Raw genomic sequence first — 57,671 nt, 5'->3', positions numbered from 1 at the left:
CGATACTAGCAGGTATCGCTTGGGTGTTATCGTTCTTCTTACCATCAGGCAATAAACCAAATAGAAAAGCAGGGAATTAATTTCCCTGCTTTTTTTTGTCTTTTTAAAGAGTAAGATATAAAAGGTAATAACCACTTACAGAGCATAATCCTGTTATAAATAAAATCGTCCCCATAGAACGAATACTCGATATGTGTCTTCCGTTTACTATAGCTAATAGTCCAGCTAAAGAGAAGAGACCCCAATATAAAGTTCCTGAAATTGGAATCATCCCCTCTAAGTCTATTCCATAACCTATACAAATGATAGGAACAACGATAAGAGATATGCTAATTAAACCAGCTATAATAGTAAATGATTTACGACATTTCATACCAGCAATAATTAAAAAAATGCCGACGATGAATTCGCATAACATTAAAGTAAAAGCTAAAATCATCCAAATTAATATTCCGAACATTTCTGTATTACCTCCGATTTGTGGGTTTCGAAAAAAGTTATATAGAATCAATCACCTACAGACATGAGTACCCAGAAGATAACCCCTAATATTCCAATGGTAAAAATAATGAACCCCATATTACGTATACTTTTAATTTTTGCTTGGAATCCACTTATCCCTGCTAATAATCCAGTTAAAGAAAATAGGGTCCAGTAAAGAGCAGTTGGAATGGGGAATATTGTATCCATATTAATTCCTATACTTAAAAAAACAAAAGGTAGTGTGACAAAGGATAGGCTAAGTAGCCCCATTAAACCAACGAGTAATTTCCGATATTTAATTCCTGTTACTATTAAAAAAATACCACCAGCAATCCCGCATAGTAAGAGAAGTGGCGTGAAAAGCATCCAAATAACACTAAACATATGTAAACTCCTTTATATGAATTAAGTTATATTTTACTACATGAAGTTTATTTTGGATAATATTAATAAATATGTATAAATTGATGGAAATGAGAAGTGATTATACGAATTAATAAAAGAGGTATCGTGAGGATACCTCTTTCTAATTCAAGAATGCCAACATATTATTCATAATATGAAATAACATAGCTGGAATAATGGATTTTGTTTTTTTACATAAAATAGCCATTAATAATCCCATGAAGAAAGTAATGACCATTACGCCAAGTGAGTATGTATGAGCGATACCGAAGAAGAAGCTTGTTATAATCGCTGCAATCCAAAATGGAAAGCGTTCTGAGAAAAAGCGAAGTATAAAGCCACGGAAAATAAGCTCTTCAAAAATTGGTGTGAGTATTGCAAAGCCGAGAAGTAATAATATTTGATACTGCTTAAAGACATCTAAGTTTAGTGCGGAAGATTGCTGCTTTGTAGCGTCTTGGAACACATAATTTAACAAGATGTAATTGAGTAAAATGTTTATAGCGAAGAAAAGAAGTAAGTATACGTATGTACGCCATTCTTTCAGTGCTTTAAAGTTAAATGATTGTAGTAGTAATTTTTTTGCGGGTTCGAATTTAAAAATGAAGAATAACAACACGGCTAGCTGTAATACAATACTTGCAGTATTTACGATAGATTCATACAGGGCAATTTGTTTTTTATCTGTAAGACTGGCTGTATAAATTGTTAAGGGCATTGCGAGGAACACAGTAATAAGTCCGGTTCCGAAAAAAGCGAATACAACGGAGCTAATAAATTGTCCCCATGACATAGAGTATTTCTGTTCATTAGAAAGTTGTGTAGCGGGTTGCATATGTAGAATCACCTCTTTATATTTGTATATTTAATTATAAGGCATTTTGTTTTCAGGCGTAATATTTAAATATTACATATAAAGGTGTATTTTCCATAAAATAATAAAAGAGGTATCACCCTGTAGTGATGCCTCTTTCTCATTGATAACTATGTTCTGTCTTGTTATTCAATTTTGCTTGCTCTATTTGCAATTCACGCTCTACCAATCGATCTAATTGCTGAATTGCTTTAAGTGCTTTTTCATAAGAAATTGTTCGATAATGATGCGCTCCGCCCGGTTCTTCATCTGCTTCGTCTGCCCATTTAATAATATTTTGAAGAGACGTTCTTTCAATTTCTTGTTCCACTAAGAAAGAATCTGTATGAAGAAGAATTGCAATAGAAATTTCTTTTGCTAGTTTTGGATGTTCTCCTAATCTAATAAGTAATTTATGTGCTCTTTCAGCGCCTTTAATTGCGTGTATATCATTCTTTTTATATAAGTCATAATCCCATTCACCGCCTGTGTACCACGTATGATGTCCGATATCATGAAGGAAGCCAGCTTTTGTGGCAGCATCGACTGAGGCGTGATGCTTTTTGGCTAGGTGAAACGCATGGTAAGCGACAGCGATCGCGTGGACCATTCCAGAACGGTTTACGTATTTTTGTGTAATGTGGTGTTTAAAAATTTGTTCAAGCGTAATACGGTGCATAAAACATTCACTCCTTTTATCTTATGGTGTATATGAAGAAAAATCGATCGGTTTAAATGTATTTTGAACATTGTACTCCATCATAGTTCGTTAGTAAAGTAGAAATGTTTAGGAGAAGAAAAAATTTTTCTGCAAAAAAATCACCTTAGCTTATGCAAAGGTGATTTTCAAATTGCTTATTTTTTTAATCCTTGCTCTAGTGTTTCTAACATTTCGTGCTTTTCATTTTCATCAGCGTTTTTCCAAATGACTTCAAATAAAACGCCAAGACCTGGAAGCATTTTTTCTTCACCGCTTTGAATTGCATCGACGATTGTTTCTTGTAATTGATCTTGTGAATTTCCAGATACATTCGCTAATACAGCACCGCGTAAATTAAAACTCATTGCTTTCACCTCTTCTTCAGAATTGAAACTGACGTTAGTTTTTGTTCTTTTTTATGTAAATATGTATGAAAAATAGGCTATAATGATAAGACAAGAAGAGAGGGAAATACATATTATGAAAAACATTGATTCAGTACAAAATCCGCGTGTAAAGCAGTGGAAAAAGCTGCAAACGAAAAAAGAACGCGATAAAAAAGGTTTATTTTTTGTAGAAGGATTCCACTTAGTCGAGGAAGCTTTGAAGGCAGGAATTGTAACAGAACTTATCGTTTCAGATCAGACAGACCTTCCGAAAGATTGGACAGTTAATGATGTGGAAATGTATATCGTACCTGAGGCGATTGTCAAAATACTTCGTGAAACAGAAACGACACAAGGTGTATTTGCTGTTTGTGAGAAGCATGAGAAAGAAGTAGCTCTTACTGATGGGAAATTCCTTTTATTAGATGGCCTGCAAGACCCAGGTAATTTAGGAACAATTATTCGTACAGCTGATGCAGCTGGTATTCACGCCGTTGTGCTTGGAGAAGGTTGTGTTGATGTTTACAATAGTAAAGTACTCCGCTCTACACAAGGCTCTATTTTCCACTTACCAATTGTAAAAGGGAACTTAGAAGAATGGGTAGACAAGTTAAAAGAAAACAACGTTCCTGTATATGGGACAGCTCTTGAAAATGGAGTTCCGTATGGTGAAGTAACGCCGGCTGGCAGTTTTGCATTAATTGTAGGAAATGAAGGAAATGGCGTACGCCAAGAAATTCTTGCAAAAACGGATCAAAACTTGTATATTCCGATTTACGGCGGGGCAGAATCATTAAATGTTGCGGTTGCAGCAGGGATTTTAACGTATTATTTGCAAAGCCCGGTTGCGAACAAATAAAAAACTTCTTATAATAAGTTGAAGTACATTATATTAAAAGTTAAATAACGAAAAACGTTGATAGAGAAGAGTAACTTACAAAATCGCCATATAGGGAGAGAGTGCCGTAGACTGAAAGCATTCTTATGGTAGACGGAAGTGAATTCACCTCTGGAGTTGACGCCAGGACCATGTATATGTAAAGGCGTTCCGGTCAGAATTGATCGTTATAACTAATGAGTGGGCAGACTTGTTCTGTCAATTTAGGGTGGTACCGCGAATTTACCTCGTCCCTTTTTGGGAGCGAGGTTTTTTTATTTTTAAAATTAGGAGGGTTCCAAAATGGAAGCACGTTTAAAAGAGCTAAAGCAAAAAGCGTTAGAGCTTATTGAAGAAGCGAAAGAGCTAAAGGGCTTAAACGACGTACGCGTAGCGTATTTAGGAAAAAAAGGCCCAATTACAGAAGTATTACGCGGCATGGGAAAATTGTCAGCAGAAGAGCGTCCACGTATGGGAGCATTAGTAAATGAAGTGCGTGAAGCGATTCAAACGCGTTTAGATGACAAAATTAGTAACTTAGAAAAAGCAGTAATCGAAGCGAAATTAGCTACTGAAACAATCGATGTTACACTGCCAGGTCGTCCTGTTGAAACAGGTTGTCACCATCCGTTAACAGCTGTTGTTGAGCAAATTGAAGATGTATTCATCGGTATGGGTTATGAAGTAGCTGAAGGAACAGAAGTAGAAAAAGACTACTACAACTTCGAAGCACTAAACTTACCGAAAGATCACCCAGCGCGTGATATGCAAGATACATTCTACATTACAGAAGAAACGTTACTACGTACACATACATCTTCTGTGCAAGCACGTACGATGGAAAATAATAAAGAAAAAGGCCCAATCAAAATTATTTGTCCTGGTAAAGTGTATCGCCGTGATGACGACGATGCGACGCATTCGCATCAGTTCATGCAAATTGAAGGTCTTGTAATTGATAAAAACATTCGTATGAGTGACTTAAAAGGTACACTGCAAGTATTCGTGAAAAAGATGTTCGGTGAAGATCGTGAAATCCGTCTTCGTCCAAGTTTCTTCCCATTCACAGAGCCATCTGTAGAGATGGATATTTCTTGTATGATGTGTCATGGCAAAGGTTGCGGCACTTGTAAAGGAACTGGCTGGATTGAAATTCTAGGCGCAGGTATGGTTCACCCGAACGTACTTGAAATGGCTGGTTATGATTCAAAAGAATATCAAGGTTTCGCATTCGGTATGGGCGCAGAGCGTATCGCAATGTTGAAATACGGAGTAGATGACATTCGTCATTTCTATACAAATGATGTACGTTTCTTACAACAATTCAAACGAGCGTAAGGGAAGGAGAGGATAAATATGTTCGTATCATATCGTTGGTTACAAGAGTATGTAGATATTAAAGATGTAACAGCACAAGAACTAGCAGACAAAATCACGAAAAGTGGTATTGAAGTAGAAGGCGTTGAAGTATTAAATAAAGGTGTAAAAGGTGTTGTAGTTGGTCACGTATTAGAATGTGAAAAACACCCAGAAGCTGATAAATTAAGCAAATGCTTAATCGATATCGGTGAAGAAGAGCCAGTTCAAATTATTTGTGGAGCTGCTAACATTGCAAAAGGTTTAAAAGTACCAGTTGCAAAAGTTGGAGCTGTACTTCCTGGTAACTTCAAAATCAAAAAAGCAAAACTACGTGGTGAAGCTTCTCACGGTATGGTTTGTGCTCTTCAAGAGCTTGGTATTGATGGAAAGTTAGTTTCAAAAGAATACGCAGATGGTATCTTCATCTTCCCAAGTGACGCTGAAGTTGGTGCAGATGCACTTGAAATTTTAAACTTACACGATGAAATACTTGAGCTTGGCTTAACACCAAACCGTGCAGATTGCCTAAACATGTTAGGTGTTGCATATGAAGTAGCTGCTATTTATGGCCGCGAAGTAAAACTTCCAGCTATCGACTTACAAGAAACAGCAGAAAAAACTTCTGATTATATTTCTGTAAGTGTAGAAGCGAAAGAAGAAAACCCGTTATACATTGCAAAAATGGTTAAAAACGTAAAGATTGGTCCATCACCAATGTGGATGCAAACTCGTCTTATGGCAGCTGGCATTCGTCCAATTAGCAACGTAGTTGATATTACAAACTACATTTTAATGGAATACGGTCAACCGTTACATGCATTCGATTACGATAAATTAGGTTCAAAAGAAATCGTTGTTCGTCTTGCAAAAGAAGGCGAAAAAATTGAAACGTTAGATGATCAAGAGCGTACATTACAAAGCCACCATCTTGTAATTACAAACGGCACGAAAGCTTTAGCTGTTGCTGGTGTAATGGGCGGGGCGGATTCTGAAGTTACAAATGAGACAGTAAACGTTCTAATTGAGTCTGCATACTTTGCAGGTCAAACAGTACGTCGTACATCAAAAGACTTAGGTCTTCGTAGTGAATCAAGTGCACGTTTCGAAAAAGGAATCGATCCAACACGTACATTTGAAGCAATTCAACACGCAGCTGCTTTAATGGCGAAATATGCTGGCGGTGAAGCACTTGAAGGTGTAGTAGAAGCTGACAACTTACAAGTACAAGAGCGTACAGTATCTGTTACTGCTGAAAAAGTAAACCGTGTATTAGGTACAAATATTTCTGCGAGTGAAATGGGTACAATGTTCACAAACTTGAAATTCCCATTTACAGAAGTAGAAGGAACATTCCATGTAAATATACCAGCACGTCGTCCTGATATTACAATTTCAGAAGACTTAGTAGAAGAAGTGGGCCGTCTATACGGTTATGACCACATTCCAGTTACATTACCTTCTGGAACGATGACTCGTGGTAAATTAACATCAGCACAAACGAAACGTCGTAAAGTACGCCGCTTCTTAGAGGGTGCTGGTTTATATGAAGCAATTACGTATTCATTAACAAGCGCTGACAAAGCGAAACAATATATGGTTGAGCCAAACGAAAAGGCGCCTGTAGGTCTTGCACTTCCAATGAGTGAAGAACGTAGCCAACTTCGTTTAAGCTTAGTACCGCAATTATTAGAAGCAGTTTCATACAATGTCGCTCGTAAAAACGACAGCGTTGCTTTATACGAAGTAGGTTCTATCTTCTTACCGACAGAAGAAGGAGAACTTCCGAAAGAAGAACAACATCTTGCAGGTGTTATGACAGGTCTTGCTCTTCACCATGCATGGCAAGGTGAGAAGAAAGTAGTAGACTTCTTCGTTGTGAAAGGTGTACTAGAAGGACTATTCGACGTGCTTGGCGTTTCAAATCAAATCACATATGCACCAGCAAAACGTGAAGGTATGCACCCAGGCCGTACAGCTGACATCGTATTAGATGGCGAAGTAATTGGTTTCATCGGTCAATTGCACCCAGAAGCAGAAAAACAATTAGATGTGAAAAATACATTCGTATTTGAATTATCTCTTGTAAAAGTATTCGGTGCAGACGCTGAGGAAACTTACTACTCAGCAATTCCACGTTTCCCATCTATGACACGTGACATGGCTGTTGTAGTAACAAAAGAAACAAAAGCTGGTGAAATGAAGCAAGTCATTGCTGAAGCTGGCGGAGAACTTCTGAAAGACGTAACACTATTCGACTTATACGAAGGTGAAAAAATGGAAGAAGGCAAGAAATCACTTGCATTCTCTATGACTTACTTCGATGCAGAACGTACATTAACAGACGAAGAAGTAACAGAAGCACATAACCGTGTACTAACAACGGTAGAAGAGAAATTCGGTGCGGAGTTACGTAAGTAATTAGAAAATTGCCGGATTCATTCCGGCAATTTTTTTATTGGATTGGTTGTCGGACACTGTCGGTAAGTCGATATATTACAAAAATCGCTCATATATTTTCCGACACCTTGCATCTTTCTCTCGAATGTAGTACATTAATTTTAGTTTAACAAAATGAAAGACGATGATAAGGAAAAGTAGTATATACTATAATCCAAAGCGAGTCAGGGACGGTGAGAGCCTGATGAGGCGGTATATGTGAAGAACACCTTGGAGTTGCTAACCGAAATTGAATTTTGTATTCAAGAGTAGACTTAGACGGGAATCCGGCCTGTTACAAACCGGGAAGTATGTATTACATACGAGTTAAAGTTGGTCTTTATGACAAATTGGGTGGTACCGCGAAGTTTAACCTTTCGTCCCTTTATGGATGAAAGGTTTTTTTGTATTTAAATATATGAGCAAAGGAGAATTTCACTATGGAAAACACATTAGTAAAAAGTCTGTATAGAGATACAGAAAAGTATGCAGATCAAACAGTACAAGTATCAGGGTGGATTCGTAACTTACGTGATTCAAAAGCATTTGGTTTCATCGAATTAAACGACGGTAGCTTTTTCAAAAGCGTTCAAATCGTTTTCGATACAGAATTAGAGAACTTCAAAGAAATTGCAAAACTTCCACTTAGCTCTTCAGTTAAAGTAGAAGGTAAAGTAATTGCAACGCCTGGAGCGAAGCAACCATTTGAAATTAAAGCAGAAAAAATTGATATCGAGGGTTTATCAGATTCTGATTACCCACTTCAAAAGAAACGTCATACGTTTGAATACTTACGTACAATCGCTCACTTACGTCCAAGAACAAATGCATTCTCTGCAACGTTCCGCGTACGTTCTATCGCAGCATTTGCGATTCACCAATTCTTCCAAGTGCGTGGATTCGTACATGTTCACACACCAATCATCACTGGTAGTGATACAGAAGGTGCTGGCGAAATGTTCCGCGTAACAACGCAAGATTTAAATAACCTACCAAAAGGTGAAGACGGAAAAGTTGATGAGTCAAAAGACTTCTTCGGTAAAGAAACAAACTTAACAGTAAGTGGACAGCTGAACGCTGAAGCTTATGCATTAGCATTCCGTGACGTATACACATTCGGACCTACATTCCGTGCAGAAAACTCAAACACAACTCGCCACGCTGCTGAGTTCTGGATGGTTGAGCCTGAGATTGCATTCGCTGAACTAGGGGACGTAATGAACCTTACAGAAGATATGCTGAAATATGCAATGAAATACGTATTAGAGCATGCACCAGAAGAAATGGAATTCTTCAACAGCTTCGTTGATAAAACAGTTCTTGAGCGCATGAACAACGTAATTAACTCTGACTTCGGTCGCATCACTTATACAGAAGCAATTAAAGTGCTTCAAGAATCAGGTGCTGACTTCAAATACCCAGTAGAATGGGGAATTGACTTACAAACAGAGCACGAAAGATACTTATCAGAAGAAATCTTCAAACGCCCTGTATTCGTAACTGACTATCCGAAAGACATTAAAGCATTCTACATGCGTTTAAATGAAGACGGTAAAACAGTAGCTGCTACTGACCTTCTAGTTCCTGGCATCGGCGAATTAATCGGCGGAAGCCAACGTGAAGAAAGAATGGACGTTTTAGTAGACAGAATTAAAGAATTAGGTATGAACGAAGAGGACTACTGGTGGTACTTAGAACTTAGAAAATACGGCGGTACAAAACACGCTGGATTCGGTCTAGGTTTCGAGCGCTTCCTAATGTACATCACTGGTATGGCTAACATCCGTGACGTAATTCCATTCCCAAGAACTCCAGGTTCTTCTGAATTCTAAAATATGAAAAAAGGCGAGAGGATTTCCTCTCGCTTTTTATTTTACATATTGTATAGTTTATTCCCTCGTAGCAAAAAGTAACGCGAAGGGGTGAATATAAATGAGTAAAAAAGTGAAAAAAGATCATTCAAGATCGGGCCTAGGTTCTCCAGAAGTTGAAGGACAAGGAACGACGACACATGAAACAGGTTCTCATAAAGTATCTTCATCAAATAAGAAGCAGAAACGAAGCTAACATAACAAAGGAGAGTCTTAAGGGCTCTCCTTTGTTATGTGTTACATCTTATTATCGTTAATTTCTTTTGTAATCTTATTTATGTCTTTGTCTAATCGATCTAAATAGAAAAACCACAGTAAACTTATGAACACGTAATAGATGGCCATCACGCCAAGATTATCATATATATTTTCGAATGTGGATTTAGTAGTGAAAAAAGCTCCCCAAATGATAGAAATAGTGAGGTAAGAAAGTGGACCTACGAGGTGTACGAAAGCATATCGTACCTTTTTAACTTTTACAGCGTTCATATGAAAAACCTCCTTTTTCTAATCATACATTCAAGTTCTTCACAGAAGTGTTGTAGTTTTGCTGGATTATGTATTAACAAGCGTGCATCGTGTTTCCCGATAAATCTTCGAATCCGAAAGTTTAATAAGAAAGATCGACCATAACGTTCTATTAAATCGTTGAACGCTGGTTGTTCACTTAGTAGCTGAATGTTTTCTCTAATTTCGAACTGTCTTTCGTGTGGATCGCCTAGTAAAATATTTAGAATCATTTGTAGAAGTAGCAATGTAGATCTCCTCCTATGTTAGAATAATCTGTATATTATAATTATAACAAAACTATAAGGACAATAGTAGGATGAAACAAAAAACAGGAGTTTGTAGGCTCCTGTTTTTGTCGATACTATTTTAATAAGCGAAGCGCCTTCTCCGTATTAGCGAAATGCAGTTTCACAAACTCGGGTAATCGTTCTTTACCAAGCTTTTGAATTAATTTAGCAGCAGCGATATCAACTTGTTTACCAGCACCTTTCGGAAGTGGCATACCAGCTTTTTTACTTAGTTCGTCAAACTGTTTTACGAATGAGTAGCGAGCTAAAATAGAAGCAGCGGCTACTGCTAAATGGACGCTTTCACCTTTCGTAGCGAAATAAACATTTTCACGCTGTACCTGTTTTTGTTTTGCTAAATATTTGTAGTATGTATCAGGTTGTGTGAATTGGTCGATTAAGACGCCTTCAGGTTTTGTAGGTGCCATTTTCGCTAATAAGTTTGTAATAGCTTTATTATGTAGCAAGGCTTTTAACTTACCTTGGTTGTTTCCTTTATCAAATAGCTCGTTATATTTTTCATTATGAAGGACAAGAGAGCTATAAGGAACAACGTGTAGAAGTTGTTTCGCAATGGCAGTAATTTGATCGTCATTTAAGTTTTTAGAGTCTTTTACACCAAGTTCTTTTAGTAGTGGAATTTGCTTCGCATCCACATATACAGCAACGACTGTCATCGGTCCAAAGAAATCTCCCGTACCAACTTCATCAGACCCTACAATAGACATTGTACTGATGGAAGTAGGCGGCGCATAACGATGGGAATCGACAGATTTTTTTACAGCTGTTTTCGGCGCGTGAGAGACAGTTTGCCAACGAGAAGCTTCTGCTTCAGCGCGGCCTCCTTGGAACATTACTTTTCCAGATTTATACGCTGTAATCGTGCAAGATGGCACCTTAGCCATAAAGATACCGCCTTGCGGAATTTTCGGGCTAAGTGAATGTTTATATTGTTGTTTCATGTCTTCAATTACTGTAGAATTTGTTTGAATTACGATAGAATTTGACATAATGGTCGCCCCTTTTTTTATATTGTTATTTTTATCATATCGGATTGTTCTTTCTGTTTCCATATTATGAAGGTTCATGGTATGATAAACTTTAGGATTCTGTACGTGATTGGAGGCCGGTGAGTTGTCACAACAAAAGGGAAAGAAAAGTCGAATTAATGTAGAAATCTATGGTCAGCAATATTCAGTTGTTGGCGATGAAAGTACAAGTCATATCCGCATGGTAGCAGCGATTGTGGATGATAAAATGCGCGAACTCAATGCCAAGAATCCTTCGCTTGACACGAGTAGACTAGCGGTATTGACGGCGGTAAACGTCATACACGATTACATAAAATTAAAAGAAGAACATGAGAAATTGAAAGAAAGTATGACAAAAAAAGGAATGGAATAACATGATTGATATTATTATCATTTTACTGCTTGTTATGGGATTTTTCCTCGGCTTACGCAGAGGGTTTATTCTGCAACTTGTAAAGTTAACAAGCTTTATTATCGCATACCTTGTTGCATACTGGTACTGTAAAGATTTAGCGCCAGCACTTGCGAAATTTATTCCGTATCCATTTGATAAAAACGTATCTGTTCCAGAATGGATTGATGCAAATAATATTGAGACAGTATTTTATCAAGCGCTTGCGTTTATCATATTGTTTATTATTACAAAAATAGCACTTTCATTACTTGGTAATTTGTTAAATATGTTTGCAGAAATACCGGTTTTAAAGCAAGTAAATGCGTTTGCGGGGGCAATCCTCGGATTTTTAGAAGTATATATTGTTTTGTTTGTCTTAATTATCATTGGAAACATTCTTCCGATTGAACAAGTACAAACACCATTACAAAAATCATCAATTAGCAAAATAATTGTAGACGATACACCGATTCTATCTGAAAAGGTGAAGGAACTATGGCAGACAGGTAGCAGAGTATAACTTCTCTTTTTTCGGAAAGAGAAGTTTTTTTCTATGAAAGAAAGGCGGGGTAATGATGAAAGTAAATAAAAAACAAGTTATCAAATTATTAGAGACAATCGGGCTTTTTATGGAACTAAAGGGTGCGAATCCATTTAAAATATCTGCATTTCGTAAAGCGGCAGCAGCATTAGAAAGTGACGATCGTAGTCTTTCTGAGATTGAAGATTTCACAAAGATTCCGGGCATCGGAAAAGGAACAGCAGCCGTTATTCAAGAATATATAGAATCGGGAACATCTGAATTATTACAAGAACTTGAAAAAGAAGTACCGAGTAGCTTATTGCCGTTATTAAAACTACCAGGTCTTGGTGGTAAAAAGGTGGCTAAGTTATATAAAGAGCTAGGCGTTATTGATATGGAGACGTTAAAAGCTGCTTGTGAGGAAAATAAAGTACAAGCTTTAGTTGGTTTCGGTAAGAAGACAGAAGAGAAAATATTAGAAGCAATCGATCAAGTAGGCTCTCGTCCAGAGCGTTTACCAATTGCGATGGTATTGCCTATTGCCGGGGAAATAGAGGAGAAATTGTCGAATATTGCTGAAGTAATTCGTTTCTCTCGCGCTGGTAGTTTGCGCCGTGTTCGTGAAACAGTGAAAGATTTAGATTTTATCATTGCAACGACAGAACCAGCAACGGTACGTGAGCATTTACTACAATTCGATAATATGATTGAGGTAATCGCAAGTGGGGATACGAAAGTTTCTGTTCGTCTTCAATATGAATATGATATTTCAATCGATTTCCGCTTAGTAAAACCAGAAGAGTTTATTACAACACTTCACCATTTCACAGGATCAAAAGACCATAACGTAAAAATGCGTCAAATCGCAAAAGATAAAGGCGAGAAAATTAGTGAGTACGGTGTAGAGAACTTAGAAACAGGTGAAGTGAAAACATTTGAGACTGAAGAAGACTTCTTTGCTCATTTCGGTCTACCATTTATTCCGCCAGAAGTGCGTGAAGATGGAAAAGAAATTGAATTAATTAAAGAGTATCCGAACTTAATTCAGTTTTCCGATATACAAGGTGATTTACATATGCATACAACTTGGAGTGACGGTGCTTTTTCTATTGAAGAAATGGTACAAGCGTGCCGTGCTCGTGGATATAAGTTTATGGCGATTACTGATCACTCGCAATACTTAAAAGTAGCGAATGGTTTAACGAAAGAGCGTCTTCGTGAGCAAGCGAAAGAAATTGAACGTATGAATGAAAAGTATCCAGACATTACAATTTTACGCGGAATTGAAATGGACATTTTACCAGATGCCTCGCTTGATTTTGATGATGAAGTATTAGAAGAATTAGACTATGTCATTGGAGCGATTCACTCTAGCTTCTCACAAGACCGTGAAACGATCATGAAGCGTCTGCGTACTGCACTTGAGAATAAACATGTCACAATGATTGCTCATCCGACAGGACGTCTTCTCGGGCGCCGTGAGGGTTATGATGTAGATACAGATTTATTAATTGAACTCGCAAAAGAGACAAATACAGTTTTAGAATTAAATGCGAATCCGAACCGTCTAGATTTAAGCGCTAAATTATTAAAACAAGCACAAGATGCTGGTGTAAAAGTAGCGATTAATACAGATGCTCATACACTTGAAATGTTAGAAGATATGGAAACAGGTGTAGCAGCAGCACGTAAAGGTTGGATTCAAAAAGATAACGTGATTAACACATGGGATATTGAACGTTTATTAGACTATATTAAACGTAATAAGTAACGCAAGGGGGACCTGCAACATGTTAGAAAGAACGTTGCGTGTATTAGAATACAATAAAGTAAAAGAACAATTACTTGAACATACAGCCTCTTCACTTGGCCGTGACAAAGTGAAGCATTTAGTGCCGAGCACTGATTTTGAAGAAATTGTAGAAATGCAAGATACAACGGATGAAGCAGCGAAAGTTATTCGTTTAAAAGGTAGTGCACCATTAGGTGGTATTACGGATATTCGCTCAAATGTGAAGCGTGCAAAAATTGGGAGTATGTTAAGTCCAAATGAATTACTTGATATTGCGAATACGATGTATGGTAGTCGTAATATGAAACGTTTCATTGAAGATATGGCTGATAACGGTGTCGAGCTTCCGATTTTAGAAACTCACGTCGCTCAAATTGTATCTTTATATGATTTAGAAAAGAAAATTACAAATTGTATCGGTGACGGCGGTGAAGTAGTCGATAGCGCAAGTGATAAACTGCGTGGTATTCGTACTCAAATTCGTACTGCGGAAAGCCGTATTCGTGAAAAATTAGAAAATATGACGCGCTCTTCAAATGCGCAAAAGATGCTGTCTGACTCGATTGTAACGATTCGTAACGAACGTTACGTAATCCCAGTAAAACAAGAATACCGCGGCGTATATGGTGGTATTGTTCACGATCAATCAGCTTCTGGACAAACGTTATTTATTGAACCGCAAGTCATTGTAGAATTAAATAACGCACTGCAAGAAGCTCGTGTGAAAGAGAAACAAGAAATCGAACGCATCTTATTGATGTTAACAGAAGAAGTGGCAGTAGAAGCCGATAGCGTTTTATCAAACGTAGAAGTAGTTGCGAATCTTGATTTCATTTTTGCGAAAGCTTTTTATGCAAAGCGAATTAAAGCAACGAAACCAATCGTAAATAACGAGCGTTATATGGATTTAAGACAAGCTCGCCATCCGCTAATCGATCCAGAAATTATTGTGCCAAATAACATTATGTTAGGTAAAGATTTCACGACAATTGTTATTACAGGACCGAATACAGGTGGTAAAACAGTTACGCTGAAAACAGTTGGTATTTGTGTTTTAATGGCGCAATCTGGTCTTCACATTCCAGTAATGGATGAGTCAGAGATTTGTGTGTTTAAAAATATATTTGCTGATATCGGTGATGAGCAATCGATTGAACAAAGTTTAAGTACGTTCTCCTCACATATGGTGAACATCGTTGATATTTTAGAAAAAGCTGATTTTGAAAGCTTAGTTTTATTCGATGAATTAGGTGCTGGAACAGACCCACAAGAAGGGGCTGCACTAGCAATTTCGATTTTAGATGAAGTATGTAATCGCGGTGCTCGCGTTGTTGCAACGACGCATTATCCAGAATTAAAAGCATACGGATATAACCGTGAGCAAGTTATTAATGCGAGTGTTGAGTTTGATGTGAACACGTTAAGCCCAACGTATAAATTATTAATCGGTGTACCAGGCCGTAGTAATGCCTTTGAAATTTCGAAACGTCTTGGATTATCTGATCGCGTTATTGACCAAGCACGCAACCACATTAGTACAGATACGAATAAAATTGAAAATATGATTGCGAAGTTAGAAGAAAGCCAGAAGAACGCAGAGCGTGACTGGAACGAAGCAGAAGCACTTCGCAAACAATCTGAAAAACTTCATCGTGAATTACAACGTCAAATTATTGAATTTAACGAAGATCGCGATGAACGATTATTAAAAGCGCAAAAAGAAGGGGAAGAAAAAGTCGAAGCTGCAAAGAAAGAAGCAGAAGGCATTATTCAAGAACTTCGTCAATTGCGTAAAGCACAGCTTGCAAACGTGAAAGACCACGAGTTAATTGAAGCGAAGAGCCGTCTAGAAGGCGCAGCACCAGAGCTTGTTAAGAAACAAAAAGTAAACGTGAAAAACACTGCGCCGAAGCAACAGTTACGTGCAGGTGATGAAGTAAAAGTATTAACGTTCGGTCAAAAAGGTCAATTACTTGAAAAAGTAAGCGATACTGAGTGGAGCGTACAAATCGGTATTCTGAAGATGAAAGTAAAAGAATCTAACATGGAATACATTAACACACCGAAGCAAACAGAGAAAAAAGCAGTTGCAACGGTAAAAGGTAGAGACTATCACGTTTCATTAGAACTTGACCTTCGTGGTGAACGATTTGAAAATGCAATGGCGCGCGTTGAGAAATACTTAGACGATGCCCAGCTTGCAAGCTATCCTCGCGTATCAATTATTCACGGTAAGGGGACAGGAGCACTTCGCCAAGGTGTACAAGATTACTTGAAGAAGCATCGCGGTGTAAAAACCTTCCGTTACGGTGACATGGGCGAGGGAGGCCTAGGCGTAACAGTTGTCGAATTAAAATAGAAAACAACGAAACAAAGGGGAAACCATTATATGTTTATGGACAAACTTGCAAAAGTATTGTTAGCTTGTTGCGGAATATTTTTGGTGATTGGGGTTATTTATTTAGTTGTTTTTGCGAAGTGAAAAAGCGTCAATCGTGGCAGAATGATATTGCCATAGATTGACGCTTTTAATATATGTGAAAAGGAATAGAACATGAAAATCAACCAATACATAAGCGAAGCAAAATCATGCTCCAGACGTGAAACAGATCGCCTCATTAAAGCTGGACGCGTGGCTATTAATGGTGAAATATGTACGCACGGTGAACTTGTGAGCGATGGTGATGTTGTAACGATTGATGGGCAAGTTATTGTAAAAGAAGAGAAAGAAAAGGTGTACATAGCCTTTCATAAACCAGTCGGAATTACTTGTACAGCAGCTGATCATATTGAAGATAATATTATTGATTATATCAATTATCCAGAGCGAATCTTTCCAGTTGGACGATTAGATAAAGCATCGGAAGGACTTATTTTATTAACGAATGACGGCGGGATTGCGAATCAAATTTTACATGGTGATCATGAGCACGAGAAGGAATATGTTGTCACAGTCGATAAACCTTTTACGGACTGGTTTATTGATGAGATGTCCAGCGGTGTAAAGATTAAAGATGGAATGACGAAGCCGTGCAAAGTGACAAGAGTTGATCAATCAACATTTCGTATCGTTTTAACGCAAGGAATGAACAGGCAAATTCGTAGAATGAGTCGAGCTTTCGGGTTTACTGTAATAAAGCTAAAGCGAGTACGCATTATGAATATAGAGCTAAATGAGCTTGAAGTTGGAAAGTGGCGGAGCGTTACAGCTGAAGAGTTAGAAATTTTAATAGGGCAGTTATAGGGAGGGAAAATTTTCTCCCTATATTTTTTTGTCAGAAAAAATAAAACTATTGATTTTTTAAAAAATAGCCCATATAATAAAAAACAACAAGTTTCGACAAGATATTTTATAAAAGTAATGATGAGGACATGAGTTGTATTTTACGATTCTCAGAGAGGGAAGCCTTAGGCTGTGAGCTTCCTAATACGAAAAGACAAGCTTACCACCTCTAAACTTCAAGAGTGAACTGCATACATGATGCATTGTAATTCTTGGCGGATAAAACCGTTATCAATTTACACGAGCTATAAAATGAGCTTATTTCGTTATAAATTCATTTTATTAGAATAAGGGTGGAACCACGATTTCAACACTCGTCCCTTTGTTAGGGACGGGTGTTTTTTGCGTTCTTTTACGGGGAAGTATGCTTGAAAGAGGATATGTGACGGATTTTAATTCAGAATATTTTGTTAATTTATTATTTTAGGAGGTTAGTAGAAATGAAATCATCTTTAAAGTTTTCAGAGATGTTTGCAATAAGTTTAATGTTATTTGCACTGTTTTTTGGTGCAGGTAATATGATTTTTCCACCAGCGTTAGGGCAAGGTGCTGGAACGGACGTATGGATCGCGCTGTTTGGTTTTATCGTAACAGGCGTTGGACTACCTTTATTAGGAGTAATTGTTATAGCTTTAAAGGGAGATATTAATGAGCTAGCAGGACGTGTACATCCTATATTCGCACTTGTTTTTATCACTGCAATTTATTTATGTTTAGGCGTATTCGTAAGTGTACCGCGTACAGGAACAGTAGCTTATGAGATGAGTGTTGCACCGTTTTTACCAAGTGAGATAGCTGGTCAGTCATATCCACTTGTTATCTTTACACTTATTTTCTTTGCAGTCACTTTCTATTTAGCTTTAAATCCTTCGAAATTAGTGGGGCGTATTGGTAAGGTGCTAACTCCAATATTATTAGCTGTTATTGCAATTATCGTAGGTAAAGCACTTATTACACCAATTGGAGAATTTGGTGCACCGACAGAAGCGTATAGTGCTCCTCTCTTTAAAGGATTTATTGATGGATATTTAACTTTAGATGGACTTGCAGCACTGGTATTCGGAAATGTTGTAATTCATGCGTTAAAAGAAAAAGGCATTACAAATAAAAACAGTATTGCAAAAGTAACAATCTTTGCAGGATTTATTGCAGCGCTTGGTCTACTACTTGTGTATTTAGCACTTGCTTATCTTGGAGCTTCTAGTGTGTCACTTGGAATGGGCGCAAACGGAGGAATTATTTTAACAAATGTCGTGAATCATTTATTTGGTAGCTACGGAACTTTATTACTAGGGATCGCAATTACAGCAGCATGTTTAACAACTTCTGTAGGTATTGTTGCAGCTTGTGGTGATTACTTCTCTTCCTTATTACCAAAGCTTTCTTATCAAAAAGTCGTTTTCATTTTCTGTGTATTAGCATTTATGGTAGCAAACCTTGGGTTAACTCAGTTAAATGCATTAGCATTACCAATCTTAATCGCAATTTATCCAATTGGAATCGTACTTATCGTATTATCACTTGTTGAAAACTACGTTCGTCTTCCATTAGCGATGTATGTGGGCGGGATTGTAGGAGCATTTGCAATAAGTTTCTTTGATGGATTACACAATGCAAACCTTCAAATTGCAGCGCTAGCACCTATTTTAGATAAGATTCCATTATATAGTGTAGGAATTGGTTGGTTAGTTCCAGGCATAATTGGTATAGGATTTGGTTATATAGTTTCTAAGTTTCAAAAGCAGGAAATTGCTGTAGAAAAATAGAGAAAAGAGGCTTTCTATTATAGAAAGTCTCTTTTTTTGTAAAAAAAGCCGCATATAGAGAAATTCAGATATTAAAAATTTTATACGTAATATAGTTGACAAAAAATTTATGAGTAGGCTAAGATTGACTTAGTTGTGGAAATATTGGAAGGGAAGTGAGGGAAAAGGGGTTTCTATAACTATAGTGTTGTTGTGGGAAGAGGTGAAAGAAGAGGAGAAGAGATAGTTTATTTTTTTTGATTTGTATTGAGAATGATAATCAATAAATGCGTTTTATCATTTTTTCTCAGTTTCTATGCCTTCGTATAAGGAATAGGGTGAGATATTATTTTTAATATTAAATGAGAATGATAATCAATAATACTTATGTTACATAAAAGAATGCTAATTAAATAATAGGTAGAAGAGATTATTTTTTTCTTATAAATTGAGAATAATTATCATTTTCAAAAAGTGAAATGAAAGATAACCAAGGAGGAAACAAGAAAAATGAAAAAGGTTTCTGTATTACCCGCTTTTATTATAACGTTCGTATGTATGCTAGCTTTTCTTGTAATGCCATACGGGAATGCTTCAGCAAAACTAGCTGATGGTACTTACGATATTAATTACGTAATTCAAAAAGCGGAAAATGATTCAGCTTCAATGGCAAATGACTATTTTGAAAAGCCGGCAAAATTAATAGTGAAAAACGGTGAGATGAGAGTACAAGTTCCGATGAATCATAGTGCTTGGATTACAGAATTTAAAGCACCAGAGAATGGGAATTTTGTTGATGCGAAAGTTGTTAGTAAAGATGAATCGGCAGATAAAAGAACAGTAGAGTTTAAAGTAGATGATTTATCCAAACCGGCAGCTGTAAAAATTCATGTTGTTGTACCAAATGCAAACTATGACCACCACTACACAATTCGTTTTGCTTTTGATGCAAATGTAAAAGCTGTAGGTGGCGATAACGGCGTAGCTGCTACAACAAAAAATAATGATCAAGCGAAAACAGATACACAAGTAAAAGAAGAGAAAACAAAAGTAGAGAGTAAGGAAACAGCTAAAGAAGTGAACAAAGAAACAAAAAATGAAAATGGAAAAGCTGAAAAAACAGATAACCCAAAAACAGGCGATGAAGCACGTATTGGATTGTTTGTAGCGTTAATTCTTATTTCAGGTGCTTTCTTAATTCGTAAAGTGAAGTTGAGTAAATAAATCTTTTGAAGGGTGATGAATATATGTTTAAACAATTTAAAATGATTATTGCTGTATTTGCTGTTTTATTTACGTTTATCGCAACACTAGGTTTACAAGATGCAAAGGCTGCTACAAAACTAGCTGATGGAAAATATAATATTGCTTTTACTGTATGGAAAGGCGATAAAGATGAATCGTCTAGAATGAATAGTTATTTTGAAAGCCCAGCAACATTAACAGTTAAAAATGGAAAACAATATGTTTCATTTAAAGTGAAAGATAGTGCTTCTATTAAAAGTTTCCAAGTAGAAAAAGATGGTCAATTTGTAGAAACAAACGTGTTAAGTGAAAACAAAAAAGATAATACTAGAGTAGTAGAATTTGAAGTTGCTGACTTGTCAAAAAAACTAAATGGAAAGGTGAAAATTAATATTCCAATTATTAATTATAATGCTTCATATGATATTCGCTTTGTATTTGATGGGAGCAGTATTAAATAATTTTCAAAAGGGAGAGTCGTTCCATTGAACAGGTATACAAAAATTATTGTTGCTATGTTTTTAATGATATTTACATTCGTATCAACATTACAACCACTTGCAGTTCAAGCAGCTACCAAGTTGGCTGACGGTGAATATTCAATTGGGTTCAAAGTTTTAAAAGATACATCAGATGAAGAATCGATGATGAATCAATATTCAGTAAGCCCAGGGACTTTAAAAGTGAAGGATGGGAAAAAGAAAGTATCCTTTACATTAACGAATAGTTCATGGATTACGAAGTTTGAAACAGAAAAAGCAGGTAAGCTAGTTGCGACAAATGTAATTAGTGAAGATAAAGAAAAAGATACAAGAGTAGTAGAATTTGATGTAGAAGATGTAGAGAAGGTATTAAATGCAAAAGTAAAAGTAGATATTGATTTTTTAAATTATCATCATGAGTACGACGTTCGTATTGCATTTGATCAAAATAGTATTACACCAATTCATGTAGAAAAACCAAATGAAAAAGAGGACCCAGCTAATAAGCCAGATCCAAATGAAAAACCGGATCCAAGTCAGAAGCCCGACCAAAAGCCTGACCCAGATCAACAACCAAATTCTAACACAATTACAGATGGTGCGTACAGCATTCCATTTAAAGTGTTAAAAGATCAAACAGATGAAGAATCTAAGATGAATACTTACATGGTAAATCCAGGAGTATTAAAAGTAGAAAACGGTAAGAAAAAAGCAATTGTAACATTAAAAAGTAGCTCATTAATTAAAAATTTCCAAACGGAAAAAGATGGCGCATTTGTTGATGCAAAAGTAGTGAGTGAGGATAAGGAAAAAGATACAAGAGTAGTAGAGTTTGAAGTAAACGATTTATCTAAAAAACTAAATACAAAAGTATTTATCGAAATGGCATCAAGAAATTATAAGCAAACGCATGATGTACAACTTTTATTTGAACAAGATAAACTTGAACAAATTAAAAATGAAGAGAAACAACCAGAAGTAGAAAAACCAGAAGCAGAAAAACCAGAAGCAGAAAAACCGGAAGCAGAAAAACCGGAAGTAGAAAAACCGGAAGTAGAAAAACCAGATGAAAATAAAAAACCAGATGCTGAAACAATTAAAGATGGTGAATACAGCATCAATTTCAAAGCATTAAAAGATCAAACAGACGAAATTTCAATGATGAACACATATACAAAAAGTCCAGGTGTGCTAAAAGTAAAAGATGGTAAGAAGTATGTATCATTTACGTTAACGAACAGTTCTTGGATTACAAAATTTAAATTTGAGAAAAATGGTTCGTTTGTTGATACAAATGTAATAAGTGAAGATAAAAAAGCTGATACACGCGTAGTGGAAGTAGAAGTACCAGATTTATCAAAAAAGTTAAATGCAAAAGTAAAAGTAGATATCGATTCAATGAATTATCACCATTTTTACGATATTCAATTTGCATTTGATAAAGGTAGCATTAAGCCGTTAGATAGCCAAGGCGGAAACGACAACCAAGGCGGAAACAACAACCAAGATGAAAATAATAAACCGAGAGTAATAGTTGATTCGAAAAATTTAGTAGATGGCCAATATGATATTACATTTAAAGTATTAAAAGATAAAACAGATGAGATTTCAAAGATGAATGACTATGTTGTAAATCCAGCGAAATTAATCGTAAAAGATGGTAAAAAATATATTGAGATGACGCTGAAAAATAGTGCGTGGATTACGAAATTCCAAACGGAAAACAAGGAACTATTCGCTGATGCGAAAGTAGTAAGCGAAGATAAAAATGCAAATACGCGAGTAGTACAGTTTGAAGTAGAAGATCTATTTAAAAAATTAAACGCAAAAGTAAAGGTAGACATCGATGAGATGAACTACCATCATTTCTACGATGTACAAATTCAATTTGATACAAATAATATCGGCGCGTTAGGAACTATTAAAGAGGAACCGAAAAATGAACCGAAAAATCCAGTGACTACACCGAAAGTAGATAATGTAAAAACAGTAGGTACTCCTGATTTTAACCGAAATGCAGATGGTCAGAAGAAAAAAGAAGATACAAAAAATGATTCAAAAAAAGAGAAAAACTCAAAAACTGCAGATACAGCACAACTTGGTTTATACATGGTGTTACTGCTAGGTTCACTTGCTTTACTAGTTCGTAAATATAGAGCAGGTAGATTGTAATTTTTGGAGTCTTGATGCATGTTCGCGTGCATCAAGACTTGTTTCATATTGTATGGAAAGGAGTGGTGATTGAGAGTGAAGAAAATTGCAAGTGTACTAATGGCTATCATTTTGTTAATGGGTATAGCCGGGTGCTCATCACCAAAAAAAGAATCAGCAAAGCAGGTAAAGAGTGAAAGTAAAGAGCACGTTGTTGCAACAACAGTGGCTGTTACTGAAATTATGGATGCGTTAGAAGTAGATTTAGTCGGCGTTCCAACAAGTTCTAAAACTTTACCGAAGCGATATAAAGGTTTACCTGAAGTTGGGAATCCAATGAGTCCAGATATGGAAAAGGTAAAGTCATTAAAGCCTTCAGAAGTGTTATCTGTGACAACACTTGAATATGAATTAAAGCCAGTTTTTGATGGTGTGGGTATGAAAGCAAACTTTTTAGATTTAACGAGTTTGAAAAATATGCAAAGTTCTATTAGCGATTTAGGTAAGAAATATGGGCGTGAAAAACAGGCCGAAGCAGTAGTAACTAAATTAGATAAAAAGGTTGCTAGCATTCAAAAAGAAGTAAAAGGAAAGAAAGAACCGACAGTGCTTATTTTATTAGGTGTGCCGGGAAGTTATTTAGTAGCAACAGAGCATTCTTATATTGGAGATTTAGTGAAACAACTAGGTGGTAAAAATATTGTGCAAGGTGAACAAGTAGAATATTTAGCTTCTAATACAGAGTATTTAAAGAAAGCTGATCCAGATATTATTTTACGAGCAGCTCATGGTATGCCTGATGAAGTTGTAAAAATGTTTGATAAAGAATTTAAAACAAATGATATTTGGAAACACTTTGCTGCGGTTAAAAATAACCGTGTTTACGATTTAGAAGAGCGTTTATTTGGAACGACAGGTAATTTAGCAGCAATTGAAGCATTAGATGAATTGAAAAAAATGATGTATCCGTGATGCATTTTAATATAAAGGAAGAGTAGAATGAATAAAAAAACTTGGAGTTTCCTCATTGTTACTGCATTGCTTATTGTTATGACATCATTGTCAGCGATGAAAGGTAGTTTAGAAGTAGGTATTGTTGAACTTGTACAAGGGATATTTACAGGTGGAAATGAAGATGTTGAAGTCATTAAAGATTTACGTTTTCCGCGTATTATTATTGCGTTGTTCACTGGAGCGGCTCTCGCTGTTTCAGGTGTGCTTTTTCAAGCTGTTATGAAAAATCCACTCGCTGATGCTGGGGTAATCGGTATATCTTCAGGAGCAAGTTTTATGACACTCGTTATTATTACGTTGTTCCCGCAATTCTTTTTCTGGACACCCGTATTCGCCTTTTTAGGTGGTGCGCTTGCATGTTATCTCGTTTATTCGTTTTCATGGAAATCAGGATTAAGCCCGCTTCGCATTATTTTAATTGGTATTGCCATTAATGCAATGTTTACTGGATTAAATGAATCATTCGTTACGATTTGTGGATATTTTATTAAGAGTATTAAGCAAACGACGACTTCTAACATAACAATGAAGACGTGGGGCGATGTAGAAATAATGGTGACTTATGGAACGATTGGTCTTATTCTTGCTCTGTTCGTAGGAGCTTGGTGTAACTTATTATCGCTACAAGATAAGACTGCGAAAAACTTAGGCTTGCACGTGACGAGAGTTCGTCTTATTATTTCTGCCATTGCAGTACTCTTAGCGGCAGTATCAACAGCGATTGCAGGTGTTATTGCTTTTGTAGGATTACTAGTTCCGCATATTTCAAGACAATTAGTCGGTTCAGACCATAAAGTATTAATTCCATTTTCTGCTCTTGCAGGGGCGTTATTAATTTTGACGGCAGATACGATTGGAAGGTTAATTGTGCCACCTAACGAAATTCCAGCAGCAACAATTATGGCGGTTATTGGTGGTCCATTCTTAATATTCTTGCTTAGAAAGAGTGATAAAGTTTATGGAAATTAAAAATGTAACCTTTTCATACGATAACGTAACAAATCGATTAAAGTCTGTTAGTAGTGAAATAGAAATTGGGAAAATTACAACAATCATTGGACCGAATGGATGTGGGAAATCAACATTACTTAGTGTCATGTCTAGAAACCACGCTCCTAGCAGTGGAGAAGTAATACTTGATGGGAAAGCGATTAGTGAATATAAACCGAAAGAGTTTGCTAGAAAACTAGCGGTTGTCCATCAACAAAATGAGGCTCCAGCAGATATTACAGTGGAAAAGCTAATAAGCTTCGGGCGTATGCCATATAAAAATATATTCTCTTCGCAAACAGATGAAGATAGAGAAGCGATTGAGCGTGCGCTAGTATGTACGAATTTACAAAGTAAGCGTGATAAGCCAATTTATGCTTTATCTGGTGGAGAGAGGCAGCGAGTTTGGATCGCAATGACATTAGCTCAAAATACACCAATGCTCTTCTTAGATGAGCCGACCACATATTTAGATATTTACTATCAGCTAGAAATATTAGAGTTAGTGAAAGAGTTAAATGAAGTGCATGGACTAACGATTGTAATGGTATTACATGATATTAATCAAGCCATTCGTTATAGCGACCATATTATCGTTATGAAAGATGGAGAAATCATTACGAAAGGTAATCCTAATGATGTAATAACAGAAGAAATGGTTAAAGCAATATATGGTGTAGATGTCATTGTAAAGCAGGATGAAGATACCGGATTGTACATGGTACCTATGGGAATCTAAAGGATGAGCATAATCCGTTTTGAGGTGATAATTTGAATAGTAAGAAAGGACGGAAAAAGAATTCTTTTTTTCAACGCATACTTACAATTGTGTTTTTAGGAATCTTTTTCTATTCAATGTATGAGTTGGGCGGGATTTTCATGGATTATTATGAAAATCGTAAAGTAATGGCTGAGGCACAACATATTTATAAAAGAAGTCCAATGGAAGAAAAATCAGAAGATGGAGAGGTACGTAAACAGTTTCAGGATCTCCAGAAAATTAATCCAGAGATAGTCGGATGGATTACGATGGATGATACACAAATTAATTATCCAATCGTTCAAGCAAAAGATAATGATTACTATTTATTTCGTAATTATAAAGGTGAAGATATGAGAGCGGGAAGCATTTTTATGGACCATCGTAATGATGTGAAATCTCAAAATCGAAATACGATTTTATATGGCCATCGTATGAAAGACGGTTCTATGTTTGGTAGTTTAAAAAAGATGTTGGATGAAGACTTTTTTATGTCTCATCGTAAATTATATTACGATACATTATTTGAAGGATACGACGTGGAAGTTTTTTCAGTATACACGACAACAACGGACTTTTATTACATTGAAACGGATTTTGAAAATGATGCAGCATATACATCGTTCTTAAAGGAAATTCAAGAAAAATCACTGTACAAAACGGATACGGAATTGACGGCTAATGATGAAATCGTAACACTTTCTACTTGTGATTATGCGCTTGATCCAGAGGCTGGAAGGCTAGTTGTACACGCAAAATTAGTAAAAAGAAATTAAAGAAAAAAGTATAGAATATGAGAAGTGATAGATAACGCTTCTCATATTCTATACTTTAAAAAAGGACTGTTTTTACTGTGCTGCAGCCATTGGCATACGTACAACTTTTACATCATAGTAAGCAATTTTATTATCAAGAATATATTCTGGCATTCCGCCTTGATGTGAGTGAGCATCTTTAAATGCAGCGCTCTTTGTCCAACCTTGGAAATCTTCTTTTGCATTCCAGCGAGTGCTAATTGTTACTTCATCATAATCAACTGTATTTTGCGTTAAAAGAACTTCTAGACCTAAAAAGCCTGGCATCGTTTCAACTTTACCTACTTTATTAAAACGCTCAATTAATTTATGTCCATTTCCCTTTGTAATTTTAGCTGTATTTGTAACAATAATCATGTTTATTCCTCCTATAAATGTAGCTATATTTTCAAGAACTCATACACATTAAATGATAATGAAAATCATTATCATTGTCAATGATAAATGTGAAATATATAAGTTTTTTTCTATTATTTTGGACAGTGAGATTTTCATTTCAAAACGTAGTAAATATGTGGCGGTTAAGTGCGAGAATGAGCTAGTTGTACTAGCAAAGCAATAATATGGTATAGTGAAACGAGGCTGTTTTTTCAGTCTCGTTTTTTAAATGCTTCCTGTAGAGAAAGCATGCAAATGGAAAGGAAGTTATTATATGCGATCAGAAGTAACTGTAAAAATAAAACCGAAATTTATAAAAGAAATTAAAAGTGGATATCCGCTTATTTTAAAAGATGCGATTCAAAATTTAAATGATGTTCGTGAAGAAGGAACAATCATTAAAGTAGTAGATGAGAAGAACCAATTTATCGGAAAAGGCTATTATGGAAAACAAAATAAAGGATACGGCTGGATTTTAACGAGAAAAGAGAGTGAACAAATTAATCAATCTTTCTTTGAAAGTAAAATCAAATCTGCCTTACATAAACGAAAGCAATTTTACAAATCAAGTGATACGACAGCATTCCGTGTGGTGAATGGTGAAGGTGATGGTCTTGGAGGACTAATTATCGATTATTATGATGGCTACTACGTAGTAAGTTGGTATAGTGAAGGGATTTACACTTTCAGAGGCGAGATTATAGCCGCTCTTCAAAAAGTAGCAAACTTTAAAGGTATTTATGAGAAAAAGCGTTTTGATACGAAAGGGAAATATATTGAGGGTGATGATTTCGTAGCAGGAGAGCGCGGCGAGTTCCCACTTATCGTAAAAGAGAACGGTGTAAACTTTGCGGTTTATTTAAATGATGGGGCAATGGTTGGGGTATTTTTAGATCAACGTAACGTTCGAAAACAAATTCGTGATAAATATGCAAAAGGAAGAACAGTGTTAAATATGTTCTCTTATACAGGTGCTTTCTCTGTATTTGCAGCGCTTGGCGGAGCGAGTAAAACGACGAGTGTTGACCTTGCAAATCGTAGTTTAAGTAAAACGATTGAGCAGTTTAGTGTAAATGAAGTTGATTATGAAGCGCAAGATATTATTGTAGAAGATGTATTTCTTTACTTCAAATATGCAGCGAAGAAAAAAATGAAATTTGATATGGTCGTACTTGATCCTCCAAGCTTTGCACGCTCAAAAAAATATACATTTAGTGCAGCAAAAGATTATAAAAATTTATTAAAAGAAACAATTGCTATTACAGAAAATAACGGTATTATCGTTGCTTCTACAAATTGTAGCGCATTCGATATGAAAAAGTTTAAAGGCTTTATCGATACAGCCTTTAAAGAAATGAATGGCAAATATAAAATATTAGAAGAACATTCTTTACCAGAAGATTTCCGTACCATTGATCAATTTAAAGAAGGAGACTACTTAAAAGTAGTTTTCATCGAGAAAATTAAAGGTTAATAAAGAAAAGGAGCTCGAGTTTACTTGAGCTCCTTTTCTTATTGAACGATATTTTGTACTCTGCCGACTTGCCCGTCCTGCAATCGCACTTTAATGCCATGCGGATGGGAAGGGGAGTTTGTTAAAATATCTTTTACAATTCCACGTGTTAATTTGCCTGTTCGTTGATCTTGTTTTAATACAATATCAACTTCAAGACCGGGGGCGATATTAGAACGTTTTTGTCCGTTCATTTATACACCTGTACGTCTACGTTGGTTGTTTGTTTTCTTTGTTTGTTGGTTTTGTAATTTTTTTGTTTCTTGGCTTTGATTTTTTGCATTTTGACCATTTCCATTTCCTTGCTTTTTCTTAGCAAGTTGTTCACGCATTAAATCAGCTAAGCTTACTTTTTTGTTTTCTGACATGATAAGTCTCCTTTATATAAAGTTAATTATGAACAATCGTAGTGAATTTCATCATATCATTGTTAAGGAAGGAAGGGAAGTTGGTTTGAAAATTCATATAATTGTTTCCAGTCTGTAGTAGTTACGATACAATTGGATTGTTAACGTTTGTAAAAAGGGGATAGACATATGTCACATCATATTTTATTAGTTGAAGATGATATCTCAATTCAAGAGATGGTGGAAAAGTATTTAATAAAGGAAGGCTTTCAAGTTACGATTGCGTCTGATGGAGAAGAAGGCGTGAACACATATTTAAAAGGTTCATTTGATTTGATTATCCTTGACATTATGATGCCAAAGCTAGATGGCTTAGAGGTTGTACGAATCATTCGAGAAAAAAGTGCAGTTCCGATTTTAATGATGTCGGCAAAAGATACAGATGTTGATAAAGCTGTTGGATTAGGACTTGGAGCAGATGATTATATTTGTAAGCCGTTTTCTATGATTGAATTGGCTGCACGTGTAAAAGCAGGTATTCGGAGGTCTACGAAATACTCGGCTACAGAAACAATAGAAAAAATGATTCAAATTGGTGATTTAACAATTGATCCAATTAATTTTACTGTAGAAAAAAACGGGAAGCCTCTCAAACTTACTTTAAAAGAATTTGAGATTTTAAAGCTATTCGTAAAGAACCAAAATCGTGTATTTACGAAAGCGCAAATATATACGTTAGTTTGGAATGAAGAGTATTACGGTGACGATAACGTTATTAATGTTCATATGAGAAGATTGCGTGAGAAAATCGAAAGTGATCCATCTAATCCAGAATATATTAAAACGCTATGGGGCATCGGCTATAAGCTGGAAGTGATGTAATATGATCAATTTGTTAATAGGTATTATTTTTATATTGTTATGTGTTATTTATATGCAATATAAAATGAGAAAAAATAGTAGTAAAAATTTACGATACACATATGAAAAGTTAGAAAGTATTGTAAATGAAAAAACAGGTGAGACGTTACTCGTTATGACAGATGATCTAGAATTGCAAAAATTATTAGTGGCGATTAATCAATTATTAGATGCAAAACAGAAAACGAATGCAGATCATGCAAAAGTAGAAATTTCGATGAGAAAAATGCTTTCAAATATTTCGCATGACTTGAAAACACCACTAACAGTTATTCTTGGATATACAGAAATGTTAAATAAGGATAAAACGATAAATAAAGAAGAACAACAAATATTACTTGAGAAAGTGCATACGAAAACACTAGAAGTGATGGAATTAATTCATAAGTTTTTTGATTTAGCGAAATTAGAATCTGGTGACAAAGCAATTGAAATGACAAAAGTAAATATGAATGAAGTTTGCCGTGAGAAGATTTTATCATTTTATGATTTAGTGACGACGAAAGGTTTTCAGGTTCATATTGATATACCAGAAAGAAATATATATGCACTTGGAAATGTAGAAGTATTAGGTAGGGTATTGAATAATTTAATATCAAATGCAATTACATATGGAGACGATGGAAAGGCACTCGGTATGACGTTAAGAGATGATGACACGGGCGTGTATATAGATGTATGGGATAAAGGAAAAGGGATTGATGAATCTCATATTGATAAAGTGTTTGAGCGTATGTACACACTTGAAGATTCAAGAAATAGATTGTACCAAGGAAGCGGTCTAGGATTAACGATTACGAAACGGCTTGTGGAAGCGATGGACGGAAAAATTCATCTTTCTAGTAAACCGTATGAAAAAACAATTTTTACAATTGCATTAACAAAGATACAGTTTTAGCTTGTAGAGCAGTAGATTCTACAAGCTTTTTTTCAGCGTAAGGAATTTGTAAGAAACGGGTAAGAAAAAAGAGATTTCCGTTGTCTATTATAGAAATATAGAGTATTGCGAAAGGGGAAAGTAACATGACATATATATTAAAAACAAACCAGTTAACGAAAGTGTTTAAAGGGAAAGAAGTTATTTCCGGTGTTAACATGCATGTGAAAAAAGGAGAAATTTACGGTTTTTTAGGACCAAACGGTGCTGGTAAAACAACGATTATGAAAATGATTACAAATTTAATAAAACCGACGAGTGGTGATATTGAAATCTTCGGTGAGAAATTAACAGATACATCTTATGAAGTATTAAAAAGAATGGGGACAATTATTGAATACCCAATCTTTTATGATAAATTAACGGCGAAAGAAAACTTAGACCTACATTGTGAATACATGGGCTACTACGATAAAAATGCAATTGACCATGCTTTACATTTAGTGAAACTACAAGGGGTAGATAATAAAAAAGTAAAAGATTTTTCATTAGGAATGAAACAACGACTCGGTATTGCAAGAGCAATCGTGACAAAGCCAGAATTGCTCATTTTAGATGAACCAATTAACGGTTTAGATCCAATTGGTATTAAAGAGTTACGAGACTTATTTAAAATGCTCTGCAAAGAATATGGCATTACATTATTAGTTTCTAGTCATATTTTAGGTGAAATGGAACTAATGGCCGATACAATTGGTGTGATTCAAAATGGAAAACTAATAAAAGAAGTTTCAATGAAGAGTATTAACGGAAAACAAACAGAGTACATTGAAATCACTGTTCCTGATGTGAAACGTGCAGCTTATATTTTAGAAGATAAACTTGGTATAAAAAATTACAAAATAATGAGTGGAACCATGATTCGTGTGTATGATACGTTAACGTCTCAGCAGGCCATTTCAAAAGCACTTATTATGAACGATGTGGAAATTGAAAGTATTAATAAGAAACATAGTTCCTTAGAAGAATATTTCTTAAATGTAATGGATGGAGAGGGCATTCATGCTTAATGGATTGTTAGTGAATCTACTAAGTGGATTGATCGTAATGTTCATAAGTGGGATTTTATATTATAGAAAACCTGAGCGGAAATGGTTGTTAATTCTAATAGTAATAGGAATGTTAAGCTTCGTTACTGCTGGAATTAGAATGTTAGCAGCATAAAGACAGTTATATAAAGAATGGAGGAGTGGCTTGTATGCTTAGATTAATGAAGCTCGAATGGAAGAAACATAAATTATCTAGTTACTTTAAAGGGGTAGCAATTTGTATTATAGCAATTTTCGCTGCAGTAAGCCTTATGGCGTTGGGAATGAAAGCCGAGGGAGACGTGCTCTTCTTTGACTTCACGCAACAAATGGTTTTAATAAACACTTTTATTAGGATAACATTCATTATTTTTAGTTCGGTCATTTTATCACGTTTAGTAATTGATGAGTATAAGAACAAAACAATGCAACTACTATTTATGTACCCATTGCAACGAAAAATGCTAATGAGAGCGAAATTAACAATTGTTTTTTGTTTTTGTTTTGTGAGCACGATTATCGCTACTTTCAGTATCAGTTTGCTTGTATATTTTGTGAGTCCAATGATGGGACTGATTGAAACACCAGCTACGATAGGTGAAATAATATCTATCGTTCCAACTACTTTTATAAGTGCATTTATGATATCTGGTATAAGTTTAATTCCTTTATTTTTTGGGATGAGAAAGAAATCGACACCCACAACAATTACTTCTGCAGTAATAATCGGAATGCTAATTAGTAGTAACTTTGGTCCTGGAAACGGTCAAGTAAGTCTGTTTAATTTTATAGCTATCCCAATAGTGCTCTGTTTATTAGGAATTTTCATCAGTTATCTTTCATATCGTAAAATCGACAAGATCGATGTGGCGTGAAGCAAGCTTAAAACAAAAACGAACTGGGGTATGAATAGTGAAAAAAATGATAGTAATTGCAATATTATTCATTACAATTGCTAGTGTAGTTTTTGGTATTAAGGTATTTCAGGGGAAAGATTTTAAGAAAGAGAAGTCTTTTGAGATAAATAATATAAAAGAAATAGAAGTAGACAATGAAAACTGGAATCTTGAATTTTAAAATACAGACGCTAATAAAATAGTAATTTCCGCTCAAGGTGAACAAGCAGATAAAGAGATAGATCCCGTCAAAATAGAAAATGATGAAAATAAAATTGTGATTAAGCAAAAACAAAAGATGAACAGATTTTTTAATGGTTTCACGTTTAGGAAGAAAAATAGTATATCTATAGCTATTCCGAAGAAAGAAATAGATAAACTTGTAGTAAATAATAAATCGGGTGATGTGAAAATAACCGATATAGTAGTAAAAAACATCGTGACAAAAGGCAAATATGGAGATGAAATGATTACAGGATTATCGGCAGAGAAGGGTGAATTCACATCCGAAAGTGGAGATTTAATGTTAAAAGATAGTTTATTACAAGAAGTAAATATAACTTCCACTACTGGCGATAATTATGTGAAAAATGTAAAAAACGAAAATATGAACATCACTTCAACATTTGGGGAAGTATTACTGAAAGATATGACAGAAGGAAAATCATTATTTATAGAAACAAAATCAGGGGATATTGGCGTACGGTATAAAGGTGTCCCGGCATCATTGAAGCTTATGGCTAAAAGTAATTCGGCTGACGTAATAGTGGATTTAAAAGGACTTAAGAAAGATAAAAATACAGAGAAAATAAAAGTGGGAACGATTGGTGATGCAAAAAACGAAGTGAAGATTTTAAGTAAAACAGGAGCGATTTATATCGATTAAATTTTAAATGAAAGGAGGACTATCATGCTACGTCTTATGAAGCTAGAACTGAAGAAATTTAAGATTGGATGGTATGTGAGGGGCGCAATTATTGCAAATATTGCTATACTGGCATTACTGATCTTTATGAGCATCGTTTCTCAAATAGAAGGAGATCCAGAAATAAGAGATCCGCAGATGATTTTGTTAATGGCTAGCACAATAGTAAGAGCAACATTTATTATTTTTGGTAGTGTATTAATCGCAAGGTTAATAATTGGCGAATATAAAAATAAGACAATACTACTCATGTTTTCTTATCCCATTAACCGAAAGAAAATGATGGCTAGTAAGTTGGCTATTACAGCGATAGTAACATTTATAACAGTTATTGTATCTAACATTTTAGTAGTAGGAATTTTCTTTGGGATAGATAGTTATTTTTCAATTCTTCCTCATTCATTTACAGTAGATCAATTGATGCAAGAAGGAATAAAACTAGTTCCTTTAGGCATTGCAACTGCGGGGATGAGTGTAATCCCATTATATTTCGGAATGCGTAAACGTTCAGTGCCAACTACAATTGTTTCATCTCTTATCGTTGTCTCAATTGCAATGAATAGCAACCCAGAGTTTCCTACAGCAACTTTACTTCCCCTTCAACTAGTACTCGCAGCAATTGGAGTTGTGATTGCATATTACGGCATTAAAAATATAGAGAGGGAAGATCTAACAGTATGACAAGAATACGTAAAAAAGAGTTGGCGTTACACCAACTCTTTTTTGTATATGTATGCTTCGTTACTACTTTGTAAATTTGGAGTGTTTGCTTAAATATGCTTGTACTCCTGGAGAAATATTAAAGTTATTAGGACTTTTATATTCGATAGTAAACTCTCCGTCTTTATTTGTTTCAAAGGCGATTGCATAGCTATTCATTTTAGCATCGTAAGAAGTATTTTTGACTTCTGCATCTAGATTAAAATATTTTGTAATATACTCTTTTGATTCCGTAATTGCTGCTTGTTTTCCCCAAGGGGTACCATAATAGGTGAAATAAAGAGATACACTAATAAATCCAATAATAGAAGTTAATAAAATAGTTCCCAGAGCTATTTTTTTATTTTTTGTATTCAATTTGGTTACTCCTCTTCGTAATATGTATTCATTTTAACCTATATATTCCATAAAACAACCATTTAAAAAAATAGTTTCACATGAAACAAGTTACAGAAAAAGACAAGATGTGTAAACAACTTGTCTTTTTGTCGTTACATTTTAGGAGCTTCCATTCCAGCCGCAGCCCACTCTTCTTTTGCGGGGCCGTACACACCAGGAACTGTTAAGCCAGCTTGGCGCATTAAAACTGTCATTTGTCCGCGGTGGTGATTTTGATGATTAATGAGTGTCATTAAAAATATAGAATTCGGCATAGGGCGGCCAAAGAAGTCATTAATAGTAGCTAAGTCTTTATCAGTCCATTTACTTTGAAGTGTTTCAACAAAAGCCGCGTTCACTTTACGGTATTCATCTGCAATTGTTTTTGCAGAAGTTGGAACAGGATAATCTTTCGTTGCTCCTTCAAACTTTAGCCCTGTGCCAGATAGTATAACAGGAATTGCCGTCACGATATGCCAAGCAACTCTTCCTAAGGTCCAATGTTCAGGTGCAATTTCTTGTGATAAAGATGCATCGGTTAATGAATCAAGCATTTTCTGAGTAGACTCAGCCTCGTATGTCCATGATTGCAAGAAGCCGTCAATTGTTTGGTACATAGTTATCCCTCCTATTTTTGTTCATAGATTAAATTCGTGAGAGATAATATAATCCCTGTTCCACAAGAAATAATTAATTAAGCATTGCTACAATATGAAAACAATATTAGACCGTAAAGGGGGAAGTGAATTTCTTTATATAAAGTATAAAAATAATAAAGAATATACATTGTTAGGAAATGCTGATGATTACAGAGAGCTATTTCAAATAATAGGTGGATTGAAAATAGCAAGCGGAATAGAACTAAGGTTACAGGATAAGAAATTAAAGAGACAGTTAACTTTAAAACGAACTGTGTTCAATATAATCATGTATTCACTTGTTATATATATTATGTACAAAGCTTATATTAATTTTATGCTGTAATAGGAAAAGACGGCTTCACATATATGAATTCGTCTTTTAATTAACTTTCTTCCCACTTTTCCTCATCAACCATAAGAAATAAGGTGTTCCAAGTATAGCAACTTTTTTCGCCGGTTTATCTAATTTTGTTTCCCCTTCAGTATGTTTAATTGTTATAGTTTGCTTTTTATCTTCTATCGTTGTTACCTTTTTCTCCTCTTTTTTGCTGTCCGCATTCAACAGCGAATAGAAGAACAACCATGAAAATACTAAGAATTTTCTTCATCTTCTTTCCCAAAATAAGTTTTTTATTCGTAATTATATTTTTAAAATTTTGCTGAAAAATAACGAATTATACGGATATCGTTATGTAAGATTAAAATCCATATGTGTATGAAGAATTTAGAAAAGGAATTTCATTTAACTAGAGAGGCGAAAGTACAAGCAAAAGGAGATAGTATCGCATGTAATAATTATTAGAATGTACGGGATAAATCTATATTTATCTCCACTGAATAAAGCTTTCGGTCTGATTTGATAAATGTTTTTTAATTTCTTACTTGTACTTATAAGATTGAATTTGAAGGAAGGAATCAACATGTCTTCATGGCTCAATAATACAAATGGATATTGTAGTTGTAATAATCAAAATGGTGTACATGTTGATTCGTGTTGTTTTAGTTGTGATGGGACAGTCCCTAAGCTTGGTCCAACAGGTCCAACGGGTTCAACAGGATCAACAGGTTCAACAGGATCAACGGGAGCGACAGGTTCAACAGGTCCAACGGGAGCGACAGGTTCAACAGGTCCAACAGGATCAACGGGAGCAACAGGTTCAACAGGTTCAACAGGCTCAACGGGAGCAACAGGCCCAACGGGAGCGACAGGAATAACAGGAGCAACAGGCCCAACGGGAGCGACAGGAATAACGGGAGTAACAGGTCCAACGGGAGCAACAGGCTCAACGGGAGCAACAGGTCCAACAGGTCCAACGGGAGCGACAGGTTCAACAGGTTCAACAGGTCCAACGGGAGCGACAGGCTCAACGGGAGTAACAGGTCCAACGGGATCAACAGGAGCAACAGGTCCAACGGGAGCGACGGGATCAACGGGAGCAACAGGTCCGACGGGAGCGACGGGATCAACGGGAGCAACGGGTTCAACCGGTTCAACCGGTTCAACCGGTCCAACAGGATCAACGGGAGCAACAGGTCCAACGGGTTCAACAGGTCCAATAGGAGCAACAGGTCCAACGGGTTCAACAGGTCCGACGGGTTCAACAGGTCCGACGGGAGCAACAGGTCCAACAGGATCAACGGGAGCAACAGGTTCAACAGGATCGACGGGAGCAACAGGTCCAACGGGAGCGACAGGTTCAACAGGTTCAACAGGTCCAACGGGAGCGACAGGTTCAACGGGAGTAACAGGTCCAACGGGATCAACGGGATCAACAGGAGCAACAGGTCCAACGGGTTCAACAGGCTCAACAGGTCCAACGGGAGCAACGGGAGCAACGGGAGCAACAGGTCCAACGGGTTCAACAGGTCCGACGGGTTCAACAGGTCCAATAGGAGCAACAGGTCCAACGGGTTCAACAGGTCCGACGGGTTCAACAGGTCCGACGGGAGCAACAGGTCCAACGGGAGCAACGGGTTCAACGGGTTCAACAGGAGCGACAGGTTCAACAGGATCAACAGGTTCAACAGGTCCGACGGGTTCAACAGGTCCAATAGGAGCGACAGGTTCAACAGGTCCAACAGGATCGACGGGAGCAACAGATCCAACGGGTTCAACAGGATCAACAGGTCCGACGGGAGCAACAGGATCAACGGGAGCAACAGGTCCGACGGGAGCAACAGGTCCAACAGGATCGACGGGAGCAACAGGATCAACAGGTCCAACGGGATCAACGGGTTCAACAGGTCCAACCGGAGCGACAGGAATAACAGGAGCGACGGGAATAACAGGATCAACGGGAATAACAGGATCAACGGGTTCAACAGGTCCAACGGGAGCGACAGGTTCAACAGGTCCAACAGGATCGACGGGAGCAACAGGATCAACGGGAATAACAGGATCAACGGGTTCAACAGGTCCAACCGGAGCAACAGGTACAAGTATCACGGCGACATATGCATTTGCAAATAATACGTCGGGAACAGCGATATCTGTAGTTCTTGGTGGAACGAATGTCCCGCTTCCAAATAATCAAAACATCGGTCCAGGAATTACTGTTTCTGGTGGAAACACAGTATTTACGGTTGCAAATGCTGGTAATTATTATATTTCATATACAATTAATATAACGGCTTCATTATTAGTCAGTTCACGGATTACAATTAATGGAGGGGCACTTGCTGGGACGATTAATGCTCCTGCGGTAGCAACCACATCATTTAGTGCAACAATCATTACAACTCTTGCAGCAGGAGATGCTATTAGCTTGCAATTATTTGGTTTGTTAGCTGTCGCAACATTATCAACAACTACTCCAGGAGCAGTGTTAACGATAATAAGATTAAGTTAAACTATAACTCTCTTACTCTTTTAAGATTAAGAGAGTTTCTACATATAATAAGAAGTTAATGAAGTAAAGCATAGTTATACAAAAGTCAGAATATTATGATTGTAACGCTATGGTGACTATAATATAATGAAAATAACCATCATGAATGAACATTCATTTATTTTTATGTATTTGAAGGGGGAATGAAGATGGAAAAACCATGGTTGAAAAGTTATCCAGAGGAAATTCCGAGTACGATTTCTTATGATATTCAGCCGCTTCATAGATATGTAGAACAGATGGCTTCTCGCTACCCAGAAAAGAAAGCGCTTCACTTTTTAGGGAAGGATATTACGTTTTCGGACTTCCATGATAAGGTGAAGAGGTTTGCAAATTATCTTCAAAAGCTCGGTGTGGAAAAGGGTGATCGAGTTGCTATTATGTTGCCGAATTGTCCGCAAGCTGTAATTGGTTATTACGGCACATTACTTGCGGGAGGTATCGTAGTACAAACAAATCCACTGTATACAGAGAGAGAATTAGAATATCAGCTTCATGACTCGGGAGCAAAAGTAATTCTTTGTCTCGATTTAGTGTTTCCAAGAGTAACGAATGTTCAATCTGCTACAAAAATTGAGCATATTATCGTAACTCGTATTGCGGACTTTTTACCATTCCCTAAAAATCTATTGTATCCATTTGTGCAGAAAAAACAGTCAAATTTAGTTGTGAAAGTATCAGAGAGTGAAACGATTCATCTTTGGAATTCAGTAGAAAAAGAAGTGAATACGGATGTTGAGGAGCCTTGTGATCCTGAAAATGATCTAGCTCTTTTACAGTACACAGGAGGAACAACCGGATTTCCGAAAGGCGTTATGTTAACACATAAAAACCTCGTCTCTAACACGTTAATGGGAGTTCAATGGTTATATAATTGCAAAGAAGGAGAAGAAGTCGTTCTTGGGGTTCTTCCATTTTTCCACGTGTACGGCATGACGGCTGTTATGAATTTGAGTGTTATGCAAGGATACAAAATGGTCCTTATTCCAAAGTTTGATATGAAAATGGTTTTTGAAGCGATTAAGAAGCATAAAGTGACACTATTTCCAGGGGCACCAACTATTTATATCGCTCTTTTAAATAGCCCACTTTTAAAAGAATACGATATTTCTTCTATTCGTGCTTGTATTAGTGGATCAGCACCACTGCCAGTAGAAGTACAGGAAAAGTTCGAAACAGTTACAGGTGGTAAACTAGTAGAGGGATATGGTTTAACAGAATCCTCTCCAGTTACACATAGTAATTTTTTATGGGAAAAGCGAGTGCCAGGTAGCATTGGAGTTCCGTGGCCAGATACAGAAGCAATCATTATGTCACTTGAGACTGGTGAGGCATTACCGCCAGGAGAAATAGGGGAAATTGTAGTGAAAGGTCCTCAAATTATGAAAGGATACTGGAATAAGCCAGAGGAAACAGCGGCTGTATTGCAAGATGGCTGGCTCCATACAGGTGATGTTGGCTACATGGATGAAGATGGATTTTTCTATGTAAAAGATCGCAAGAAAGATATGATTGTTGCGAGTGGATTTAATGTGTATCCTCGTGAAGTTGAAGAAGTATTATATGAGCATGAAAAAGTGCAAGAAGTAGTGACAATTGGAGTTCCAGATCCGTACCGAGGAGAGACAGTTAAAGCATTTGTTGTGTTAAAAGAAGGTACGGAGTGCTCTGAGGAAGAATTAAATCAGTTTGCACGTAAATATTTAGCGGCTTATAAAGTGCCGAAAGTATATGAGTTTAGAGATGAATTGCCGAAAACGACAGTAGGGAAAATTTTGCGCCGTGTTCTAATAGATGAAGAGAAGAGAAAGAATGAGGATGAGCAAACGGGCTAAGGCCCTTTCTTTTTGAAAAAATAGGATTGACACTTTTCTAAATAGTCAGTATTATAAGAATATGAATGACTATTCATTCAGTCATCTTCTTGAAGGGGACAGTAAAGTGAAGAAAAATAGACCGAAATACAATCAAATTATTGATGCGGCAGTCATTGTGATTGCGGAGAATGGGTACCACCAAGCGCAAGTTTCTAAAATCGCAAAGCAAGCTGGGGTAGCTGATGGCACGATTTATTTATATTTTAAAAATAAAGAAGATATATTAATATCCTTATTCCAAGAGAAGATGGGAGAATTTGTCGAAACAATTCGTCAAAAAACAGCAGGAATTGAAAGCGCTGTATCGAAGTTATTCATGTTGGTAGAAACGCACTTCTTGCTGTTGTCGCAAAATGATCCTCTTGCTATCGTTACGCAATTAGAGCTGAGGCAGTCCAATCAAGACTTGCGCCTTAAAATAAATGAAGTATTAAAAGGCTACTTACAAGTTATGGATGAGATTTTAGAGACTGGTATAAAACAAGGTGAATTTCAAGCAGATTTAAATGTTCGCGTGGCAAGACAAATGATCTTTGGAACAGTGGATGAAGTTGTGACCAATTGGGTAATGAGCGATCATAAGTATGATCTGGTCGCACTTTCAAAAACGGTACACGGGCTACTTATTGCAGCTTGTGGTTATCGTCAATAATGGGAGGGATCATGTTGAAATTCCTATCTGTAAGAGTTGAAGATCATATCGCGGTGGCGACGTTAAATCACGCACCAGCGAATGCGATGTCTTCACAAGTTATGCATGACGTTACTGAATTAATTGATCAAGTGGAAAAGGATGATAACATTCGTGTTGTTGTTATTCATGGTGAAGGACGTTTCTTCTCAGCGGGAGCAGATATTAAAGAATTTACATCTGTTACTGAAGCGAAGCAAGCAACAGAATTAGCACAGCTTGGACAAGTTACGTTTGAGCGTGTTGAAAAATGTTCAAAACCAGTTATTGCGGCAATTCATGGAGCGGCACTGGGCGGCGGCCTTGAGTTTGCTATGTCTTGCCACATGCGCTTTGCAACTGAAAGTGCAAAACTTGGTTTACCTGAATTAACACTTGGATTAATTCCTGGCTTTGCAGGTACACAGCGCTTACCACGTTATGTTGGGAAAGCGAAAGCTTGTGAAATGATGTTAACAAGCACACCAATTACTGGTGCAGAAGCATTAAAGTGGGGACTTGTTAACGGATTGTTCTCTGAAGAATCTCTTTTAGATGATACGCTTAAAGTTGCAAAACAAATTGCTGGAAAAAGTCCAGCAACAACTCGTGCTGTACTAGAGTTATTGCAAACGACAAAATCGTCTCATTACTATGAAGGTGTACAACGTGAATCACAGATTTTTGGTGAAGTATTTACGAGTGAAGATGGAAGAGAAGGTGTAGCTGCATTTTTAGAAAAGCGTAAACCTTCATTTAGTGGCAGGTAGTTCAATTATTTTTTTAATATAAATTAACAGAAAATTAAAATTGATAGAATCTTTCTGAAAAACAAGGGGGTAAATGGAATGAACATCTACGTACTCATGAAACGAACATTTGATACAGAAGAAAAAATCGTAATTAAAAACGGTGCAATTTACGATGGCGAAGCGGAATTCATCATCAACCCTTACGATGAATATGCAATTGAAGAAGCAATTCAAGTAAGAGACGCACAAGGTGGAGAAGTTACAGTTGTAACAGTCGGTGGCGAAGATAGTGAGAAAGAACTTCGTACTGCATTAGCAATGGGCTGTGATAAAGCTGTATTAATTAATATTGAAGATGACGTAGAAAATGGTGACCAGTTCACGACAGCAAAAGTGCTTGCTGAATATTTAAAAGATAAAGATGCAGATTTAATTTTAGGCGGAAACGTTGCAATTGATGGTGCATCTGGACAAGTAGGACCACGCGTAGCTGAAGCGTTAAATATTCCGTATGTAACGACAATTACAAAACTTGAAATTGACGGTACAAATGTGAAGATTGAGCGTGATGTTGAAGGTGATACAGAAGTGATTGCAACTTCATTACCAGTTTTAGTAACAGCACAGCAAGGTTTAAATGAACCGCGTTACCCATCGCTTCCAGGTATTATGAAAGCGAAGAAAAAGCCGCTAGAAGAATTAGAATTAGATGATTTAGATTTAGAAGAAGATGATGTGGAAGCAAAGACAAAAACAATTGAAATCTATTTGCCTCCTAAGAAAGATGCAGGAAAAGTGTTACAAGGCGAGCTGCAAGATCAAGTAAAAGAACTTGTATCGTTGCTCCATACAGAAGCGAAAGTAATCTAATAAAATACGAAATTATATATGCAGGAGGGAAAATCTATGGCTCGTAAAGTATTAGTAATGGGTGAAGTTCGTGATGGATCGCTACGTAACGTTTCTTTTGAAGCGGTAGCAGCAGCAAAAACAATTGCAGAAGGCGGTGAAGTAGTAGGTCTTCTAATTGGAGACAGCGTTGCCTCTTTTGCAAATGAATTGATTCATTACGGTGCAGATCGCGTTGTGACAGTTGAAAATGATAAATTAAAATCATATACATCTGATGGTTATGCACAAGCGTTTTTAGCTGTACATGCTGAAGAAAATCCAGAAGGTATTGTCTTTGGACATACAGCACTTGGCAAAGATTTATCACCAAAATTAGCAGCGAAGCTTGAAGCTGGTTTAATTTCTGACGTAACTGCTTTAGAGGTTGAAGGTGGAAATGTTATCTTCACTCGTCCAATTTACTCTGGTAAAGCATTCGAGAAGAAGATTGTAACAGACGGCATCTTATTTGCGACAGTGCGTCCAAATAACATTGCAACTCTGGAAAAAGATGAGTCTCGCAGCGGTGACGTATCTTCTATTACAGTTGATGTGAAAGATTTACGTACAATCATTCAAGATGTTGTCCGTAAAACGGCAGAAGGTGTGGATCTTTCTGAAGCGAAAGTTATTATCGCTGGTGGACGCGGTGTGAAGAGTGAAGAAGGCTTTAAACCATTAAAAGAGTTAGCTGACGTACTAGGCGGCGCTGTTGGGGCATCTCGTGGTGCTTGTGACGCTGAATACTGTGATTACTCATTACAAATTGGTCAAACTGGTAAAGTTGTTACCCCAGACTTATACATTGCATGTGGTATTTCTGGTGCGATTCAGCATTTAGCAGGTATGTCTAACTCAAAAATAATCGTTGCGATTAATAAAGATCCAGAAGCAAGTATCTTTAAAGTAGCTGACTACGGTATTGTCGGTGACTTATTCGAAGTTGTACCTCTTTTAACAGAAGAGTTTAAAAAGTTAAAAGTACATTCATGATTTTAGTACCCTTGAGTTCCAAGTGAAGTACCCCTATATATAGAAAAAGGTGAGAGATCCCCTGTCTCTCATCTTTTTAGTATTTAATCCGTATTTTTATATAGTATAAAGGAACATTTTTTTGTTACAATACATAACGATACATATTATTCGCCACGTATATAAGTTAATGATATACTCTTGGTAGAATATACTTGAAGGAGGAAATAAAATGGCAATTGTAAACGCAAATGACCAAAGCTTCGCAGCTGAAACTAGCGAAGGTGTTGTATTATTAGATTTCTGGGCACCTTGGTGTGGACCTTGTAAAATGATCGCTCCTGTATTAGAGGAAATCGATGCAGAACTAGGCGAAAAAGTAAAAGTAGTAAAAGTAGACGTTGATGAAAACCAAGAAACTGCTCGTCAATTCGAAGTAATGAGCATTCCAGCTCTTTTCGTATTAAAAGACGGTAAAGTAGTTGATCAAGCGTTAGGTTACAAACCGAAAGAAGCGTTAGTAGAATTAGTTTCTAAACACTTCTAAAATAAAAAAAGCTACCATTTGGTAGCTTTTTTTATTTTCTTTTTTACAGTCTTTCCGTTACAATAAAAGAACGTATGTTGGGTGTTTGGGCATAGTATGTTTTCAAGGGAAAATAAAAATGCTAAGTATGTAGAAATGGAGGGAGACGAGTGCACGAACATTTGAAAGAGAAGTTGGCTATTTTACCAGATCAACCTGGTTGTTATTTGATGAAAGATAAGCAAGGAACGGTTATATATGTCGGAAAGGCAAAAGTGCTTAAAAATCGTGTGCGCTCGTACTTTACTGGTTCACATGATGGGAAAACACTGCGGCTTGTAGGAGAAATTGTTGATTTTGAATATATTGTAACTTCTTCGAATTTAGAAGCACTTATTTTAGAGTTAAATCTAATTAAAAAATATGATCCGAAATATAATATTCAATTAAAAGATGATAAAACATATCCTTTTATTAAAATTACAGCGGAGAAGCAACCTCGCTTACTCATTACTCGAAACGTAAAAAAAGATAAAGGGAAATATTTTGGTCCTTATCCAAATGCACAATCTGCTCATGAAACGAAAAAACTGCTAGATCGTATGTATCCACTTCGGAAATGCACGAATATGCCAGATAAAGTTTGTTTGTATTATCATATGGGTCAATGTTTAGCGCCTTGTGTGAAAGAAGTGACGGAAGAACAAAATAAAGAAATTGTAGATGAAATTATTAAGTTTTTAAATGGTGGACATAAAGAAGTTCGTTCAGAACTAGAAATAAAAATGTATGAGGCCTCAGAGAAACTAGAGTTTGAACGTGCAAAAGAGTTGCGTGATCAAATTGCTCATATTGATGCGATTATGGAAAAGCAAAAGATGATTATGAGTGACTTAGTGGATCGTGATGTGTTTGGATATGCAGTGGATAAAGGATGGATGTGTGTTCAAGTTTTCTTCGTTCGAAAAGGAAAGCTAATTGAACGTGATGTTTCTATGTTTCCAATTTACGATGAACCAGAAGAGGGTTTTTTAACGTTTATCGGCCAATTTTATGAAAACAGTAGTCATTTTAAGCCGAAGGAAATTGTCGTTCCAGGAAGTATAGACTCGGAATTAGTAGAGCGCTTTTTAGAAGTGGAAGCGACGCAGCCGAAACGTGGTAAGAAAAAAGACCTTGTAGAATTGGCAAATAAAAATGCGAAGATTGCTCTTGAAGAGAAGTTTTACTTAATTGAACGTGATGAAGAACGAACGATTAAAGCGGTAGATCATTTAGGGAAGCAGCTTGGGATTGAAACGCCATATCGTATTGAAGCGTTTGATAACTCAAATATTCAAGGAACAAATCCCGTTTCTGCAATGATTGCTTTTATCGATGGGAAACCGGCGAAGAAAGAGTATCGAAAATATAAAATTAAAACGGTTCAAGGACCAGATGATTATGAGTCTATGAGAGAAGTTGTGAGGCGCCGTTATACAAGGGCGCTTAAAGAAAATTCACCTTTACCTGATTTGATTATTATTGATGGAGGAAAAGGCCATCTAGCGGCTGCAAGTGATATTTTAGAGAATGAGCTCGGATTATATATTCCGATGGCAGGTCTTGTAAAAGATGATAAACATAAAACCTCCCATTTAATTATTGGGGATCCACCGGAACCTGTGATGCTTGAGAGAAATAGCCAAGAATTTTATTTATTGCAGCGTATTCAAGATGAGGTGCATCGATTTGCGATTACATTCCATCGTCAATTACACGGGAAATCTGTTATTCAATCAGCATTGGATGATATTCCAGGAATCGGTGATAAACGGAAAAAGGTATTGTTAAAACATTTTGGTTCATTAAAGAAGATGAAAGAAGCTTCTATAGAGGAATTTGTCGAAGCGGGTATGCCGAAAAATGTCGCGGAGACGATTTATACGTATTTAACAGATAAGAAGACGTTGTAGTTTACAACGTCTTCTGTTTTTTGGTATAATTTCTGAAGATTTAAAATAAATGCATCTGAATGAAAATACAAAAAAGTCAACTAAACTGATATGTCTAGTTGACTGTAGGTAATGCTTACACTTCAATGAGATCTTTTATATCCCATTTTACAAGAAATGTAATAGAGTCAGAACGTTTTTTCTTTTCTTCGTATGACTCTGCAACGACGTTCCGTTGCTTTTGGATTTGTTCAGCGATGAATCCGGCTTCTAGTTGATAAGAAGAATGTCGTTTTTGTTTTTGACGTTCTGCGATGAGTGTGCCTTTAAGTTGGAACTGCATTTCACGACGCTTATGTTCAACAATGCTTAAAGTGCCCCAGCCAGCCTTTTCAAAGAACTGAATGACTTCTTCAATTGTTTCTAGCGGATATTTTCTTGCAAGGTTTCTACCAGACCAGTATAAAATACCATCTAAATCGTTGCCGATTAAATCAGGTAGTAATTCTTCACGTAGCAATTCATAAGCGAAGGCGTTCAATGAAACATCTTCTAAAGATGTTGTATCGATTGTATTTTTACTCACAATATTCCCCTCTTTCTATAGGGATTATTATATAACATTTCACATTTATAAAAACAGATTTTTCTTTAGGAAAATCTGAATATATAAGAAGAAAAAAAGAATTGGCAAATTATATGCAAATTATGTATACGTTTTCTTGACGCTTCGACAAAAATAGGAGTAAAATGAACTTGGTATCAAATTATGCTGAAATATTTCGAATAATTTTTTCAGTTTTTCTTATGCCAATAGTGAAAAAACATTATTGTCATAAACTAATCTGAAAACAGCAGTCAAACATTCAAGGGGGGTAATGGGGACATGAAAGGCCGCGAGTATACGTTTCGTAAGTGGCACTCATTAATGGGGGTCATCCCGGTTGGTGTCTTTTTGACGCAACATTTAATTGTAAACAACTTTGCAACACGAGGAGCAGAGGCTTTTAACAAAGCTGCAGGCTTTATGGAGCTCCTTCCATTCCGGTATGCGCTAGAAATTTTCATCATCTTTTTACCGATACTGTACCATGCTATATATGGCTTATATATTGCATTTACAGCTAAGAACAATGCGGTTTCTTACGGTTATTTCCGTAACTGGATGTTCGTTTTCCAAAGAATTTCAGGTATCGTTACGCTGATCTTCATTTCTTGGCACGTCTGGGAAACTCGTATTCAAGCAATGTTAGGTAAAGAGGTAAACTATGATATGATGGCAGATATTTTAAACAATCCAGCTATGTTTGCATTCTACTTAGTTGGTGTTGTTTCAACAATTTTCCACTTTGCAAATGGACTATGGACATTCTGCATCAGCTGGGGAATTACAGTATCTCCACGTTCACAAAGAATCTCTACTTATGTAACATTAGCTATTTTCTTAGGTTTATCTTATGTAGGTGTGAGTGCATTATTAGCGTTCATCGATCCACAGCTAGCAAACCAGTAAGGAGTGGGAGAGCATGAAAGGGAAACTTATAGTAGTCGGCGGTGGCTTGGCTGGCTTAATGGCAACGATTAAAGCGGCAGAAGCAGGAGTAAATGTTGAACTGTTTTCTTTAGTACCAGTAAAACGTTCACATTCTGTATGTGCTCAGGGCGGAATTAACGGTGCCGTAAATACGAAAGGTGAAGGGGATTCTCCATGGATCCACTTTGACGATACAATTTATGGTGGGGACTTCTTAGCGAACCAACCACCAGTTAAAGCAATGTGTGAAGCAGCACCTGGTATCATTCATTTAATGGACCGTATGGGTGTTATGTTCAACCGTACGGAAGAAGGACTTCTTGATTTCCGTCGATTTGGTGGAACGCAACATCACCGTACAGCATTTGCTGGTGCAACAACTGGACAGCAATTACTTTACGCATTAGATGAGCAAGTACGTCGTCACGAAGTAGCAGGACTTGTAACGAAATATGAAGGTTGGGATTTCTTACGAGCTGTTGTTGATGATGAAGGTGTGTGCCGAGGAATCGTTGCACAAGACTTACAAACTATGGAGATTAGAAGTTTCGGAGCAGATGCCGTGATTATGGCAACAGGGGGCCCTGGTATCATTTTCGGAAAATCAACAAACTCCATTATCAATACAGGTACAGCAGCTTCTGCTGTATATCAACAAGGCGCATATTATGCAAACGGTGAGTTCATTCAAATTCACCCAACGGCAATTCCTGGAGACGATAAATTACGTCTTATGAGTGAATCTGCACGTGGTGAAGGTGGACGTGTTTGGACATATAAAGATGGTAAACCATGGTACTTCTTAGAAGAAAAATATCCGGCTTACGGAAACCTTGTACCTCGTGACATCGCAACGCGTGAAATCTTTGATGTTTGCGTAGAGCAAAAACTAGGTATTAACGGTGAAAACATGGTGTACTTAGATCTTTCTCATAAAGATCCAAAAGAACTAGATATTAAACTAGGTGGAATTATTGAAATCTATGAGAAATTTACAGGGGATGATCCTCGTAAACTACCGATGAAAATCTTCCCAGCTGTTCACTATTCAATGGGCGGACTATGGGTTGATTATAAACAGATGACAAATATTCCAGGTTTATTTGCAGCAGGTGAGTGTGATTATTCTATGCACGGTGGTAACCGTCTTGGTGCAAACTCACTATTATCAGCAATTTATGGTGGTATGGTAGCAGGACCAAACGCAATTGAGTATATGAAAGGTCTTTCTAAATCATCTGATGCTGTTTCATCTACTGTATATGAGCAAAATGAATTAATCGAAACAGAGAAATTTAACAATATTTTAACGATGGATGGTAACGAAAATGCGTATGTTCTTCATAAAGAGCTTGGAGAATGGATGACAGATAACGTTACAGTAGTTCGTGAAAATAAAAAATTATTAGAAACAGATGCGAAAATTGAAGAATTAATGGCTCGTTACAAACGTATTAACATTAACGATACAGCAAGATGGAGTAACCAAGGTGCTTCATTTACACGCCAACTTGCAAATATGTTTGAGTTAGCACGTGTTATTACAATTGGCGCATATAACCGTAATGAGAGCCGTGGGGCGCATTACAAACCTGAATTCCCAAATCGTGATGATGCAAACTTCTTAAAAACTACGATGGCAAAATTTGAGGGAGAAGGAAATGCACCAGCATTCCATTACGAGGACGTTGATATTTCGTTAATTAAACCACGTAAACGTGATTATTCTTCAAAACACGATGTAGCTGCTAAGGGTGAAGAGAAGGGGGATAAACAACATGTCTGAGAAAACAATCCGCCTCATCATTACGAGACAAGACGGGCCAGATGCGCAAGCGTTTGACCAAGAGTTTGAAATTCCATATCGTCCGAATATGAATATTATCTCAGCACTTATGGAAATCCGTCGTAATCCTGTTGATTCAAAAGGGAACCAAACAACTCCGATTGCATGGGATATGAACTGCTTAGAGGAAGTATGTGGTGCATGTTCGATGGTGATTAACGGAAAACCACGTCAATCATGTACGGCACTTATCGATCAATTAGAGCAACCAATTCGCTTAAAACCGATGAAGACATTCCCGGTTGTACGTGACTTGCAAGTTGATCGTAGTCGCATGTTTAATGCTCTAAAACGCGTTAAAGCGTGGATTCCAATTGATGGTACGTATGACCTAGGTCCAGGACCAAGAATGCCTGAGAAAAAGCGTCAATGGGCTTATGAGCTTTCAAAATGCATGACATGTGGTGTTTGCTTAGAATCATGTCCAAACGTAAACAGTAAGTCTGACTTTATTGGACCAGCACCGTTATCACAAGCTCGCTTATTCAACTCACATCCAACGGGTGAAATGCATAAAGCAGATCGCTTACGTGCAATTATGGGAGATGGAGGACTAGCAAACTGTGGTAACTCTCAAAACTGTGTGCAATCATGTCCGAAGGGTATTCCTTTAACAACTTCAATTGCGGCATTAAACCGTGATACAACAATTCAATCGTTCAAAGATTTCTTTGGTAGCGATAATAACTATTAATAAATATTGCCTCTTCATATCGAAGAGGCAATATTTATAACTTTATTTTTCTGTTTATTCTGTTTATTTAAAGGTGAAAAGGGGAGATAACAATGAAGAGGATTTCTTATATTGAAGACTTTGAGCAATGGGAAAGTGGTTTTTCGTTTTACAACCCTGTAAAGGTTCGTTTTGGTGAAGTAGATATGTTTGGACATGTAAATAATGTCGTTGCTTTTACTTATTTTGAAGAAGCTCGTATTGCGTTGTTTAAAGAACTTGGATTTATGCAAGAGTGGACACATGCATCATCAGAAACGATGATCGTTGTTGCGGATTTACAATGTAATTTTATTAAGCAAATATATTTTGATGAACAGCTGAAGGTGTATGTAAAGGCAGGATCGGTCGGGAATTCTTCTTTAGATTTACATTATATGGTGAAGAATGCAGCAGGAGAGGTTTGTTTAGTAGGTCGTGGAATGATGGTTCAAGCGTCGAAAAAAACAGGAAGAGGCGAACCATGGCCTGAAGAATGGAAGAAGAAATTACTACAATAATAGAGTGAAAGAAAAATAAGAGAGCAATTTGCTCTCTTATTTTTTGTCTTCCATCGCTTCTTCTAATGTTAAGTGATGTTTATATAGGTATGTAGCGTATGGATTACCAACGTAGCGTAAGTGCCATGGTTCATATGCATATTCTGTTGTATCTGTTTTATCTTCTAAGTAACGAATGACAAAGCCGAATTCATGAGCGTGTTCTGCGACCCATTTTCCTTCTGCTGTCTCTCCGAAGATAGGCTCTAATTGAAATTTAGCTGATTTTGAACTAATATCCATTGCTAAACCCGTTTGGTGTTCACTTGTACCAGGAATTGCGCTTACCGAATTAGCTTCGGCTTTTCCTTGGCGTCTAACGTATGTATCATGCAACGATTTTTGGCGTTTGTATGAACGATAACCAGATACAGCTGTAAGATCAAGCCCTTCTTTTTTCGCAGCTTTAAACATGTTTTCAAGTGCCTCTGCAGCATCTTTTCGCAGCAATGTTTTTTCTTTATCTTTTGGACTAATAAATGGTACATTTGGTCTCGTTAAGTCTTCAGGAATGTATCCATCTGGTAGTTTTCGATGTTTATTAATTAAGACAAGATTAGATTTGGGATTTGTTACCACTGAAAAGTCATTGTCTATTTTCTTTGCATTATGATCAGCTTTTGGAAAAGCAGGAATCTCTTCTTTTTTATGGTTATTATGCTTTTGACTTTCGACAGCTTTTGCTTCATTATGTAGTGGTGTTTTAGAACCAAAGTAAGCGAAAGATGTGATCCCGATTACAATAGTAGTGGCAGAAATAATTATTATCTTTTTCATGATGCCTTGTAATCACAGTCCCTTCTTAATAAAATGTGTAATGTTTTTTTTATTATAAATCTAGTTTGTTGGAAAAGGAATATAAGAGTCATAACGTAATAGAAATGCAAAGAAAATGTCAGAAAATGTGTGAATTTGTAGTATTTTTTTATATAATTCATTTCTTATCTTTCATGAAATGCATTTTTTATGTAATATATATACATAAGAAGATGTAGCGATTATCGAGAATAGAGAACTTCTTGTATAGACTGGGAGTGAATGGGAATGGATTTTGCAACAATTATTGGACTTATTTTAGGATTTGTAGCAGTGATAGTAGGGATGGTCGTCAAGGGCGCTGACATAACAGCCTTATTAAATCCTGCCGCAGCATTAATTATTTTTATCGGTACATTTGCTGCAGTATGTATTGCATTTCCGATGAATCAACTAAAAAGGGTTCCAAAACTATTTAAAGTTCTTTTTGGTTCAAATAAAAAGGATTTAAGTTATGAACAGTTGCTAGAATTATTTGTTCATTGGACATCTGAAAGTAGAAAATACGGTATTTTGTCTTTAGAGCAACAATTAGACAAAATTCAAGATGAATTTCTTTTGCGCGGTATGAAATTTGTGATTGATGGCGTATCCGCAGAAGATTTGGAGCAGATTTTGGAATCTGAATTAGAGGCAATTGAAGAAAGACATGCAAAGGGAGCTGCTATTTTTTCACAAGCTGGTACGTATGCACCGACATTAGGAGTTTTAGGTGCTGTTATCGGTCTTGTAGCTGCGCTTGGTAACTTAACTGATATTGAAAAGTTAGGTCATGCTATTTCGGGTGCGTTTATTGCAACGATTTTTGGTATTTTTTCAGGTTATGTATTATGGCATCCATTTGCAAATAAGTTAAAGCAAAAATCTTCAGCTGAAATTGAGAAAAAACGTTTAATCATTGATTGTTTATTAATGTTACAAGAAGGTACATATCCGTTTATTATGAAGAACCGCATTTTAGGTGCACTTTCTGCAACTGAGCGTAAAAAGCTAGAAAAAGGAGCAGAAAAAAATGCGGAGTAAGAAAAATAGAAGAGGCAAAAAGAAAAAACATGATGAGCATATCGATGAAACATGGTTAATCCCATATTCTGATATGTTAACGTTGTTATTTGCATTGTTTATCGTTTTATTCGCAATGAGTAGTATAGATGCTGCGAAGTTTAAACAGATGGCAGTTGCTTTTCGAAGTGAATTAGCTGGGGGAACAGGTAACAAAGAATTTTTAAGTGATCAAAAGCCAAATGATGAAAAAGAATTATCAGCAAGTAGCCTTGAGGCAGAACAAACAAAAAAACAAGAAGAAGCTAGAGCTAAAGAAAAAAAAGAGATGGATGAATTGAAAGCATTACAAAAAAAGATTGATCAATATATTAATGAAAAACAATTATCCTCTTCTTTTCAAACTAAATTAACTGAAAAGGGATTAATGGTGACAATATTAGAAAATATACTGTTTGATTCGGGGAAAGCAGATGTGAAATTAGAATCTTTAGGGATTGCAAAAGAGATGTCTAGCTTACTTGTTTCAGCGTCACCTCGTGAAATTACAGTATCGGGTCATACGGATAATGTCCCTATTGCCAATGCGCAGTTTGCGTCGAATTGGGAATTAAGTACGCAGCGGGCAGTTAATTTTATGCAAGTATTACTGCAAAATAAAGAATTACAACCAGAAAAATTTAGTGCGATTGGATACGGAGAATACCGTTCAATTGCTCCAAACGATACACAAGAAGGAAAGGCAAAGAATAGACGTGTGGAAGTATTTATCTTGCCTTTAACAGAGAAAGTAAAATAAAAGAGGATGGCGAATGCCATCCTCTTTTATTTTACTTCAAATGATTTTAAGTTGTCGCGACGGATTTTATCTTTTTCTGCATCTGATTTTTTGAAATCATAATCATATAAAGCGCCTTCCCAATCGCCATACATTGGATTCGGGAAAATAATGAATTTCTCACCAAATTGTGCTTTTGAATCTGCTACTGTTTGGTTACGATCTTTTACAGATTTTCCATCAAAACCTGTGAAATCAGATAAGTTATCACCGAAGAATAAGACAATATCATGAGTTTGAGAAACGAGTTCACGGCGTTTTTCTTTTCCTTTTTCTTTCGGATCTTGTAGTAATATATGTTCTTTCGTTGCTTGAGGAGCACCTACACGCTCAAGATTTTTAATTGTCGCATCTAGTTGATTCGTTTTACGATTTGAGATGTAGTAAATATCTACACCTTTAGACTCTGTATATTTTAAGAAATCAATTGCGCCTGGAAGGGCTTCAGCCTCAGCTTTGTTAATCCAATCATCCCATTTGTAAGGATAGCCTTTGCCTGTTTTTACGCTCATTGCTTGATGAGGACTGTTATCTAAAACAGTTTCGTCTAAATCAAGCACGATAGCAGGTTTTTTCTCTGTCCCTTTTGCAAGAATTGCATCAAGCTTTAATTGACCAATGTTGTACCCTTGGTAGTAAAGTGCTTTCGTTTCACCGGCTGTTTGATACCATAAATCAGCCATTAATTGTTGTTCTGTTAATTTTACTTTCTCTTCTTTTGCCACTGTTTTCTCTGGTGTTCCTGAACATGCTACAAGTGATGTAGATAGAACCGCTACAGATAATAAAGTGGTAATGCCCCTCTTCATCTTCATATGTATCCTCCTTGATGTTAGAAAATCATTTTATATTATATATTAAAATATAATATTTTTATATGAACATTTGCATATTGTCTTTTGTATATATAGTAGTATGTCCTATATTAGAAAGATGAGCAAAATAATAATAGTTGTTTTGACAATTTTTATTGTCGTAATGACAATTATAATTGACAAAAAGAACTTTGTTATTTACAATTTTAACTAAATAGAACAAATGATGGATTAATGACGATGTTTACATATAAGAGGATGAAGCGTGGTGCTATATTTTGTCTTGAATAAACATAGTCTTTGAAAGAGAGTACGAATGATACTAAAGGGGAGGCTTTATACTTGAGTTTACAAATTCAAAACTTAACGAAACAATTTGGGGAATCAAAAGCAGTTAACGGTTTGCAAATTTTGTTACCAAAAGGTGAAGTACTAGGGTTACTTGGACGAAATGGTGCAGGGAAAACAACAACAATCAAAATGCTTCTCGGATTATTAACGCCTAATGAAGGTTCGATTACATGGGATGGAAAAGCATTTGGAAATAGTGGTGTAACAATTGGGTATTTACCAGAAGAAAGAGGTCTATATACAAAAAGTAGAGTAATAGATCAGCTGCGATATTTTGGTAGATTAGAAGGAATGTCGAAGAAAGAAGTAGATCATGCTATTGATCACTGGTTAGAGCGTTTAGCGATACCAGAATATAAATTTAAAACGGCTGGAGAGCTTTCAAAAGGGAATCAGCAAAAAATCCAATTAATTGCTGCTCTTCTTCATAATCCGGAACTTCTCATTTTAGATGAACCATTCAGCGGTCTTGATCCAGTTAATGCTGGGATGTTAGCTAGTATTATTGAAGAACAAGTACAGAGCGGAAAGACGATTATTTTATCAAGTCATCGTATGGAACAAGTAGAGGCTTTTTGCCAACATGTATGTATTTTGAAAAAAGGTGAAGCAGTCGTAAAAGGACAGCTAAGTGATATTAAGAAAGAATACGGTTTCCGTAATTTAACGATTGAAGATACAGTAGAGAATGAAAAGGGATTAGAAGCTATACATGTATCGTATGAAAAACAACAAGGCCTTCTTTATGTGAAAGTACAAGACGATGCGGAAGCTCTCAAGATTTTGCAACAGTTGCAAGAGCAAGGTGTTAGCTTACGACAATTCAAAATGTTAGAGCCGACGTTAAACGAAATCTTTGTAGAGAGGGCGAAATAACGATGCGTAAATTTTCTCACGTATTTTCATTTTATTTTAGGGAAGCATTTTTATCTAAAAAATCATTAATTACGAGTGCGATTTTATTTTTAGTTGTGTTTGGGATTTTTGCATTTAATCATTTTACTTCAGGCGATGATAAAAATAAGGATAAAGATAAAATTGCAGTTGTAGTAGAGAGTTCCACATATAAAGTACAAAAAGATGAGCTAAATAAGCTATTGCCATCAGCAAAAATAACAATTGGTTCAAAGGATGATTTTGATAAACTGCATAAGCAAGTAGAAGAAGGCGATTTAGATGGTCTATTCCATGTGACGGAAAAGGATGGGGCTCCATCGATTACATATATGTATAATGGATTTCCAAGCCAAGCAACTTCTGCAATTATGGCAGGATATTTAAAGCAACAATATACGATGGTGACGATTGCCAAAAATAATGTTTCACCAGAAATTGCACAGCAATTACAAACAGAAATTCAAGTAAAGCAAGAAGCGATAAAAGATCGTACATCTTCTTTCGGAATTGCCTATTTCTTTACATTTGCTTTATATATGTTTATTGTAGCGTTCGGAAATACAATCGCAATGAATATTGCATCTGAAAAGGCGTCACGTGTAATGGAAGTAATGCTTCCGAAAGTGAAGCCTCTTACGATGATGTATGCGAAAATTTTAGCGGTTGTTTCAACGGCGTTATTGCAACTTGTCATATTGGCGTGTGGTTATCTTATTCCATATTTGTTAGGTTGGGTCGATTTAGAAAGTGCCTCACTATTTGGTATTCCAATTGACTTTACGAAATTAGATGTAAAGGTTATCAGCATGTTTCTTGTTTATTTCATTACGGGATATTTACTTTATGCGATGATGTATGCTGCTGCTGGAGCTGTCGTGTCTAAGACGGAGGATTTACAAGCTGTATCTTTCCCGGTAATGATTTTAATTATGGCTGCATTCTTTATTAGTATTAAATCATTAAGTGATCCGAATAGTACTATCGTCGTTGTAAGTTCTTACGTTCCCTTTTTTACACCGATGGTTACCTTCTCACGTATTGTAGCTGGTGAAGCAGGTATGCTAGAAATTACGATAACATTAGCAGTCTTATTGGCGACAATTGCGGTATTAAATGCTGTTACAAGCCGCATTTACGTAAACGGCGTAATGAATTACTCAGATAAAGTGAAATTTAAAGATTTAGCGAAATTTATAAAGCGTCAATAATGAGAGAAAAGCATGATTTCCTATTGAAATCATGCTTTTTCTTTATGTATAAATTAAAAATAGTATATAATGATAAGAGTCGTCTTTTAATAGAATGAATAAAAAGGAGGGTGTGCAGATGGGGATTAGTAGTCGTTTTACAGTAGGTGTTCATATGCTGACATTACTTGCGATAGATCGAAACTCTCGCTGTACCTCTGAATGGATTGCCGGTAGTGTGAATACAAATCCAGTTGTGATTCGTCGCATTACAGGAATGTTGAAGAGAGCAGGACTTGTTGATGTACAAGCTGGTAAAGGTGGTACGACACTTGCTCGAGATTTAGAAGAAATTACATTACTTGATGTATATAAAGCAGTGGAAGTTGTAGAAGAAGGACAGCTATTTTCCTTCCATGAAAATCCCAACATTGAATGTCCAGTAGGAGCTAATATTCAATCAGTATTAGAAATTATTTTAATGCAAGCGCAAGAAGCGATGGAAAACGTACTTGCAAATGTAACGGTAGATCAATTAGTTACAAATTTAAAGTCTAAAATGAAAGAATAAAAAAAAGCGAGCTTCCTCATAATGAGGGCTCGCCTTTTTTTATTCAGAAATATTGAAAATTCTATTTTTCAGTATTTAAAATGAATTTACCTACGATAGCTGCGAAGATACCACCAAGAATTGGTGCTACGATGAATACCCATAGTTGAGAAAGTGCTTCTCCACCAACAAATAAAGCTGGTGCGATACTACGAGCTGGGTTAACAGATGTTCCAGTTAACGGAATTCCTAATAAGTGAATTAAAACTAATGTGAAACCAATTACTAGTCCAGCTAAAGAAGAACTTCCTTTTTTACCTGTTACAGCAACGATAACTAAAATAAATACGAAAGTTAAAATGAACTCAACTAAAAATGCTCCAGATAAACCAAGAGTTCCGAAACCATTTTGTCCTAAATTATCTAAAGGTGTTTTAGCAGATTTTAAAATTGTTACTAACGTTGCAGTTCCTAATAAACCACCTAAAATTTGAGCTAATACATAATAACAAAGTTCCATAGCGTTCATTCGTTTGTTGATGAACATAGCTACTGATACTGCTGGGTTAATGTGACATCCAGAAATTGTTCCGATGCTATATGCCATAGCTACAATAGATAGACCGAAAGCCATAGCGATTCCTAATGTTCCAATTCCTTCAATTCCGCCGCCAGTGACGGCTACTCCAGTTCCGAATAATACAAGTACAAATGTACCAATAAATTCAGCGATTGCTTTTTTTAACATAATTTACCTCCTATTAATGCGCATGAAACGTATTATAACATAAGTTTTAGTATAAAGAGCCAATGAAATACTATTCTGATAAGGCGAAATAGGGGGACAATAAAAAAGAGTATGGTTCTGGTCATCTCCCTGTCAAGTAGACAGTAATAAAAAGAGTATTATGCCACGGCCTTTTCCCGATATTCTATCGGGGAAAGGCCGTGAAGTTTTTCTTGGAATCTTTCTGTAT

Annotated in this window: 61 protein-coding genes, 3 pseudogenes and 3 other annotated features (1 of these 67 running past the window's edge); of the genes and pseudogenes, 45 read left to right on the top strand and 19 right to left on the bottom strand. The window is 36.3% G+C overall.

Going from position 1 to position 57,671, the window contains the following annotated elements; genetic code table 11:
• Nucleotides 1–80 carry the 3' end of a DHA2 family efflux MFS transporter permease subunit gene (locus tag ACS2CR_RS00320; protein ID WP_000095272.1) on the top strand. Its footprint begins 1,720 nt before the window's first position, so the window shows 80 of its 1,800 coding nt (coding positions 1,721–1,800); the start codon falls outside the window, past its left edge; its stop codon occupies nt 78–80.
• A gap of 23 nt (nt 81–103) precedes the next feature.
• Here the strand turns inward: ACS2CR_RS00320 and ACS2CR_RS00315 are convergent, their stop codons facing one another.
• The 5 genes from ACS2CR_RS00315 to sspI form a co-directional block, all read right to left on the bottom strand.
• Nucleotides 104–460: a hypothetical protein gene (locus ACS2CR_RS00315; protein ID WP_002062504.1), complete on the bottom strand. Its 357-nt coding sequence runs from the start codon at nt 458–460 to the stop codon at nt 104–106.
• Nucleotides 461–507: 47 nt separating this feature from the next.
• Nucleotides 508–867, bottom strand: a complete 360-nt coding sequence (locus ACS2CR_RS00310) for a hypothetical protein (protein WP_000493175.1) — start codon at nt 865–867, stop codon at nt 508–510.
• A gap of 142 nt (nt 868–1,009) precedes the next feature.
• The gene (locus tag ACS2CR_RS00305) at nt 1,010–1,723 is read right to left on the bottom strand and encodes a CPBP family intramembrane glutamic endopeptidase (RefSeq protein ID WP_001182126.1); all 714 of its coding nucleotides are present in this window, start codon (nt 1,721–1,723) and stop codon (nt 1,010–1,012) included.
• Between the two features lie 139 nt (nt 1,724–1,862).
• Complete coding sequence (locus tag ACS2CR_RS00300; protein WP_000554786.1) at nt 1,863–2,420, bottom strand: HD domain-containing protein; 558 nt, start codon at nt 2,418–2,420, stop codon at nt 1,863–1,865.
• Between the two features lie 176 nt (nt 2,421–2,596).
• On the bottom strand, nt 2,597–2,806 hold the full coding sequence (sspI, locus tag ACS2CR_RS00295) for a small acid-soluble spore protein SspI (RefSeq protein ID WP_000009509.1): 210 nt from the start codon (nt 2,804–2,806) through the stop codon (nt 2,597–2,599).
• An 82-nt stretch (nt 2,807–2,888) separates the two neighbouring features.
• On the opposite strand from sspI, the gene ACS2CR_RS00290 reads away from it, so the two are divergent.
• From ACS2CR_RS00290 to ACS2CR_RS00270, 5 genes are all read left to right on the top strand, one after another.
• Entirely contained in the window at nt 2,889–3,686 is a 798-nt protein-coding gene (locus ACS2CR_RS00290; RefSeq protein ID WP_001986644.1) for a TrmH family RNA methyltransferase, read from the top strand.
• A 48-nt stretch (nt 3,687–3,734) separates the two neighbouring features.
• Nucleotides 3,735–3,963, top strand: a binding site (T-box leader).
• A 44-nt stretch (nt 3,964–4,007) separates the two neighbouring features.
• Nucleotides 4,008–5,042: a phenylalanine--tRNA ligase subunit alpha gene (gene pheS, locus ACS2CR_RS00285; RefSeq protein ID WP_000388219.1), complete on the top strand. Its 1,035-nt coding sequence runs from the start codon at nt 4,008–4,010 to the stop codon at nt 5,040–5,042.
• Between the two features lie 18 nt (nt 5,043–5,060).
• Entirely contained in the window at nt 5,061–7,481 is a 2,421-nt protein-coding gene (gene pheT / locus ACS2CR_RS00280) for a phenylalanine--tRNA ligase subunit beta (protein ID WP_053514524.1), read from the top strand.
• 154 nt (nt 7,482–7,635) lie between these two features.
• Nucleotides 7,636–7,887 (top strand) — a binding site (T-box leader).
• Between the two features lie 52 nt (nt 7,888–7,939).
• Nucleotides 7,940–9,331 (top strand): asparagine--tRNA ligase, encoded by a 1,392-nt coding sequence (gene asnS, locus ACS2CR_RS00275; protein WP_438905915.1) that lies wholly within the window; start codon nt 7,940–7,942, stop codon nt 9,329–9,331.
• A gap of 100 nt (nt 9,332–9,431) precedes the next feature.
• Complete coding sequence (locus tag ACS2CR_RS00270; protein WP_000039590.1) at nt 9,432–9,566, top strand: YuzL family protein; 135 nt, start codon at nt 9,432–9,434, stop codon at nt 9,564–9,566.
• A 41-nt stretch (nt 9,567–9,607) separates the two neighbouring features.
• Here ACS2CR_RS00270 and ACS2CR_RS00265 read toward each other — a convergent pair whose 3' ends face one another.
• The 3 genes from ACS2CR_RS00265 to rnhC form a co-directional block, all read right to left on the bottom strand.
• Nucleotides 9,608–9,859, bottom strand: a complete 252-nt coding sequence (locus ACS2CR_RS00265; RefSeq protein ID WP_053514523.1) for a hypothetical protein — start codon at nt 9,857–9,859, stop codon at nt 9,608–9,610.
• Complete coding sequence (locus tag ACS2CR_RS00260) at nt 9,856–10,125, bottom strand: hypothetical protein (protein WP_000925537.1); 270 nt, start codon at nt 10,123–10,125, stop codon at nt 9,856–9,858. Before ACS2CR_RS00260 ends, ACS2CR_RS00265 begins: the two co-directional genes overlap by 4 nt.
• Before the next feature lie 116 nt (nt 10,126–10,241).
• Nucleotides 10,242–11,177 carry a ribonuclease HIII gene (gene rnhC, locus ACS2CR_RS00255; protein WP_000071570.1) on the bottom strand — a complete coding sequence of 312 codons (936 nt, stop codon included), beginning with the start codon at nt 11,175–11,177 and terminating at the stop codon, nt 10,242–10,244.
• Nucleotides 11,178–11,301: 124 nt separating this feature from the next.
• On the opposite strand from rnhC, the gene zapA reads away from it, so the two are divergent.
• From zapA to srtB, 13 genes are all read left to right on the top strand, one after another.
• Nucleotides 11,302–11,571, top strand: coding sequence for a cell division protein ZapA (gene zapA, locus ACS2CR_RS00250; RefSeq protein WP_000082701.1), 270 nt, complete (start codon nt 11,302–11,304; stop codon nt 11,569–11,571).
• A 1-nt stretch (nt 11,572) separates the two neighbouring features.
• A complete protein-coding gene (locus ACS2CR_RS00245; protein ID WP_000565412.1) occupies nt 11,573–12,112 on the top strand; it encodes a CvpA family protein in 540 nt (179 codons plus the stop codon).
• A 55-nt stretch (nt 12,113–12,167) separates the two neighbouring features.
• Entirely contained in the window at nt 12,168–13,886 is a 1,719-nt protein-coding gene (gene polX, locus ACS2CR_RS00240; protein ID WP_153602610.1) for a DNA polymerase/3'-5' exonuclease PolX, read from the top strand.
• A gap of 19 nt (nt 13,887–13,905) precedes the next feature.
• Nucleotides 13,906–16,266, top strand: a complete 2,361-nt coding sequence (locus ACS2CR_RS00235) for an endonuclease MutS2 (RefSeq protein WP_053514521.1) — start codon at nt 13,906–13,908, stop codon at nt 16,264–16,266.
• 195 nt (nt 16,267–16,461) lie between these two features.
• Complete coding sequence (locus tag ACS2CR_RS00230) at nt 16,462–17,151, top strand: 23S rRNA pseudouridine(2604) synthase RluF (protein WP_000700745.1); 690 nt, start codon at nt 16,462–16,464, stop codon at nt 17,149–17,151.
• Between the two features lie 108 nt (nt 17,152–17,259).
• Nucleotides 17,260–17,515 (top strand) — a binding site (T-box leader).
• 115 nt (nt 17,516–17,630) lie between these two features.
• Nucleotides 17,631–18,956 (top strand): branched-chain amino acid transport system II carrier protein BrnQ6, encoded by a 1,326-nt coding sequence (brnQ6, locus tag ACS2CR_RS00225; protein WP_000842650.1) that lies wholly within the window; start codon nt 17,631–17,633, stop codon nt 18,954–18,956.
• Between the two features lie 489 nt (nt 18,957–19,445).
• Nucleotides 19,446–20,159 carry a heme uptake protein IsdC gene (gene isdC, locus ACS2CR_RS00220; protein ID WP_000757952.1) on the top strand — a complete coding sequence of 238 codons (714 nt, stop codon included), beginning with the start codon at nt 19,446–19,448 and terminating at the stop codon, nt 20,157–20,159.
• A 23-nt stretch (nt 20,160–20,182) separates the two neighbouring features.
• Nucleotides 20,183–20,641 (top strand): NEAT domain-containing protein, encoded by a 459-nt coding sequence (locus ACS2CR_RS00215; protein WP_000476163.1) that lies wholly within the window; start codon nt 20,183–20,185, stop codon nt 20,639–20,641.
• A gap of 24 nt (nt 20,642–20,665) precedes the next feature.
• The gene (locus tag ACS2CR_RS00210; RefSeq protein WP_284558988.1) at nt 20,666–22,834 is read left to right on the top strand and encodes an NEAT domain-containing protein; all 2,169 of its coding nucleotides are present in this window, start codon (nt 20,666–20,668) and stop codon (nt 22,832–22,834) included.
• Between the two features lie 69 nt (nt 22,835–22,903).
• Entirely contained in the window at nt 22,904–23,785 is an 882-nt protein-coding gene (gene isdE / locus ACS2CR_RS00205; protein ID WP_002101379.1) for a heme ABC transporter substrate-binding protein IsdE, read from the top strand.
• Between the two features lie 27 nt (nt 23,786–23,812).
• Nucleotides 23,813–24,796, top strand: a complete 984-nt coding sequence (locus ACS2CR_RS00200) for a FecCD family ABC transporter permease (protein ID WP_016110769.1) — start codon at nt 23,813–23,815, stop codon at nt 24,794–24,796.
• The gene (locus ACS2CR_RS00195; protein WP_044306745.1) at nt 24,786–25,556 is read left to right on the top strand and encodes an ABC transporter ATP-binding protein; all 771 of its coding nucleotides are present in this window, start codon (nt 24,786–24,788) and stop codon (nt 25,554–25,556) included. The genes ACS2CR_RS00200 and ACS2CR_RS00195 overlap by 11 nt, the downstream gene beginning before the upstream one ends.
• A 32-nt stretch (nt 25,557–25,588) precedes the next feature.
• Nucleotides 25,589–26,353: a class B sortase gene (gene srtB / locus ACS2CR_RS00190; protein WP_001086122.1), complete on the top strand. Its 765-nt coding sequence runs from the start codon at nt 25,589–25,591 to the stop codon at nt 26,351–26,353.
• A 72-nt stretch (nt 26,354–26,425) separates the two neighbouring features.
• On the opposite strand, the gene isdG is transcribed toward srtB, so the two are convergent.
• Nucleotides 26,426–26,749, bottom strand: a complete 324-nt coding sequence (gene isdG / locus ACS2CR_RS00185) for a heme oxygenase (protein ID WP_000587818.1) — start codon at nt 26,747–26,749, stop codon at nt 26,426–26,428.
• A 295-nt stretch (nt 26,750–27,044) separates the two neighbouring features.
• Here isdG and ACS2CR_RS00180 point away from each other — a divergent pair, with 295 nt between their 5' ends.
• Nucleotides 27,045–28,244 (top strand): class I SAM-dependent rRNA methyltransferase, encoded by a 1,200-nt coding sequence (locus ACS2CR_RS00180; RefSeq protein ID WP_016110767.1) that lies wholly within the window; start codon nt 27,045–27,047, stop codon nt 28,242–28,244.
• A gap of 38 nt (nt 28,245–28,282) precedes the next feature.
• Here ACS2CR_RS00180 and ACS2CR_RS00175 read toward each other — a convergent pair whose 3' ends face one another.
• Together ACS2CR_RS00175 and ACS2CR_RS00170 are read right to left on the bottom strand one after the other, a co-directional pair.
• Complete coding sequence (locus ACS2CR_RS00175) at nt 28,283–28,477, bottom strand: YwbE family protein (protein WP_001014310.1); 195 nt, start codon at nt 28,475–28,477, stop codon at nt 28,283–28,285.
• Entirely contained in the window at nt 28,478–28,651 is a 174-nt protein-coding gene (locus ACS2CR_RS00170) for a hypothetical protein (protein WP_001293578.1), read from the bottom strand. It lies immediately after the preceding gene.
• 168 nt (nt 28,652–28,819) lie between these two features.
• Here ACS2CR_RS00170 and ACS2CR_RS00165 point away from each other — a divergent pair, with 168 nt between their 5' ends.
• From ACS2CR_RS00165 to ACS2CR_RS00135, 7 genes and pseudogenes are all read left to right on the top strand, one after another.
• Nucleotides 28,820–29,512, top strand: coding sequence for a response regulator transcription factor (locus ACS2CR_RS00165; RefSeq protein ID WP_000018029.1), 693 nt, complete (start codon nt 28,820–28,822; stop codon nt 29,510–29,512).
• A 1-nt stretch (nt 29,513) separates the two neighbouring features.
• Nucleotides 29,514–30,449, top strand: coding sequence for a HAMP domain-containing histidine kinase (locus tag ACS2CR_RS00160; protein WP_000609141.1), 936 nt, complete (start codon nt 29,514–29,516; stop codon nt 30,447–30,449).
• 125 nt (nt 30,450–30,574) lie between these two features.
• Nucleotides 30,575–31,498 carry an ABC transporter ATP-binding protein gene (locus ACS2CR_RS00155; protein ID WP_053514519.1) on the top strand — a complete coding sequence of 308 codons (924 nt, stop codon included), beginning with the start codon at nt 30,575–30,577 and terminating at the stop codon, nt 31,496–31,498.
• A complete protein-coding gene (locus tag ACS2CR_RS00150; RefSeq protein WP_000931763.1) occupies nt 31,491–31,652 on the top strand; it encodes a hypothetical protein in 162 nt (53 codons plus the stop codon). The genes ACS2CR_RS00155 and ACS2CR_RS00150 overlap by 8 nt, the downstream gene beginning before the upstream one ends.
• Nucleotides 31,653–31,686: 34 nt before the next feature.
• A complete protein-coding gene (locus ACS2CR_RS00145; RefSeq protein WP_000945211.1) occupies nt 31,687–32,391 on the top strand; it encodes an ABC transporter permease in 705 nt (234 codons plus the stop codon).
• 37 nt (nt 32,392–32,428) lie between these two features.
• Nucleotides 32,429–33,298, top strand: a pseudogene (locus tag ACS2CR_RS00140) (DUF4097 family beta strand repeat-containing protein).
• Nucleotides 33,299–33,322: 24 nt separating this feature from the next.
• Nucleotides 33,323–34,018, top strand: a complete 696-nt coding sequence (locus ACS2CR_RS00135) for an ABC transporter permease (protein ID WP_053514518.1) — start codon at nt 33,323–33,325, stop codon at nt 34,016–34,018.
• Between the two features lie 63 nt (nt 34,019–34,081).
• Here ACS2CR_RS00135 and ACS2CR_RS00130 read toward each other — a convergent pair whose 3' ends face one another.
• Both ACS2CR_RS00130 and ACS2CR_RS00125 read right to left on the bottom strand, forming a co-directional pair.
• Complete coding sequence (locus ACS2CR_RS00130; RefSeq protein WP_053514517.1) at nt 34,082–34,414, bottom strand: YfjL-like protein; 333 nt, start codon at nt 34,412–34,414, stop codon at nt 34,082–34,084.
• Nucleotides 34,415–34,548: 134 nt separating this feature from the next.
• Nucleotides 34,549–35,052 carry a DinB family protein gene (locus ACS2CR_RS00125; protein WP_058840182.1) on the bottom strand — a complete coding sequence of 168 codons (504 nt, stop codon included), beginning with the start codon at nt 35,050–35,052 and terminating at the stop codon, nt 34,549–34,551.
• A 91-nt stretch (nt 35,053–35,143) separates the two neighbouring features.
• On the opposite strand from ACS2CR_RS00125, the pseudogene ACS2CR_RS00120 reads away from it, so the two are divergent.
• Nucleotides 35,144–35,419, top strand: a pseudogene (locus ACS2CR_RS00120) (hypothetical protein); the annotation flags it as partial.
• Between the two features lie 78 nt (nt 35,420–35,497).
• Here ACS2CR_RS00120 and ACS2CR_RS00115 read toward each other — a convergent pair.
• Nucleotides 35,498–35,684: pseudogene (locus tag ACS2CR_RS00115) on the bottom strand (ABC transporter substrate-binding protein); the annotation flags it as partial.
• Between the two features lie 312 nt (nt 35,685–35,996).
• Between ACS2CR_RS00115 and ACS2CR_RS00110 the strand changes: the two are divergent.
• The 8 genes from ACS2CR_RS00110 (at nt 35,997) to uvrC (ending at nt 45,607) form a co-directional block, all read left to right on the top strand.
• Nucleotides 35,997–37,925 carry a BclA C-terminal domain-containing protein gene (locus ACS2CR_RS00110; RefSeq protein ID WP_153602607.1) on the top strand — a complete coding sequence of 643 codons (1,929 nt, stop codon included), beginning with the start codon at nt 35,997–35,999 and terminating at the stop codon, nt 37,923–37,925.
• A gap of 188 nt (nt 37,926–38,113) precedes the next feature.
• Nucleotides 38,114–39,799 carry a long-chain-fatty-acid--CoA ligase gene (locus tag ACS2CR_RS00105; protein WP_000414742.1) on the top strand — a complete coding sequence of 562 codons (1,686 nt, stop codon included), beginning with the start codon at nt 38,114–38,116 and terminating at the stop codon, nt 39,797–39,799.
• Between the two features lie 106 nt (nt 39,800–39,905).
• Nucleotides 39,906–40,493 (top strand): TetR/AcrR family transcriptional regulator, encoded by a 588-nt coding sequence (locus tag ACS2CR_RS00100; RefSeq protein ID WP_000742223.1) that lies wholly within the window; start codon nt 39,906–39,908, stop codon nt 40,491–40,493.
• An 11-nt stretch (nt 40,494–40,504) separates the two neighbouring features.
• The gene (locus tag ACS2CR_RS00095; RefSeq protein WP_000911292.1) at nt 40,505–41,281 is read left to right on the top strand and encodes an enoyl-CoA hydratase; all 777 of its coding nucleotides are present in this window, start codon (nt 40,505–40,507) and stop codon (nt 41,279–41,281) included.
• 78 nt (nt 41,282–41,359) lie between these two features.
• Nucleotides 41,360–42,133, top strand: coding sequence for an electron transfer flavoprotein subunit beta (gene etfB, locus ACS2CR_RS00090; RefSeq protein ID WP_001029028.1), 774 nt, complete (start codon nt 41,360–41,362; stop codon nt 42,131–42,133).
• Nucleotides 42,134–42,169: 36 nt separating this feature from the next.
• Nucleotides 42,170–43,147, top strand: coding sequence for an electron transfer flavoprotein subunit alpha (gene etfA / locus ACS2CR_RS00085; RefSeq protein WP_000101943.1), 978 nt, complete (start codon nt 42,170–42,172; stop codon nt 43,145–43,147).
• A gap of 211 nt (nt 43,148–43,358) precedes the next feature.
• Nucleotides 43,359–43,673 (top strand): thioredoxin, encoded by a 315-nt coding sequence (gene trxA, locus ACS2CR_RS00080; RefSeq protein WP_001018943.1) that lies wholly within the window; start codon nt 43,359–43,361, stop codon nt 43,671–43,673.
• Nucleotides 43,674–43,822: 149 nt separating this feature from the next.
• Entirely contained in the window at nt 43,823–45,607 is a 1,785-nt protein-coding gene (uvrC, locus tag ACS2CR_RS00075) for an excinuclease ABC subunit C (RefSeq protein ID WP_000544296.1), read from the top strand.
• Between the two features lie 115 nt (nt 45,608–45,722).
• On the opposite strand, the gene ACS2CR_RS00070 is transcribed toward uvrC, so the two are convergent.
• Nucleotides 45,723–46,172, bottom strand: a complete 450-nt coding sequence (locus ACS2CR_RS00070) for a YslB family protein (protein ID WP_000042226.1) — start codon at nt 46,170–46,172, stop codon at nt 45,723–45,725.
• Nucleotides 46,173–46,472: 300 nt separating this feature from the next.
• Between ACS2CR_RS00070 and sdhC the strand changes: the two genes are divergently transcribed.
• The 4 genes from sdhC (at nt 46,473) to ACS2CR_RS00050 (ending at nt 50,199) form a co-directional block, all read left to right on the top strand.
• Entirely contained in the window at nt 46,473–47,099 is a 627-nt protein-coding gene (sdhC, locus tag ACS2CR_RS00065; RefSeq protein WP_000678354.1) for a succinate dehydrogenase cytochrome B558, read from the top strand.
• A 13-nt stretch (nt 47,100–47,112) separates the two neighbouring features.
• Nucleotides 47,113–48,906 (top strand): succinate dehydrogenase flavoprotein subunit, encoded by a 1,794-nt coding sequence (gene sdhA, locus ACS2CR_RS00060; RefSeq protein WP_000676750.1) that lies wholly within the window; start codon nt 47,113–47,115, stop codon nt 48,904–48,906.
• Nucleotides 48,899–49,660, top strand: coding sequence for a succinate dehydrogenase iron-sulfur subunit (gene sdhB / locus ACS2CR_RS00055; RefSeq protein WP_001291827.1), 762 nt, complete (start codon nt 48,899–48,901; stop codon nt 49,658–49,660). The genes sdhA and sdhB overlap by 8 nt, the downstream gene beginning before the upstream one ends.
• A 92-nt stretch (nt 49,661–49,752) precedes the next feature.
• Nucleotides 49,753–50,199, top strand: coding sequence for an acyl-CoA thioesterase (locus ACS2CR_RS00050; protein WP_000822734.1), 447 nt, complete (start codon nt 49,753–49,755; stop codon nt 50,197–50,199).
• A gap of 36 nt (nt 50,200–50,235) precedes the next feature.
• Here the strand turns inward: ACS2CR_RS00050 and ACS2CR_RS00045 are convergent, their stop codons facing one another.
• On the bottom strand, nt 50,236–51,015 hold the full coding sequence (locus ACS2CR_RS00045; protein WP_000720201.1) for a M15 family metallopeptidase: 780 nt from the start codon (nt 51,013–51,015) through the stop codon (nt 50,236–50,238).
• 267 nt (nt 51,016–51,282) lie between these two features.
• Here ACS2CR_RS00045 and motA point away from each other — a divergent pair, with 267 nt between their 5' ends.
• Both motA and motB read left to right on the top strand, forming a co-directional pair.
• Nucleotides 51,283–52,077, top strand: coding sequence for a flagellar motor stator protein MotA (gene motA / locus ACS2CR_RS00040; protein ID WP_000344852.1), 795 nt, complete (start codon nt 51,283–51,285; stop codon nt 52,075–52,077).
• Nucleotides 52,067–52,855 (top strand): flagellar motor protein MotB, encoded by a 789-nt coding sequence (gene motB / locus ACS2CR_RS00035; protein ID WP_001256735.1) that lies wholly within the window; start codon nt 52,067–52,069, stop codon nt 52,853–52,855. Before motA ends, motB begins: the two co-directional genes overlap by 11 nt.
• Nucleotides 52,856–52,881: 26 nt before the next feature.
• Here motB and ACS2CR_RS00030 read toward each other — a convergent pair whose 3' ends face one another.
• The gene (locus ACS2CR_RS00030) at nt 52,882–53,709 is read right to left on the bottom strand and encodes a 5'-nucleotidase, lipoprotein e(P4) family (RefSeq protein ID WP_000782768.1); all 828 of its coding nucleotides are present in this window, start codon (nt 53,707–53,709) and stop codon (nt 52,882–52,884) included.
• Nucleotides 53,710–54,051: 342 nt separating this feature from the next.
• On the opposite strand from ACS2CR_RS00030, the gene ACS2CR_RS00025 reads away from it, so the two are divergent.
• The 3 genes from ACS2CR_RS00025 to ACS2CR_RS00015 all read left to right on the top strand — a co-directional run bounded on the left by ACS2CR_RS00025 (nt 54,052) and on the right by ACS2CR_RS00015 (nt 56,715).
• The gene (locus tag ACS2CR_RS00025) at nt 54,052–54,936 is read left to right on the top strand and encodes an ABC transporter ATP-binding protein (protein WP_053514512.1); all 885 of its coding nucleotides are present in this window, start codon (nt 54,052–54,054) and stop codon (nt 54,934–54,936) included.
• Nucleotides 54,937–54,938: 2 nt separating this feature from the next.
• A complete protein-coding gene (locus tag ACS2CR_RS00020) occupies nt 54,939–56,165 on the top strand; it encodes an ABC transporter permease (RefSeq protein WP_053514511.1) in 1,227 nt (408 codons plus the stop codon).
• A gap of 118 nt (nt 56,166–56,283) precedes the next feature.
• Entirely contained in the window at nt 56,284–56,715 is a 432-nt protein-coding gene (locus ACS2CR_RS00015; RefSeq protein ID WP_000512998.1) for an Rrf2 family transcriptional regulator, read from the top strand.
• Between the two features lie 61 nt (nt 56,716–56,776).
• Here the strand turns inward: ACS2CR_RS00015 and ACS2CR_RS00010 are convergent, their stop codons facing one another.
• Both ACS2CR_RS00010 and ACS2CR_RS00005 read right to left on the bottom strand, forming a co-directional pair.
• Complete coding sequence (locus ACS2CR_RS00010; RefSeq protein WP_000913213.1) at nt 56,777–57,442, bottom strand: aquaporin; 666 nt, start codon at nt 57,440–57,442, stop codon at nt 56,777–56,779.
• A gap of 158 nt (nt 57,443–57,600) precedes the next feature.
• A partial coding sequence (locus ACS2CR_RS00005) for an IS3 family transposase (RefSeq protein WP_325782447.1) occupies nt 57,601–57,671 on the bottom strand: 71 nt, incomplete at its 5' end.

Origin of the sequence: Bacillus cereus group sp. BceL291, assembly GCF_051776705.1 — a bacterium.
Taxonomy (GTDB): domain Bacteria; phylum Bacillota; class Bacilli; order Bacillales; family Bacillaceae_G; genus Bacillus_A; species Bacillus_A cereus.
Note: the sequence above shows the minus strand (reverse complement) of the source record. Positions and strands in the feature narration are given on the sequence as shown.

Bases quoted from the DNA above. Each gene is read 5' to 3' on its own strand.
- ACS2CR_RS00315 (WP_002062504.1), bottom strand. From the start codon at position 460: ATGTTCGGAATATTAATTTGGATGATTTTAGCTTTTACTTTAATGTTA.
- ACS2CR_RS00310 (WP_000493175.1), bottom strand. From the start codon at position 867: ATGTTTAGTGTTATTTGGATGCTTTTCACGCCACTTCTCTTACTATGC.
- ACS2CR_RS00305 (WP_001182126.1), bottom strand. From the start codon at position 1,723: ATGCAACCCGCTACACAACTTTCTAATGAACAGAAATACTCTATGTCA.
- ACS2CR_RS00300 (WP_000554786.1), bottom strand. From the start codon at position 2,420: ATGCACCGTATTACGCTTGAACAAATTTTTAAACACCACATTACACAA.
- sspI (WP_000009509.1), bottom strand. From the start codon at position 2,806: ATGAGTTTTAATTTACGCGGTGCTGTATTAGCGAATGTATCTGGAAAT.
- ACS2CR_RS00290 (WP_001986644.1), top strand. From the start codon at position 2,889: ATGATAAGACAAGAAGAGAGGGAAATACATATTATGAAAAACATTGAT.
- pheS (WP_000388219.1), top strand. From the start codon at position 4,008: ATGGAAGCACGTTTAAAAGAGCTAAAGCAAAAAGCGTTAGAGCTTATT.
- pheT (WP_053514524.1), top strand. From the start codon at position 5,061: ATGTTCGTATCATATCGTTGGTTACAAGAGTATGTAGATATTAAAGAT.
- asnS (WP_438905915.1), top strand. From the start codon at position 7,940: ATGGAAAACACATTAGTAAAAAGTCTGTATAGAGATACAGAAAAGTAT.
- ACS2CR_RS00270 (WP_000039590.1), top strand. From the start codon at position 9,432: ATGAGTAAAAAAGTGAAAAAAGATCATTCAAGATCGGGCCTAGGTTCT.
- ACS2CR_RS00265 (WP_053514523.1), bottom strand. From the start codon at position 9,859: ATGAACGCTGTAAAAGTTAAAAAGGTACGATATGCTTTCGTACACCTC.
- rnhC (WP_000071570.1), bottom strand. From the start codon at position 11,177: ATGTCAAATTCTATCGTAATTCAAACAAATTCTACAGTAATTGAAGAC.
- ACS2CR_RS00245 (WP_000565412.1), top strand. From the start codon at position 11,573: ATGATTGATATTATTATCATTTTACTGCTTGTTATGGGATTTTTCCTC.
- polX (WP_153602610.1), top strand. From the start codon at position 12,168: ATGAAAGTAAATAAAAAACAAGTTATCAAATTATTAGAGACAATCGGG.
- ACS2CR_RS00235 (WP_053514521.1), top strand. From the start codon at position 13,906: ATGTTAGAAAGAACGTTGCGTGTATTAGAATACAATAAAGTAAAAGAA.
- ACS2CR_RS00230 (WP_000700745.1), top strand. From the start codon at position 16,462: ATGAAAATCAACCAATACATAAGCGAAGCAAAATCATGCTCCAGACGT.
- brnQ6 (WP_000842650.1), top strand. From the start codon at position 17,631: ATGAAATCATCTTTAAAGTTTTCAGAGATGTTTGCAATAAGTTTAATG.
- isdC (WP_000757952.1), top strand. From the start codon at position 19,446: ATGAAAAAGGTTTCTGTATTACCCGCTTTTATTATAACGTTCGTATGT.
- ACS2CR_RS00215 (WP_000476163.1), top strand. From the start codon at position 20,183: ATGTTTAAACAATTTAAAATGATTATTGCTGTATTTGCTGTTTTATTT.
- ACS2CR_RS00200 (WP_016110769.1), top strand. From the start codon at position 23,813: ATGAATAAAAAAACTTGGAGTTTCCTCATTGTTACTGCATTGCTTATT.
- ACS2CR_RS00195 (WP_044306745.1), top strand. From the start codon at position 24,786: ATGGAAATTAAAAATGTAACCTTTTCATACGATAACGTAACAAATCGA.
- isdG (WP_000587818.1), bottom strand. From the start codon at position 26,749: ATGATTATTGTTACAAATACAGCTAAAATTACAAAGGGAAATGGACAT.
- ACS2CR_RS00180 (WP_016110767.1), top strand. From the start codon at position 27,045: ATGCGATCAGAAGTAACTGTAAAAATAAAACCGAAATTTATAAAAGAA.
- ACS2CR_RS00175 (WP_001014310.1), bottom strand. From the start codon at position 28,477: ATGAACGGACAAAAACGTTCTAATATCGCCCCCGGTCTTGAAGTTGAT.
- ACS2CR_RS00170 (WP_001293578.1), bottom strand. From the start codon at position 28,651: ATGTCAGAAAACAAAAAAGTAAGCTTAGCTGATTTAATGCGTGAACAA.
- ACS2CR_RS00165 (WP_000018029.1), top strand. From the start codon at position 28,820: ATGTCACATCATATTTTATTAGTTGAAGATGATATCTCAATTCAAGAG.
- ACS2CR_RS00160 (WP_000609141.1), top strand. From the start codon at position 29,514: ATGATCAATTTGTTAATAGGTATTATTTTTATATTGTTATGTGTTATT.
- ACS2CR_RS00155 (WP_053514519.1), top strand. From the start codon at position 30,575: ATGACATATATATTAAAAACAAACCAGTTAACGAAAGTGTTTAAAGGG.
- ACS2CR_RS00150 (WP_000931763.1), top strand. From the start codon at position 31,491: ATGCTTAATGGATTGTTAGTGAATCTACTAAGTGGATTGATCGTAATG.
- ACS2CR_RS00145 (WP_000945211.1), top strand. From the start codon at position 31,687: ATGCTTAGATTAATGAAGCTCGAATGGAAGAAACATAAATTATCTAGT.
- ACS2CR_RS00135 (WP_053514518.1), top strand. From the start codon at position 33,323: ATGCTACGTCTTATGAAGCTAGAACTGAAGAAATTTAAGATTGGATGG.
- ACS2CR_RS00125 (WP_058840182.1), bottom strand. From the start codon at position 35,052: ATGTACCAAACAATTGACGGCTTCTTGCAATCATGGACATACGAGGCT.
- ACS2CR_RS00110 (WP_153602607.1), top strand. From the start codon at position 35,997: ATGTCTTCATGGCTCAATAATACAAATGGATATTGTAGTTGTAATAAT.
- ACS2CR_RS00105 (WP_000414742.1), top strand. From the start codon at position 38,114: ATGGAAAAACCATGGTTGAAAAGTTATCCAGAGGAAATTCCGAGTACG.
- ACS2CR_RS00095 (WP_000911292.1), top strand. From the start codon at position 40,505: ATGTTGAAATTCCTATCTGTAAGAGTTGAAGATCATATCGCGGTGGCG.
- etfB (WP_001029028.1), top strand. From the start codon at position 41,360: ATGAACATCTACGTACTCATGAAACGAACATTTGATACAGAAGAAAAA.
- etfA (WP_000101943.1), top strand. From the start codon at position 42,170: ATGGCTCGTAAAGTATTAGTAATGGGTGAAGTTCGTGATGGATCGCTA.
- trxA (WP_001018943.1), top strand. From the start codon at position 43,359: ATGGCAATTGTAAACGCAAATGACCAAAGCTTCGCAGCTGAAACTAGC.
- sdhC (WP_000678354.1), top strand. From the start codon at position 46,473: ATGAAAGGCCGCGAGTATACGTTTCGTAAGTGGCACTCATTAATGGGG.
- sdhA (WP_000676750.1), top strand. From the start codon at position 47,113: ATGAAAGGGAAACTTATAGTAGTCGGCGGTGGCTTGGCTGGCTTAATG.
- sdhB (WP_001291827.1), top strand. From the start codon at position 48,899: ATGTCTGAGAAAACAATCCGCCTCATCATTACGAGACAAGACGGGCCA.
- ACS2CR_RS00050 (WP_000822734.1), top strand. From the start codon at position 49,753: ATGAAGAGGATTTCTTATATTGAAGACTTTGAGCAATGGGAAAGTGGT.
- ACS2CR_RS00045 (WP_000720201.1), bottom strand. From the start codon at position 51,015: ATGAAAAAGATAATAATTATTTCTGCCACTACTATTGTAATCGGGATC.
- motA (WP_000344852.1), top strand. From the start codon at position 51,283: ATGGATTTTGCAACAATTATTGGACTTATTTTAGGATTTGTAGCAGTG.
- motB (WP_001256735.1), top strand. From the start codon at position 52,067: ATGCGGAGTAAGAAAAATAGAAGAGGCAAAAAGAAAAAACATGATGAG.
- ACS2CR_RS00030 (WP_000782768.1), bottom strand. From the start codon at position 53,709: ATGAAGATGAAGAGGGGCATTACCACTTTATTATCTGTAGCGGTTCTA.
- ACS2CR_RS00020 (WP_053514511.1), top strand. From the start codon at position 54,939: ATGCGTAAATTTTCTCACGTATTTTCATTTTATTTTAGGGAAGCATTT.
- ACS2CR_RS00015 (WP_000512998.1), top strand. From the start codon at position 56,284: ATGGGGATTAGTAGTCGTTTTACAGTAGGTGTTCATATGCTGACATTA.
- ACS2CR_RS00010 (WP_000913213.1), bottom strand. From the start codon at position 57,442: ATGTTAAAAAAAGCAATCGCTGAATTTATTGGTACATTTGTACTTGTA.